We start from the raw sequence: 46,639 nt of genomic DNA, 5'->3' as shown, positions 1-46,639 counted from the left end.
CCGCCGGGCTCCCGTGCGCCCTGCGGCGATCTCCGGCTCACGTAGACTGGTTTTGGTGCCGGGATTCCCCCCATCGGCCCGAACACGGCAGTCGACCACCGAGGAGCGTGCGCACGTGGTGTCATTCCTGGAGAAAGTCCTCAGGACCGGAGACAAGAAGGTCCTGTCGCGGCTGCGGTCCTACACGGACGCCGTCAACAGCCTCGAGGACAGCTTCCGGGAGCTCAGCGACGCGGAGCTGCGCGCGGAGACGGACGCGTTCCGGGCACGGGTGTCCGACGGCGAGTCGCTGGACCGGCTCCTCCCCGAGGCCTTCGCCGTCGTGCGCGAGGCGGCCTCTCGCACCCTCGGCCAGCGCCACTACGACGTCCAGCTCATGGGTGGCGCGGCGCTGCACCTCGGGAACATCGCGGAGATGAAGACCGGCGAGGGCAAGACCCTCGTGGCTACGGCTCCCGCCTACCTCAACGCGCTCTCGGGCAAGGGCGTGCACGTCGTGACCGTCAACGACTACCTGGCCGAGTACCAGGCCAACCTCATGGGCCGCGTCTACCGGTTCCTGGGGATGGAGACCGGTGTGGTGCTCGCCGACCAGGACCCCGCGACCCGCCGTCAGCAGTACGTCGCCGACATCACGTACGGGACCAACAACGAGTTCGGCTTCGACTACCTCCGCGACAACATGGCGTGGAGCCCGGAGGAGCTCGTGCAGCGCGGCCACAACTTCGCGATCGTCGACGAGGTGGACTCCATCCTCATCGACGAGGCCCGCACCCCGCTCATCATCTCCGGGCCGGCCTCGGGTGAGGCCAACCGGTGGTACACCGAGTTCGCGCGCCTCGTCAAGCGGCTGACGCCGGGCAACGACTACGAGGTGGACGAGAAGAAGCGCACCGTGGGGGTGCTCGAGTCCGGGATCGAGAAGGTCGAGGACTGGCTCGGCATCGACAACCTCTACGAGTCGCAGAACACCCCGCTCATCGGGTTCCTCAACAACGCGATCAAGGCCAAGGAGCTCTTCCGCTCCAACAAGGACTACGTGGTCCTCAAGGGCGAGGTGATGATCGTCGACGAGCACACCGGGCGCATCCTCTCCGGCCGGCGCTACAACGAGGGCATCCACCAGGCCATCGAGGCGAAGGAGGGCGTGGAGATCAAGGCGGAGAACCAGACGCTCGCCACGGTCACCCTCCAGAACTACTTCCGCCTATACGACAAGCTCGCCGGCATGACCGGCACGGCCGAGACCGAGGCCGCGGAGTTCATGAACACCTACGGCCTGGGCGTCGTCTCCATCGAGACGCACCGACCGCTGGCCCGCATCGACCGCCCCGACCTCGTCTACAAGAACGAGGTCGCGAAGTTCGCCGCGGTCGTCAAGGACATCGAGGAGCGCCACGCCAAGGGCCAGCCCGTGCTCGTGGGCACCGTGTCGGTCGAGAAGAGCGAGTACCTCTCCAAGCTCCTGTCCCAGCGGGGCGTGCGGCACGAGGTGCTCAACGCGAAGAACCACGCGCGGGAGGCCTCGATCGTCGCGCAGGCCGGCCGGAAGGGCGCCGTCACCGTCGCCACGAACATGGCCGGCCGCGGCACCGACATCATGCTGGGCGGCAACGCCGAGTTCAACGCCGTGGAGCGGATGCGCGAGCGGGGGCTGGACCCCCAGCGGGACGCCGAGGAGTACGAGCGGGCGTGGCCCGAGGTGCTCGCGGCGTGCGAGGAGGAGACCAGGACCGAGCACGAGGAGGTCGTCGCCCTCGGCGGACTCTACGTGCTGGGCACCGAGCGCCACGAGTCCCGCCGCATCGACAACCAGCTCCGTGGCCGCTCCGGCCGCCAGGGCGACCCCGGCGAGTCCCGGTTCTACCTCTCGCTCGCGGACGACCTCATGCGCCTGTTCAACGCCGGCGCCGCCCAGCGGCTCATGGCGGGAGCCCCGGACGACACCGCGCTCGAGCACAAGATCGTCTCGCGCGCCATCGCCTCCGCCCAGGGACAGGTCGAGGGCCGCAACGCCGAGCAGCGCAAGAACGTCCTGAAGTACGACGACGTGCTGAACCGTCAGCGCGAGGCGGTCTACCGCGACCGCCGACGGGTCCTCGAGGGGGACGACCTCGCGGAGCAGATCGCCCAGTTCGTGGACGAGGTCGTCGGTTCGACCGTGGCCGACCGCACGGCGGCCGGTCACCCCGAGGACTGGGACCTCGAGGGACTCTGGGAGGCGCTGCGCACGGTGTACCCCATCACCCTCACGGTCGACGAGGTGGTCGAGGAGGCGGGCGGCCGCACCCGTCTGACGACCGAGTTCCTGCGGGACCAGATCCTCTCCGACGCCCGTCTCGTGTACGCCCAGCGCGAGGAGGAAGTGGGCCCGGAGGCCATGCGCAACCTCGAGCGCCGTGTCCTGCTGTCGGTGATCGGGCGCAAGTGGCCCGAACACCTGTACGAGATGGACTACCTCAAGGAGGGCATCGGACTGCGCGCCATGGCTCAGCGCGACCCGCTCGTGGAGTACCAGCGCGAGGGCTACGCCATGTTCCAGGAGATGATGGGGGCCATCCGTGAGGAGACGGTCTCGACGCTGTTCCGGATGGAGGTCCGCCGGGAGCGCGTGGGCGCCGGAGGCGGACCCGTGGACCTCCGGATCCCCCGCCAGCCCCGGTTCCTGCAGTACACCGCACCCGGCGAGACCGGCGGCACGCAGACCCGCGTGGAGCCGGCCCCCTCCGTGCCGGAGGGCGAGGCCGCCGGGGTGGAGCCGGCCGGTGCCGAGCCGGCGGGTGCGGAACCCGCCCCCAACCGGGCCGGGCGCAGGGCCCGGGCCCGGGCCGCCAGCGGCGACTCCGCCGAGGGCTGAGGCGGCGGGGAGCGCCCCGGGCCGGGTCAGCCGACCTCCAGCTCGGTGACGCTCCAGCCCCGGCCCAGCCGCTCGATCCGCAGCGCCACGGCACGGCTGCGTCGCGGCTCCACGACGACCAGGGCCACCTCGTACACCCCCCGGTCCACGCGGCAGACGCGGCACCGGCGCACGTGGGGACTGCGGTGGAGCTCCTGTAGGGCCGTCTTGCCCTCGAACTGCTCCTGGAGCAGCCGCAGCATGTCGGCCCGCTGCTGGAACCGCTCGACGATCCCCGGTGTGGTCCAGCGCCCCAGCTGCGCGGCGGGCCGGTTGCCGCCCAGCACCTCCACCGCCGCCTGGCCGATCGAGCGGGCCAGGGCGGTGACACGGCCGAGTTCGTCCTCGGCGTCCCTGCCGACCACCCGGCCGGCGCCCCAGGTGTAGCCGCCCGGCGCGGTCGGCGGGCCCGGTCGCGACCGGGGGACCGCCGGGCGGGCCGGCTGACGTGCGGCCGTCCGGGCGAGGGGCTCGGAGCCGGTGGCGGGTGCGGTCATGACGGTCCTCCTGGGGTCGGCGGGAACGGGATGCTGGGCGCAGCTACAGCGCCGGCGCCCGGCACGACGAGGCGCTGCCCGGGCAGCAGCAGGTGCGGCCCGTCGAGGAGGACGTGCCGGTTGAGCTCGTACCAGACGGGCCAGCAGTGGGCGATCTCCGCGTCCGTCGCCCCGGGGCCCAGGTGGGCCGCGGCCAGGGACCACAGGGTGTCCCCGTGGAGCACGGTGACCCGGCCCTCCACGGTCCGCCCGGACGGGGACGGGACGGGTCGGGGCCCGGCCGGCGGGGCGCCGTCCGGAGGAGCCGGCGGGACCGCAGGGGAGGCCGGGGCCGGTGGTGCGGCCCGCGCACCGGGGGCCGGGGACACGTGGGGGGCCGGAGAGACGTGCACCGGCCTCCGGTCGTCAGCGCCCCAGAACGGCGACGCCGGCTCGTCCGCGGAGGCCGCGGACAGGCCCGCGAGCTGGAGGCCGAGCACGGCGGCCGCCGTGCGGCGCAGCACGGCGGGGGAGAGCCGCCGGCACACCAGCTCGACGCTGCCCCATCGACGGCGTCCGGCCACGACCGCGAGCACCGCCAGCCCCGCAGCGAGCCCCCAGCCCAGGACCACCGCGGCGCCGACGGCGGCCGCGACCAGCCCCAGCACGACCTCCGGGTCCCCGCCCCTCCGGGCCCCGCCCGCCAGGGCGGTCCCGGATGCCGCCAGCGCCGCTCCGAGGGCGGGCACCGCGAACGCGGTCCACAGCTGCGCGGACGCGGTCCGCCTCGATCCTGGTGTGCCGTCCATGCGATGCCCCCGTGCTCCTGCCGCGGCCCCCGGTCCCCACCGGCACCGGTCCGGCGGATCCGTACCATCGGACGTCATTTGATGCCATTTGATGTTCTTTGACGTCGTTTGGTGCTTGGGATGATTGTTAGTCCTCGGCGGGCACCGGTGTCAAGGGCGCGGCCCGTCCCGGTGGACGCCCGGCCCGTGCCCGCCGCCCGAGGGCATTCCCCCGCGGGCGGTCGCGCCGTGGGAGGCGCCTCGCGGACCGGCCGTCCCTTGACCGCGGCGGCGCGCCTGCCTACCGTGAGCCCCGGCACGGCCGGACGCCCCGGGGCCGGGAAGGAGACCAGCGTGCGCTGGGAACAGCTGTTCGCCGACATGGAGGCGCAGCTGGCCGCGGCGAGCCAGCAGGCCCTGGAGGAGGAGGCCGCGGAGCAGGCCCGTGCCGAGTACTCCCGCGTGCACCTCGCCGACCGACTGCGCGCGCGGCGCGGAGAACCCGTCCGGGCCCTCCTGACCGGTGCCGTGCCGGTCGAGGGCCGCGTTCGCTCGCTGGGCGCCGGGTGGGTCGTGCTCGAGGACCGGGGCACCGAGCACCTGGTCCCGGCGGCCGCGGTCCTGTGGTGGGAGTCGCTCGGGCGCGGCTGGGACGCCGAGGACGGGAGCGTGGCACACCGGCTCGGTCTGGGCCACGCGCTGCGCGCCCTGGCACGGGCCCGGGTGGTGGTGCGGGTGCGGCTCGGCGGTCCTCTCGCCGAGCTCGAGGGCACCGTGGACGCGGTGGGGGCGGACTTCTTCGACCTGTCGCTGCACCCCGGGGACGACTACCGCCGGCGGGGCAGTGTCACGGCCCGCCGCGCGGTGCCGTTCCCGGCGCTCGTGTGCATCTCGTCCGTGGCCGGTGGCTGAGGGCCGATCAGTCCAGGGTGCCGGAGCGCAGCGCCTCGGCGGTCCGCTCGTACCCGCGGGCGATGTACTCCTCCAGCTTGGCCGTCTCGACGCGCCACTGCCCGCGCCCGCCGACCTGGATGGCGGGCAGCTCCCCGCTGCGCACGAGAGCCCGCGCCTGCGACGCCGAGATGTTGAGGATCTCGGCGACGTCCGCCAAGGTCAGGAAGCGCTGCTGCGCCATCCTCCGCCTCCTTGCTCGTCGGTTCCCTCCGGTCCAGTCTGCCACCGGACGGGCCCTCCCGAGCACCGTCCACACCTGTGTGAGCCGGGGCCTGAGGGCCGGCCGTCTGTCCCCAGTTGTGCACCGGCCCGTTCCACCGTCCGCTCCGCACCGGCAGAATGTGGGCGACGAGCGCGGTCCCCACGACCGCGCCGACCACGGAGGAGGACGGTTGCCGATGAGCGGTGCGGCCAGCGGCGCGGACGGCGCGTCAGCGCGGTTCAGGAGACCCACCTGGCGGGACCCGCGGCTGCTCACGGGACTCCTGCTCGTGCTGGCCTCGGTCGCCGGGGTGACAGCGGTCGTGGCGGCCGCAGACCGCACCGAGCCCTACCTCGCCGCCGCCCGGGACCTCGAGGTGGGGCAGGCGGTGGGCGCGGACGACGTCGTGGCCGTCGACGTCCGGCTCCAGGAGGCCGCGGGACTCTACGTCCCCGCGGACCATGCCGTGGCCCCCGGGACCGTCGCCACGCAGCGGGTCGCCGAGGGCCAGCTGCTGCCGGGCACCTCCCTGGGCACGGCGGACCGGCTGGACCGCAAGCCCGTGGCCGTGGAGGTGGCCCACGCGCTGCCGGCGGAGGCGGGACCCGGGGCGCACGTCGACGTCTGGGTGGCCGGGCAGAAACCGACCGGCCGGGGCCACGAGCCGGCGCGCCTGCTGCTGCCCGCCGCCGAGATTGCCTCCGTCCGTGACCAGGAGACCGCGCTCGGCGCCGGCCGGGGCACGGTGGTGCACCTCCTCGTCACCGAGGAGCCGATGGGCGACCTCGTGGACGCGCTCGGCAACGACGCCAGGGTCACGCTCGTGTGGAACCCCGCGGGAGCGCCCTGATGGGCCTGCCCGTGATGACCCTGGGCGTCTCCACCTGGCCGATCGTCGACGGCATCGAGCGCCTGCACGGACCGGTCACGGTGGTCCGCCGCTGCCTGGACCTCACGGAGCTGCTCGCCGCCGCGCGGGCGGGGCTCGGCCGTGCGGCCCTCGTCGCGGAGGGTGCGGAGGAGATCACCGCGAGCCTGCTGGAGCAGATCCGGCTCGGCGGTGCGGCCGTGCTCGTGCTGGAGGGGCACGACCACCGACGTCTCGCCGGGCTGGGCGCCGTCGTGGTCCCCGGGCGGGCGGCTCCCGCCGACGCGGCCCGGCTCGTGGAGGAGGCGGTGGCCGCAGCGGCCGGTGCCGCCCGCCCGGCAGGGTACGCGGACGTCTCCGGCACGCCGGCGCCGCCGGACACCGGCGGGTCTCCCGGCCAGGACGCCGGCCCTCCGCTCCGGCCCGGGCGGGTCGTCGCCGTCTGGGGGCCGACGGGAGCGCCGGGGAGGACCACGGTGGCGGTCAACCTCGCTGCTGAGCTCGCCCTCCTGGGCGAGGACGCGGCCCTCGTCGACGCGGACACCTACGGGGCCTCCGTCGCCGCGACCCTGGGAATGCTGGACGAGGCCGCGGGCCTGGCCCAGGCGTGCCGGCTGGCCGAACAGGGGCGCCTGGACGGCGAGGCCCTGCGCCGCGCCGCGGCCGACGTCGCCGTGGCCGGGCGCACGGTGCGCGTGCTCACGGGGCTCACGCGCCAGGACCGGTGGCCCGAGCTGCGTTCGAGCGCGATGACCACGGTCCTGGAGCGCTCCGCACACGAGTTCAGCACCACGGTGGTGGACTGCGGCTTCGCCCTGGAGGCCGATGAGGAGCTCACGGTCGACACCATGGCCCCGCGGCGGCACGCCGCCGCGCTGGCGGCCCTCGAGCGCGCAGACGTGGTCGTCGCGGTGGGCGCGGGGGACGCCATCGGCGTGCCCCGGCTCGTCAAGGCCCTGCCGGAGGCCGTGGCCGCGGCCCCAGGGGCCCGGCTCGTGGTCGCGGTCAACAAGCTGCGCCGCTCGGCGGCGGGGCGCTCGCCGGAGCTCGGCATCCAGGAGGCCTGGGCCCGCTTCGGCGCCGGCTCGGCCCTGGAGCAGTTCGTCCCGTGGGAGCCGGAGACCTTCGACACGGCGCTGCTGGCAGGGGCCGTCCTGGCGGAGACCGCCGCGGGATCCCCGGCGCGCGCCGCCCTCCGGGAGCTGGCCGGCCGGGTCCTGGCGGAGCCCGAGGAGCACGGCGGGACGCAGCAGCCCGTGGTGCGCGGTACTAGGCTGGGCGCCAGGATCGGGGCCTGGCTGCGCCGCTGATCCGCGGGGGGACGCCCGGCTCCTCCGCCCGAGACGACCGGAGGCGATGTGGCGTTCACCAAACCCCTGAGGAGCAGCGGCGACTTCGGTCCCGGCGACTACGAGTGGCTCCATCTGCTCGTGGGGGACTGGCAGCTCATCGCGGACCTCGGCTTCGGCGACCTCGTGCTCAGCTTCCCGGTGGACTACATCCCCTCGGCCGGCAGCGGGAACGGCCGCGGCATGCCGGCCCCGGGCAGCCCCTTCGAGGTGCTCGCCCACGTGCGGCCCGCGACCGCGCCCACCGTGTTCCACGAGGACATGGTGGGGGACCTGCTGCCCGAAGAGCTGACCGGACCCATGCGTGCCGCATGGGTCGGGCGGCGGATCGAGTCCGTCCGCCCGGTCGACGGCGCCCTGCCCGGCCCGGTCAGGATCGTCCCCCTCGTGCGCCACGGCAGGACGCTGGCGCTGCTGACGATGCACACCGGCCGTGCACCCGGTCAGGCGTCCACCCGGCAGGAGACCGTCTACCGGGAGACCGCCGACGTGCTGATGCGGATGGCCAACGAGGGGCTGTGGCCGGACTTCTCCGCGCCCACCGGCTCGCGCCGCGGCGCCCCCCGGGTCGGCGACGGCGCCATCCGCCTGGACACCGACGACCGGGTGCTCTACATCTCGCCGAACGCGGAGTCCGCCCTGCGGCGCCTGGGCATCGACGGCGAGCTGGTGGGGGAGCGGCTCATGGACGTGGTGCCGCCGGCGCTGGGCCGCGGCGCGGACCCGGACGAGACGCTCGCCCCGGTGCTCAGCGGGCGGACGGCGTGGCGGACGGAGGTCGAGGCGCCACAGGTGAGCGTGAACTTCCGGTCGATCCCGCTCCGGACGCGGTCCGGCCGTCTGGGCGCGCTGCTGCTCTGCCGGGACGTCACCGAGCTGCGCCGGCGTGACCTGGAGCTGGTGTCCAAGGACGCGACGGTCCGCGAGATCCACCACCGGGTCAAGAACAACCTGCAGACCGTCTCCGCCCTGCTGCGCCTGCAGGCGCGGCGGATGACGACGGACGAGGCGAGGCACGGTCTCGAGCAGGCCATGCGCCGCGTGGCGACCATCGCCATGGTGCACGAGACCCTGTCCCAGGGGTTCTCCCAGAACGTGGACTTCGACGACCTGATCGAGCGGCAGTTCCGGCTGGCCGCCGAGGTGGCGGCACCGGAGCAGTCGGTGCGCACCCGGATCATCGGCGAGTTCGGCGAGCTGCCGACGCGCCTGGCGACACCGCTGGCGCTCGTGATCAACGAGCTGGTCACGAACGCCGTCGAGCACGGTCTGCGCGGGGCTCCGGGCACCGTGGTCCTGGAGGCCAGCCGTGCGCGGGACCCCGAGGGCTCCGGTCAGGTGCTCGAGGTCGTGGTGAGCGACGACGGAGGGGGCATGGGGGACGCGGTCGTCGAGGAGTCGGGTGCGGGGGCGTTCCGCAGGGCCGAGGCCGGGGAGGGCCTGGGCATGCAGATCGTGCGGACCCTGGTGGCGGGCGAGCTCGGCGGGTCCATCCGCTGGGCGCCGCGTGAGGGCGGCGGAACGGAGGTCACGGTGCGCGCCCGCCTGGAAGAGTAGTCCGCGCGACCCGGACGGGGCCTTCCTCCCGCGGGGGAGCGGGGCGCCACCCCGGGGGCCCGGTCCGGGCGGACGCGGAGCGGAGGGTCAGGAGGCGCGGCGGGCCCGTGCGGCGCGGCGCTTGAGCGCGCGGCGCTCGTCCTCGCTCATGCCGCCCCAGACACCGGCGTCCTGGCCGGACTCCATCGCCCACTGGAGACAGGTGTCCATCACGGGGCAGCTCCGGCACACCGCCTTGGCCTCCTCGATCTGGAGGAGAGCAGGTCCGGTGTTGCCCACGGGGAAGAACAGCTCGGGATCCTTCTCCAGGCATGCTGCGCGACTACGCCAATCCATGGTCAGCGTCCGCTCCTTTCGAGGACGGTCCCGGGCACAGGGCAGGAGGATCCTGCGGAGGGTGCGACCGGGACAAGAGAAAAGGCCCATTTGCGCACGGGCCTTGTGAAGAACTGACGTCCACTTTCCCACGCCGCAGGAGTGGGGACAAGGGTTTTGAGAGGCCGGTCACACCTGGGGTCGTGAGTCTTTGCTCACAGTCCTCCGCGGTCCCGCCGGTCGCCCCGCGCGGCGGAGGGGCACGGGATGGGCGTGGGCGGCGGGTCGGAGATCGGCTTAGGGTGACGGGGGCGCGGCCCCGCGCCCGGACGGAAGGAGACCGCCACGATGACCACCCCCTCCCGGGGCGCCCGACCCCGCGAGATCGCCGTCCTGGTGGGCGCGGTCCTGCTCGAGGCGCTCGTTCTCGCGGCGGCGGGGCTGCGTCTGGTCTGGACCCTGCTGTTCGGTCAGCCGCTGACCGTGGGCGGGACGGTCTTCCTGGCCGTCGTGCTCCTGGCCGGGGCGCTGTGGCTGCTGCGCGTGGGCCGCGGACTGTGGCGCGGATACCGCTGGCCCCGCGCGGCGGCCCTCGTCGTCCAGGTCTTCCTCCTCGTGGTGGCCTTCCCGCTGCTGCAGGCCGGCCAGTGGGCGGCCGGGCTGGTGCCGGCCGTGCCCGCCGTCGTCGTGCTGGTGCTGCTCTTCCGGCCCGCCGTGCTCGTCTGGACGAGCCGGACCCTCCGCTAGGAGGGCCCTCGCGTGCGGCGCCCGTGCCGGACGGCGCGGGCCTGTCCGGCGGGCCAGTACAGTTGAACCGCCCGCGGTCCTCGTCCGAGGGTCCCCGTGCCGACCGCACCTCCCGAGAAGCTCCGAACAGGTGGTCCCGTGACTCCCCGCCGCATCGTCATCGTCAGCCGCATCTTCGCCCCCGAGCCCGCGGCCGCGTCCTTCCGGCTGCGCGCCCTGGCCCGGGGCCTCGCCGAGGAGGGGGCCGAGGTCACCGTCCTGACCACGCGCCCGCCGGCCGGCGCGGTGGTCGAGCCCGAGCCCTACGCGGTGCGCCGCTGGCCCGTGCTGCGCGACCGCTTCGACTACGTGCGCGGCATCGTCCAGTACCTCAGCTTCGACGTGCCCGTCCTCTTCCGGCTGCTGGCCACCCGGGCGGACCTCGTGGTCAGCGAGCCGCCCCCCACCACGGGCATGGCCGTGCTCGCGTCCTCGTGGCTGCGGGGCCGGCCCTACATCTGGTACGCGCCGGACATCTGGACCACGGCCGCCCGGAAGATGGACGTCTCCCCGCTGGTCAAGTCCGCCATGCGGGTCATGGAGACCCTCGCGGCCCGCCGTGCCGCGGGCGTGCTCACGGTGTCCGAGTCCATGGGCCGGGAGCTGCAGGCCGTCACGGACGTGGCCTGGGACAAGGTGTTCGTGGCCGAGAACGGCATCGACACGGAGGTCTTCCGCCCGGACGGGCCCGTGGCGGACCCCGGTGCCCCGTACTTCGTCTACGCCGGGTCGATGTCCGAGTGGCAGGGCGCCGACGTGTTCGTCCGCGCCATGCCGCGCGTGCTCGAGGCACACCCGGACGCGCAGCTGCGGTTCTTCGGCCGCGGTTCGGACATCGACCGGGTCGAGGAGCTCGCGGCCCGCCTGGCACCGGGGCACGTGGTCTTCGAGGGGCTGCGCCCGGCGGCCGAGACGGCGGAGTGGACCCGTGGGGCCGTGGCCGCGCTCGGGTCCGTGCTCCCGGGGATCGGCTACGACTTCACGAAGCCCACCAAGATCTACGCCGCCGCCGCGTGCGGCACGCCCGTCGTCTACGCCGGGGCCGGCGTGGCCGCGGAGCTCGTGGAGGACAACGGCCTGGGCGCCGTGGCCGACCACGACGCCGACGCCGTGGCCGATGCCATGATCGCCGCCCTCGACCGGCGCCTCGACCCGGCGCGCGCCGAGGAGAACGAGCGCGAACGCCGCCGCCGCTCCGGCTGGGCCGCCGAGCACGCCTCCCTCGCCGCCTCCGGCCGCCTCGCCGCCCGGTGGCTGCTTCAGGGCTTCGGGGACTGATCAGGTACTTTGGTACGCAGCGCACGCCTGGCGCACCCGTGCCCCCACCGGTCGGCTGCCGGGCCCACCAGGACACCAATGTCAGGAGTCACCCTGTGAACGCAGATCTCGTCGTCGTCGGGTCGGGCCTCTTCGGCCTGACCGTGGCCGAGAGGGCAGCCCGCGAGCTGGACCTCGACGTGGCCATCATCGACCGGCGGTCCCACATCGGCGGCAACGCCTACTCGGAGCGGGAGGAACGGACCGGGATCGAGGTGCACCGCTACGGCGCCCACCTCTTCCACACCTCCAACGAGCGGGTCTGGGACTACGTCAACCGGTTCACGGACTTCACGGACTACGTGCACAAGGTCTACACCCGGCACCAGGACGAGGTGTTCCCGATGCCGATCAACCTGGGCACCATCAACCAGTTCTTCCGGGCGGCGTACTCGCCCGGGGAGGCCCGGGAGCTGATCCGGGAGCAGGCCGGGGAGCTGGCGGGGACGGACCCGCAGAACCTCAACGACAAGGGCATCCAGCTCATCGGGCGCCCGCTCTACGAGGCGTTCATCAAGCACTACACGGGCAAGCAGTGGCAGACCGACCCCAAGGACCTGCCCGCCTCCATCATCTCCCGCCTGCCGGTGCGCTACACCTACGACAACCGGTACTTCAACGACAAGTACGAGGGCCTTCCGGTCGACGGCTACACGGCCTGGCTCGAGCGGATGGCGGACCACCCGAGGATCGACGTCCGCCTGGACACCGACTTCTTCGACGACGACCACGAGTACTCCCGGAAGAACGTCGCGGGACAGGTGCCGGTGGTCTACACCGGCCCCGTGGACCGGTACTTCGACTACGCGGAGGGCGACCTCTCCTGGCGGACCATCGACCTCGAGGAGGAGGTGCTCCCCATCGAGGACTTCCAGGGCACCCCCGTGATGAACTACCCCGACGCCGACGTCCCGTTCACCCGCATCCACGAGTTCCGCCACTTCCACCCCGAGCGCGACTACACCAAGGACGCCACGGTGATCATGCGGGAGTTCTCCCGCTTCGCGGACCAGGACGACGAGCCCTACTACCCGGTCAACACGGCCGTGGACCGGGAGAAGCTGCTCAAGTACCGCGATCTCGCCCGGGGCGAGGACAACGTGCTGTTCGGCGGCCGGCTGGGCACCTACAAGTACCTGGACATGCACATGGCCATCGGCGCCGCCCTGTCCATGGTCGACAACAAGATCACCCCCCACTTCACCGGCGGGGCCACCATCGAGAGCGGGGGAGTGGACGCGTGACCGCGACGACGCAGGAGACCGGCCTGACCGGCACCCAGGGCACCGCCCACCGAGTGCTCCAGGAGCTCGTGCTGCCGGCCAGGGACCGCCTGGCCACCCAGCCGCTGTACCTCGACTCCCGGGCGGACACCGGCAGCGCCGTCCAGCAGGACGACGAGAAGGACCAGCGCCCGCAGATCGTGGTCAACGTGGCCTCGGACGCCCCGGGCGACGCCGGGGCGACGATCCTGGACCGGCACTCCGTGCTCGTGCAGGCCGGCAGCACAGTGTCCTTCGCCACGTACTTCAACGCGTTCCCCGCCAGCTACTGGCGCCACAACACGCACCTGCGGGAGGTTCTGCTCCGCGTGCGCACCACCGGGTCCGGCACGGTGGGCGTGCACAGCTCCAACGCCCGCGGGGAGTCGGTGCCGGTGTCCTCGCACGAGGTCGCCGGGGACGGGACCGTGACCGAGGTCGCGCTGCCCCTGACGGCCTTCGCCGACGGCGGGTGGTACTGGTTCGACGTCGCCGCGGGCGACGAGGACCTCCGGCTGCACGGCGCGCAGTGGCTGGGCGACGGGGCCGGGACCTCGGAGGGCACGGTCACCCTGCAGATCACGACGATGAACAAGCCCTCCTACTGCCTCACCAACGCCCGGCTGCTCCTGGAGCACCAGGAGAGCCTGCCGCAGGTCGCGGAGGTCGTGATCGTGGACCAGGGCAACCAGAAGGTCGTGGACGAGCTCGGTTTCCGCGAGGTGCAGGAGCGCTTCGGCGAGCGGCTGCGGGTCATCGACCAGGGCAACCTCGGCGGGGCCGGCGGATTCGCCCGCGGCATGTTCGAGGCCGTCCGCTCCGAGAGCACCTACGTGCTGCTCATGGACGACGACGTGGAGATCGAGCCGGAGGCCGTGCGCCGCGTGAGCGTGTTCGCCGACTTCTGCAAGCGGCCCACGATCGTGGGCGGGCACATGATCGACCTGCTCAACCCCACGAAGATCCACAACTTCGGCGAGGCCATGGACCCGTACAGCTTCCAGTACGGGCCCGCGGGCGAGGGCGTGGAGATCGGCCACGACTTCCGGCGCGGGAACCTGCGCAGCACCTCGTGGATGCACCGCCGCATCGAGGTCGACTACAACGCCTGGTGGATGTGCCTGATCCCCACCAGCGTCGTGCGCGAGATCGGCCTGGCCCTGCCGGTGTTCATCAAGTGGGACGACGTCGAGTACGGCATCCGCGCCAAGGCGGCCGGCTACCGGACGGTCTCCCTGCCCGGGGTGGCCGTGTGGCACCTGGCCTGGGCGGACAAGGACGACACCATCAGCTGGCAGGCCTACTTCCACAAGCGCAACCAGCTGGTGGCGGCCCTGCTGCACTCCCCGTTCGACCGGGGCGGGGAGGTGCTCGGGCGCAACGGGATCAAGGACCTGCGCCACGTGCTGTCCATGCAGTACTTCGCCGAGGAGGCCCGGGTCCTCGCCCTCAGGGACGTCCTGGCCGGACCCGAGGCGCTGCACGAGCTGCTGCCCCAGCGCATCCGGGACGTCCGCACGCTCATGGGCCAGCACTCCGACGCCGTCTACGAGCCCGACCTGGACGCCTATCCGCCCGTCGCCTCGTCCCGGCCGGTCCGGACCCGGCGCCTGTCCTCCCCGCACGGGCTGAGGATCCTCACGTCGGCCGCGTCCGCCGTGGCCCGCCACCTGGTCGTGCGGCCCCGGGAGGAGGCGCAGGAGCACCCGCAGGCGCACCTGCCCTACCAGGACGCCCGCTGGTGGCGGCTCGCCCGCTACGACAGCGCCCTGGTCTCCGCCTCGGACGGCACCGGCTACACCTGGTACAAGCGCTCCCCGCAGGAGGCGCGGGCGCTGCTCGCGGAGTCGCTGCGCCTGCACGCCCAACTGGCCCTGCGCTGGCCGGAGCTGTCCCGGCGCTACCGGGAGGCGCTGCCGCAGATCACGTCGATGGAGGCGTGGGAGGCGACGTTCCGGGAGCACTCGGAGCTCGGCGCCTGATGGCCACGAGCACGGTCGTCCGGAACCCGTCCCCCGGGACGGGCCTGCCGGCGGTGTTCCGCCAGCGCTACCTGCTGAAGCTGCTGGTCGACAAGGAGCTGCAGATCCGCTACCGGGGCACGGTCCTCGGTCTGCTGTGGTCCTACGTGAAGCCGGGCATCCAGTTCGTGGTCTTCTACGTGGCGCTGGGCATCTTCCTGGGTCTCGAGCGGGGGATGGAGAACTACGCGGTCTACCTGTTCTCCGGGATCATCCTGATCAACTTCTTCTCCGAGTCCTTCGGGAACGCGGCCCGGTCGATCGTGGCCAACGCGAGCCTGATCAAGAAGATCTACCTGCCCCGCCAGATGTTCCCGGTGGCCTCCGTGTGGGTGGCTGGGGTGCACCTGCTGCCGCAGCTGGTGGTGATGGTCGTGGCGGCGCTGATCGTCGGCTGGTCGCCCACGTGGACCTCCGTGCTGGCGATCCCGGGGTCCCTGCTCGTCGTGGGCCTGCTGGGCACCGGCCTGGGCATGCTCTTCGGCGCGGCCAACGTGTTCTTCCGCGACGCCGAGAACTTCGTGGACCTCATCGTCATGGTCAGCACGTGGTCCGCGCCCGTGCTCTACTCGTGGACGATGGTCCGGGACGTGCTGGGGCCCGTGTGGTTCGCCGGGTTCATGCTGAACCCCCTGACCGTCGCCGTCGAGCTCTCCCACGCCGCGTTCTGGCTGCCCACGACCACCCCCGGCGCCCACGAGGTGCCGCCCCACCTGTTCTCGCTGTGGACGCCGGTGGCGCTGGTCCTGGTCGCCGGGATCATGCTCCTGGGCGACCTGGTGTTCCGCCGCCTCGAGGGCCGATTCGCCCAGGAGCTGTGACGATGAGTGCCGATTCGACCACCACGCCGGCCGTGCTCGCCCGCCACCTCGCCAAGGAGTTCTCCCTCCGGCACGCCCGCTCCCTCAAGGAGACGGTGATGTGGCTGGCCAAGGGCCGGCGCCAGGACATCTCCAACCGGTTCCGCGCCCTGGAGGACCTCACCGTCAGCATCCGGCCGGGGGAGAGCGTGGCCCTCGTGGGGCTCAACGGCTCCGGGAAGTCCACGTTCCTCAAGCTCGTCTCGGGGGTGATGAGCCCCGACGGCGGCGAGCTGACCGTCAACGGGCGCGTCGCCGGGCTGATCGAGGTCGGCGCCGGCTTCCACCCCGACCTCACCGGGCGGGACAACGTCTACCTCAACGGCGCGATCCTCGGGATGGCCAAGGAGGAGATCGACCGCAAGTTCGACCAGATCGTCGCCTTCTCCGAGATCGAGCAGTTCATCGACACCGAGGTGAAGTTCTACTCCTCGGGCATGTACCTGCGCCTGGCGTTCGCCGTGGCGGTGTTCACGGACCCGGACATCTTCATCATCGACGAGATCCTCTCCGTGGGGGACGAGCCCTTCCAGCGCAAGAGCCTGGGCCGCGTCCAGCAGCTCTCCGAGGAGGGCAAGACCCTGCTCGTGGTCAGCCACGACTTCGACGTGGTCCGGAAGGTCTGCGAGCGCGGCGTGTGGATCGAGCACGGCCGGGTCCGCCACGACGGCCCCATCGACGAGGTCATCGAGCGGTTCCGCGCCTCCGAGGCCGCCGGCTAACTACCGTCCCGACCCGCGCCGGCGGGCCGGCTGCTCCCGTGCGGAGGCGACCGGCCCGCCGTTGTCGTTCCCGGTGCCCCCGGCGGCGGATGCCTCAGGGCGCGTCGCAGCCGACGACCTCGTAGAGGGCCGCCTCCCCCTCGCGCGCGGCGAGCTCGAGGCCGGTGTCGACCTGCGGGTCGACGGCGTTGACCCCCGAGTACTCCCGGGCCTGGCGGGCGTCCGGGACGAGGAACTGGGTCCCGAAGTCCAGGACCCACCGGACGTCCAGCTCCTGGGCGGCCGCGCAGGCGGGGCTGCCGGGGGTCGCGACGTCGATGCCCGTCGCGAGGGCGTGCAGGTCCGGGTCCAGCGCGCGCAGCTCCTGGCCGGGCGCCTCGACGTGGTACTGCGTCACGGCCCGCTCGGCGACCGCGTAGGCCAGGGAGCCGCCGTTCCAGGGGTTGACCGCGATGACGTCCCCGGGCTCCGTGAGCTCGTCGATCTCCTGCAGCAGCTCGTACTCGTCCCGGGTCAGGATGCTCTCCGGTCCCTCCCACGCGTAGTACTGCTTTCCCCACCGGGTCGCCTGGGTGAGCGAGTCGACCTGGGACAAGGGCACGGCGAGGCCCAGCACCACGACGGCCGCGACGGGGTAGGCGGCGCGTCCGGCCCCGGGGCGGCCCGCGAAGGCCGCGAGCGCCGAGAGGCCCCTCGCGAGGGCGCCGGCCACGTGGGAGGCGCCGAGGGCGACGAGCGGCACCGCGGTCAGCGGCAGCGTGGCCGCGAGCCGGTAGGAGTCCGTGTACCACCCCCCGACGAGCCACTGCCGGAAGGGCCCGTCCTCGCCGGCGGCCGCCGTCGCGTACAGGTGGACGAGGACCAGGTGCACGACCACCACCCAGCGCAGCCTCCTGCGCGTGATCGCCGCGTAGATCCCCGCCGCGGTGAGCACCACGAGCACCCAGGGCACGTCCTCCCGGCCGTTCGCCCCGTAGAGCAGGGCCTCCCCGACGGCGCGCGGGACGGTGGTGATCGGGGCCCACACGAACGCGGTGGACAGCACGTTCCACAGGACGAGCCACACGACGACGAGGCCGGCGCCGAGGGCCGCGAGCGCCAGCGCGGGCCCTCGGCGCCCGGCGCGCGCGGCCGTCCGCAGCCCGAGCCACCACGCCGTGGCACCCAGGGGAACCGCGGCCACGAGCAGCGACAGGAACGCGTTGGGCTGGGAGACGAACAGCGCTCCCATGGTGACCACGAGGCTCGCGGCCAGGCGGACCCGGCCGGCGGGGTCCGGGAACCCTTCCGTCCGGTCCGCCGTGACCCCGGGCCCGAGCACCCGCACGAGCAGGCCCAGGGCCACCGGCAGGATCGCGAGGGCCAGGATGTTGGGGAAGAGCGGGCCCCACGCCATCAGGCCCAGCGGGAAGACGCCGAAGCCGGCGCTCGCCGTGCCGGCGGCCACGGCGGCGACCGGGGAGCGTCCCACGAGGCAGCGGACGAGGAAGATGCACGCCGCGGGCCACACCAGCCCGGCGACGGCGAGCAGCGTGAGGTTGTGCGCCACGAAGACGTTGTCCCCGGTCAGCGGGACCACGAGGGAGGCCAGCTGGTGCCAGGCCGCCGGGTACAGGGCGATCGTGCGCTCCGGGTCGGTCATCCGGTTGAGCGTCAGCGTGGAGCCGTTGCCGGACTCCACGACGTAGCGGATGGCGTTGAGGTGGAAGACGTTGTCCCAGCGCTGGGCCATCGCCTCCGGGACGCCGATCACGGAGACCATCCGCCGCACCAGCAGGACCGCGCCGACGGCCAGCCCCGCCGCCGCGCCCGCCGGGAACAGCCAGCGGCGGCCGCCGTCGATGCGGGCCTCGGGGTCCTCCACCGCTGCCGGCCCGGCCGGCGGGGGCGGCGTGTGCCGTCCGTGCGGGACGAACCGGCCGGCCAGCCAGGCCAGGGCCGCCAGGACCACGGCCGAGACCGCCTGGGACAGGGCCCCGTAGGGGATGCCCACCAGGTCCAGGACCACGCCCGTGACGCCGACGACGGCGACGCTGATCGCCGGTGCGGTGAGCAGGATCCGGCCGCCGCGCTGGCCGAACGCCCACAGCAGGGCGAGGCCGGGCAGCCAGAGGACCGCCAGGAGGACCGCGAACGCCGGCAGGTACGGCCACCACTGCGTCAGCACGTCGGTCCTGCGGATGGCGTTCGGCGTGCGGGCACGGTCTCGTCCTCTGGGGTGGGGGAAGGGTCGGGTCGATCATAGCGGCCGTTCCGGTCGTGGACCGGCCCCGCCGCGGGGACCGGCCCCGCCGCGGGGACCGGCCCCGCCGCGGGGACCGGCCGCGGCGGGAGGCCCCGGTGCGCTGTGCGAGAATGGCCGGGTGAGTCGTGTGTGGATCGTCATGCCCGTGTACAACGAGGCGGCAGTGGTGGGAGAGGTGCTGGAGGAGCTCCGGAAGACCTTCCCGCACGTCGTCTGCGTCGACGACGGCTCCTCCGACGACTCCGCCAGAATCTGCGCCGAGGCCGGCGCCGTGGTGGTCCAGCACCCGATCAACCTCGGCCAGGGCGCCGCGCTGCAGACGGGTTTCGAGTACGCGCTGCAGGACCCCGCGATGGACTGCGTGGTCACCTTCGACTCGGACGGCCAGCACCGCGTGGTCGACGCGTGGGACATGGTCCACCGGATCCGCTCGGGCGAGGCCGACGTCGTGCTGGGGTCCCGGTTCCTCGACCGGCGCACACAGGTCTCGGCGCTCAAGCGCGTGGTCCTGCGCACCGCCGCGTTCTTCTCCAAGCTCTCCACCGGGATGGACCTCTCCGACGCCCACAACGGCCTGCGCGCCCTCGACCGCGCCACGCTGAGCCGGATCCGGCTGACGCAGAACCGGATGGCCCACGCCTCGGAGATCGTCAACCAGCTGGCCGACATCAAGCCGCGCTGGGTCGAGCACCCGGTGCAGATCATCTACACGGACTACTCGAAGTCCAAGGGGCAGTCCCTGCTCAACGGCGTGAACATCCTCGCCGAGCTGTTCGTCAAGTAGTCCGCGCCCACCCGCTCCGCACCCCCGAAGGGAAGCTCCGCCCGATGATCTACGCCGTGCAGATCCTGCTGGTCCTGGCCGTGGGCTACGGGGCCCTCGCGCTGATCCGCGGCGGGGCCAACGCCAAGCACCAGGCCATCCGCCGGGTCGTGGGCCTGGCCTTCTTCGTCTTCGCGGCCTTCTCCATCTTCTTCCCGGACCTGCTGACCGCCCTCGCCCGGTTCCTCGGGATCGGCCGCGGCACGGACCTGGTCCTGTACGGGCTCGTGGTGGTCTTCATGATCACGCAGGCCACCGCGGCCCTGAAGAACCGGCAGCAGGAGGTCAACGTGACCCGGCTGGCCCGGCACATCGCCGTCACGGAGGCGGAGCGTCCCTGGGCGCCGTCCCCCGAGCACGCCGAGCGGGTCTCCGTGCGCCGGTTCCCCGAGACGTCCCCGGCGGCGCGTCCCGCCGGCTGACCGGGCACCGCCGGCCGGCCACGCACGGCCGGCCACGCACCGTCCGGTCCGCCCGGCCGGGGACCGCCGGACGAGCGGGCACCTCGTCCCCGCCGCTCAGGCCTGGCCGAGCACCGCCGACAGCAGGTCCGGGCGGTCGGTCATGATGCCGTCCACGCCCCACGACCGCAGCCGGCGCATGTCGGCCTCGTCGTCAATCGTCCACACGTCCACCCGCAGGCCGGCCTCGTGGGCGCGGCGCACCAGTCGCGGCGTGAGCACCCGCAGCCGCAGGAGGGCGTCGGGAGGCTGGAGGCCCTGGAACGGCAGCTCGTGGCCCGCGTGCCCGCCCAGCAGGGCCAGCAGGCGGAAGAGCGCGAACTCCGGCACGGACGCCGCCGTCGGGACCGTCCCCCCGCTGACCTGCCGGAAGCGCCGGATCGAGACGGTGCGGTTCGTGGCGACGAGCGTGCGTCCCTGGGCGCCGGCCGCCTCGACGGCCCGCCACACGATCTCCTCGGCGCCGGGGCGGTTGCCCTTGAGCTCGATCGCCACGCGCCGGTCCGGGAACGCGGCGTAGACCTCCGCGAGCGTGGGCACGCGCACGCCGCGACCCCGCCACGGGAACGTCCGCCCGCCGTCGGGGGTGAACCGGTGACCGGCGTCCAGCTCCCGCAGCTGCGCGTCGGAGAGCCCGGCCACGGCTCCGGTGCCGTCGGTCGTGCGGTCCACCGTGAGGTCGTGCATCAGCACCGCCGTCCCGTCGGCGGAGGCCTGCACGTCGACCTCCAGCACGACGTCGCCGAGGGCCGCGGCCGCCCGGCACGCCTCCAGCGTGTTCTCGGGGGCGACCTCGGCCCCGCCCCGGTGGGCGAAGTTCACCGGCCAGCCCGTCGGGGCGGCGGCTAGTGGTCCCGGGGGCCGGTCGCGCACGATCCGGTCGAGGAGCACGTCGCCCGCGACCGTGAGCAGCCCGGCGGTGTAGGGCGCCGCGCTCTCGGCGAGGGCACGGACGCCGTCGGCAAGGGCGCGGACGCGGTCGACGAGGGGCGCGGGTCGGGTCGTGCTCGTCACGGCAGGTCCTCCCGGTCGTCGGCGGCGGGTGCGCGGGCCCGGCCACGGCGGGGCCGGGCGCGGCGCCGGGCCGGGCCGCGGTTCGGATGCCACCCTACGCGGGCCGGGACCGGGGACGGGTCGACGGCTCGCCGCCGAGCGGGGGCACTGCGCCGGCGGTTTCCATGACCCTGCATTCTGTGACCGTGTGTGTTCCTCGCCACCCGGGACGATCCCCCAGGTCAGCTCCGGCTGTCCACAGGGCCGGGGCGTCCGGTTGCCCCGGCGGGGTGACGCTCGCCTATGTTCCTGTCCATGCGCTCCGGGGGGAGCGCCGCCGGCGCGGATCCCGTGCCGGGGGACGTTGCAGGGGGACGGATGACGGCAACGCTGTCGGAGGACGCCCTCGGCCTGGTCGAGGCCGAGGTGCGGGAGCTGATCCGCCGCCGGGGACTGGATCCGGTGCTGGAGCTGGAGCGGACCCGGGCGCTGGTGGACGAGGTGGTGCACGACTACGACCAGCGCTCCGCGCGCGGGGTGCTCCCCGCCCTGGCGGACCTCGAGGCGGCCCGAAGGACGCTGCTGGACCTCGTGGCCGGCTTCGGGCCCCTGCAGCCGCTGCTCGACGACCCCGAGGTCGAGGAGATCTGGATCAACGGCCCTGCGGAGGTCTACGCCGCACGGGCCGGGGAGTCGGAGCTGACCAGTCTCGTGCTCACGGAGAGCCAGATCCGCAACCTCGTCGAGCGGATGCTGAAGTCCTCGGGGCGCCGCCTGGACCTGTCCTCGCCCTTCGTGGACGCGGCGCTGCCCGACGGATCGCGGCTGCACGTCGTCATCCCGGACGTGACCCGCCGGCACTGGGCCGTGAACATCCGCAAGTTCGTGGCACGGGCGAGGCGGCTGGACGACCTCGTGGAGCTGGGCTCGCTCCCGTCGCAGGCCGCACGCTTCCTGGACGCCGCGGTCGCCAGCGGGCTCAACATCCTCGTCTCGGGCGCCACGCAGGCGGGCAAGACCACACTGCTGAACTGCCTGTGCGCATCGATCGGCCCGCGCGAGCGCGTGGTGACCGTCGAGGAGATCTTCGAGCTCCAGGTCCCGCTGCGCGACGTCGTGGGCCTGCAGTGCCGCCGGCCCAACCTCGAGGGCACGGGCGAGATCCCGCTGCGTCGGCTCGTGAAGGAGGCGCTGCGGATGCGCCCGGACCGGATCGTGGTGGGGGAGGTCCGCGAGGCCGAGAGCCTGGACATGCTGATCGCGATGAACAGCGGGCTTCCCGGGATGTGCAGCCTCCACGCCAACTCCGCCCGGGACGCGGTGACCAAGATCTGCACGCTGCCGCTGCTGGCGGGCGGGAACATCAGTTCGGGTTTCGTGGTCCCCACGGTGGCCTCGTGCTTCGACCTGGTGGTGCACTGCCACCGCGAGGCATCCGGTCGGCGCAGGGTGAACGAGATCCTGGCCGTCGGAGCCAGGGTCGAGGGCGGTGTCATCGAGAGCTACCCGGTCTTCGCCGTCCGGCACGGCGTCCTCCGGGCCGTCGCGGCCGAGGCGCCCGCGGCGTGGAAGTTCGAGCGGGCCGGTCACCGGGTGCACGACCTGCTGGCCGACGGCGGCGTCCCGTGAGCGCGGTCCTGGGCATCCTGCTCGGGGCGGGCGTGTTCCTGGTCTGGTGGTCCTTCTGGGCCCGGGAGGCGCGGCCGGCCACCGGGCCCCGGCGGCCGGGCCGGTTGCGGGAGATGCTGGTGCAGGCGGACCTGGACCGGGTGGGGCCGGCCGGACTGGTCGCCGCCTGCGCCGCGGCGGGCGTACTGAGCGGGCTGCTGGTGTCCGCCACGAGCGGGGCCACCGTGCTCGGGGTGTGCTCGGCGCTGTTCGGGGCCTGGGTGCCCGTCGCCGTCGTGCGGCAACGGGCCCTGACCCGTGGCGCCGCCATGCGCGAGGTCTGGCCGGACGTGGTCGACCAGCTGCGCTCGGCCATCCGCGCCGGGATGTCGCTGCCCGAGGCCCTGATCCAGCTCCAGTACCGCGGGCCCGAGCCGGTTCGTCCGGCGTTCGCGCGGTTCGCCGCCGACTACCGTGCGTCGGGACAGCTGCAGGGCGCCCTGACGCTGCTCAAGGACCGGCTGGCCGACCCCGTCGCGGACAACATCGTGGAGGCCCTGCGCGTGACCCGGGAGGTCGGCGGCACGGACCTCGGCCGTCTGCTCGGCACGCTCTCGGAATTCCTGCGGGAGAACGCCCGGACCCGCGGCGAACTCGAGGCCCGCCAGTCCTGGACGGTCAACGCCGCCCGGCTGGCCGTGGCGGCGCCGTGGATCGTGCTGCTGCTGATGACCACGCAGCCGGCCGCGATCCGCGCCTACGACACCCCCGCCGGGGCGGCCGTGCTGCTGGGCGGTCTGCTGGTCTCCGTGGCGGCCTACCGGCTCATGCTCCGGATCGGGGCGCTGCCCGAGCCGAGGCGGGTGCTCCGATGACCGCCACGGCGGCCGTCGTCGTCCTGCTGGGCCTCGTGCTCGCGGGCGGTCTGTGGCTCGTGCTCACCGGTGCCCGCGTCACCGGAGGACCGTCCTTCTCGGCCCGGATCGCCCCCCAGCTGCGCTCCGTGGAGGTGGAGTCGGCCCTCCTGGCCGGTCCCGGCCGACGCCACACCGGGCACACCGGTCCCGGGCCGGTCCTGCGCGGGCTCGCCCACCGGTTCGCCCGGCACGGCGCTCCGTCCGCCGCGCTGGAGAAACGGCTGGTGCGCGCCGGTTCCGGCACCTCGGTGGCCGACTACCGAGCCGAGCAGCTCCTGTTCGCCACGGCGGGCCTGCTGCTCGGCGTCGTGCTGGGGCTCACGGGCGCGGCCCGTTGGGGCACCGGCGCCGGCGGGGTCCTGCTGGCCGCCGCCGCCGCGGCCGCCGCCGGTCACCTGCTGCGCGACCACCTGCTGGCCCGCCGGATCCGCGCCCGGGAGCGGCGGATGCTCGCCGAGTTCCCGGCCCTGGCGGAGCTGATGGCACTGTCCGTCGGCGCCGGGGAGAGCGCGGTGGGATCCCTCGAACGCGTGTGCCGGGTCGCCGACGGAGAGCTCACCGCGGAGTTCCGCGAGGTGCTCGCGCAGACCCGGTCGGGCGCCGGCCTCTCCCACGCCCTCCAGGACCTCTCCGCCCGCACCCCCGTTCCGCCGATCGGTCGGTTCGTGGACGGGATCGTCGTGGCCATCGAGCGCGGCACGCCCCTGGCCGAGGTGCTGCGGGCGCAGGCTCAGGACGTGCGGGACCACGACAAGCGAGAGCTCATGGAGACCGCCGGGCGCAAGGAGATCGCCATGATGGTCCCGCTCGTCTTCTTCGTCCTGCCCCTCACCGTCGTCTTCGCGGTGTACCCCGGGCTGGCCGTGCTCGAACTCGGGTTCTGACCCCTCATCCGTGCGGCCGGCCCGGCCGCGCCCCAGGAAAGGACACTCCCCATGAAGCACGCACCCCGGCTCGCCCTGGGCCTCGCCGTCACGGCCCTGGCCGGAGTCCTCGGCCGGCTCCGCGCCGAGGACCCGGACCGCGGCGACGTGCCCGGCTGGGTCATGCTCACCCTGATGTCCGCGGTGCTCGTCGCCGGACTGCTGCTCGTCGCGCAGCCCGCGCTGGAAGGGCTCTTCCAGGACGCGATGGCCCGCGTCGCCCAGAACTGAGCATGCTCCCGCGGTGGCCGCCCCGCCGGCGGCCGTCCCGTGCGCGGCCCACTCCACCAGGAGCTCATCGTCCCCGGCAGGGACGATCCGCCCGCTCCGACCCCGACCGGGGCAGCGCCGTGGCCGAGTACGTCATGGTCGCGGGCCTCGTGGCCCTGATCTTCGCCGGTACCCTCCAGCTCGCCCTGGCGCTGCACGTGCGCAACACCCTCGTGGACGCCGCGGCCGCCGGGGCCCGGTACGGGACGCTCGCCGACCGCTCGCCCCGGGACGGCGTGGAACGCACCCGACAGATCGTCACCGGAGCGCTGGGCCCCCGGTACGCCCAGGACGTGGCCGCGGCCCCCGTGGTCGTGGGGGAGCTGCGGACCCTGGAGGTCACCGTCGTCGCCCCGCTGCCGGTGGTCGCCCTGTTCGGCCCGCCCGACTCGCTGGAGGTGCGCGGTCATGCGGTCCTGGACGGGTGACGGCCACGGCCCCGGGCCCGACGACGGCAGCGCCGTCGTGGAGTTCGTGGCCCTGGGCACGCTGCTGCTCGTGCCGGTCGTCTACTTCGTGCTCGCCGTCGCCCAGGTCCAGGCCGGGGCCTTCGCGGTCGTGGCCGCGGCGCAGCAGTCCGCGCAGGTGCTGGCGGCGGCGGAGCCCGGGGAGCTCTCGGCGGCCGGACTCGGCGCCGCCGCCGAGCTGGCCGCGGCCGACCACGGGTTCGCCCCCGGGCAGGTGGCCGTGCGGCTGGAGTGCTCCGACGGGACCTGCGCCAGGCCGGGGGCCGTGGCCACGGTGCACAGCTCCCTGGACGTGCCCCTGCCCTTCGTGCCGGGGGCGACGGGCCTGCGCGTGGCCGGGCTGAGCTCCTCCGCGACGGTCGTGGTGGGGCGGTACGGATGAGCGTTCCCGCGCGGGCGGGCTCCGCCGACGCGGACAGCGGGCAGATCACGGTCCTCGTCGTCGGCTTCACCGCGGTGTGCCTGCTGCTGACGGTGGTCGTCATGGGCGTCACCGCCGTGCACCTCGGCGAGCGCAGGCTCCAGGTGCTCGCCGACAACGCCGCGCTCGCGGCCGCCGACACGTTCGTGGAGCTGGCACCCGGGCAGGAGGGCGCCGCGCCCGTCCCCGTGCTCGACGACGCGTCCGTGGCCGGGGCCGCCGCCGGCTACCTCGACACCGTCCGTGCGTGGGACGCCACCCCGGGGCTGGCCGTGGCCGCCCCCACCGGCAGCCCGGACGGGCGGACCGCGCAGGTCACGCTGTCCGCCGTCGTCCACCCGCCCGTGGTCAACCTCCTGGTGCCCGACGGGGTCGCCGTCGCCGCCACGGGGGAGGCCCGGGCCCGGCTGGGCCGGTGACCGGCGCCCCTGCCGGCCCTCAGATGTCCAGGTGCTTCGCGACGCGCCGGCGGACGAAGAACCGCGCCGGGGCTCCGTACCGGCGGACGACGCCTGTCAACGCCCGGGTGCGCAGGGACGCGCCCGCCGGCAGATCGCGCCGCGTCCACGTCGGGTCGGCGAAGGCCCGCACCAGCTGGAGGACGCCCGGGTCCCCCGCGCCGACCCCGCCGAAGAGCGTCACCGCCTGGCGCCACAGGAGGCGGACCGCGTCCCGGCGCTGCTCCGGGGGCATCCGCAGCAGGAGCTCGTAGGGGGTCATGGCCTCGGCCGAGGCGGCGGCCTGCACGAGCCCGTCCGCGGTGGTGCTCTCCGCCGCGAGGATGGCGTCGGCCAGCCGCCGCTCGAGGGCCTGCCGGTCGGGCACGCCGTGCAGGAGGTAGTCGCACAGGGCACCGGCGCCGTCCAGCCGACCCCACAGCCAGTCGGCCTCCCGCCCGGGCTCGCTGGCGAAGGCGCCGAAGTGTCCCCAGCGCTGCCCGTAGAGCTTGCGCTCGAGCCAGCCCGGCTGGCTGGTCACGGCACCGACGTCGACGAGCGGAGGTGCCGCCGGGGTGATCTGGCGGTACCGGAACTCGGGCTCGTCCCCCTCGGCGGTGCTGCCCCAGGAGAGCACCGAGCTGGCCACCTCGACGGCCAGCGAGAAGTTGACCAGGTCCTCGGCCGACAGCTCGCCCGCGAGGGGGAGGCCGGTGATGGCCTCCGCGGCGCACCGGAGGGTCTCGCGGATCTCGGTCTGCCGCGCCGGGGTGAGGAACGCGTTCAGCCGCTGGGCCCGCTCGTGCGCCGTCGGCGCCGGCCCGAGGGCGAGGAACGTGGTCAGGTGCTCCCCGAGCCGGGCGATCCGGCGCTGGGAGCGTTCGACGCTCGCGAAGGCCTCCGCGAACGGCTGCTCGAGCTCCTTGCCCGTGTCGGCGTAGTCGACGAGGGCGCGTCCCCACCACCGCAGCATGCGTTCGGCGGTCGCCACGCCCCACCCCCACCCGTCCTCGGTGAAGGACGGCTCGTCGGGAACGGAGGCCAGCTCCTCGGGCAGGAGGGCGGCGGGATGGGGAGGAGTGAAGCGCAGCGGGCTGTTCAGCGACATCAGCTGGCGCTCCACGGCCTCCGCCCGGGACAAGCGGTACGTCCGGAACCACTGGCTGGCCGCCAGGGCGGCGTTGGCGGTGTCGATGAGCGCCTCCGGGTCGGGGGAGCGCAGCAGGCGCACGATCGCGTCGTGCGGGACCGAGAGGGTGTACCCCATGCGGGTGAACGCCGCGCTCAGTTCCTCGAAGTCGAGGCGCTGGTCCGGCTCGCGGGCCGCGCCCACGACCCGGCCGAGCACCTGTGTGGCCTCCGGACTGCTCCCCAGGGTGCCGGTGCCCCCGGACACCCCGGGCGACGGCGTGACGTACAGGACCACGCGCTCGAACGGGGTTCCCACGGGCCGTTCGCGCAGCGTCCTCATCAGCGGACCGAAGGGAGCGTTGTCGAGGACACCCCCGTCGATGAGCCAGGAGTTGTCCGGCGCCATGCCGGGAGCCATCTGGTGCCCGTGGAGGGCGTCGGTCTCCCAGACGGGTTCGAAGGCGATCGGGAAGGAGGCCGAGGCGCGCGAGGCCAGGGCGATGCAGGAGTGCCCCTCGTCGAAGTGGTCCGTGACCTCCCCCAGGTCGTCCGTCCTGCGGGAGAAGCGGAAGACGCGGCGGCTGTCGACCATGTGCGCCGTGGAGCCGTCCTCGAGCTGGACCGGGACCGACTGGGCGTCGAGAGCCGTCGCCGTGACGAGGAGGGTGCAGTCCTGGGGTGCGGCGACGGCGGTGTCCTCGGCCACCGCCTGCAGCAGCCGCTCGACCTCGGTGTGGAAATAGGCCCCGTCGAGCATGGACCTGAGCTGCGACCCGTCCTCGCGGAGGAGCTGACCCGTCTGCAGCGAGGCGAGCTTGGCCCAGGTGGTCCGCATGTCGGGAAGGTCCTTCCCTCCCGCGACGGCGGCTGCCAGCAGGCTGCCGTTGAGGCCCCCGGCGCTGGTGCCGGCGACGGTGTCCACGACGGCGGTGCGGTCGGTGGCGGCAAGGATGTCCTGCCACGCCTTCTGGACGGCCGCCTCCGCGGGATCCGCCGGCGGGGACGCGTCCGCGGATGCCAGCCGCAGCCTGTTGAGCTCGTGCGTCACCCCGCCCATCCACACGGCGAGGCTCACGCCTCCATTGAGCACGAGCGCGAACCGGGTCTCCCGTGGTGCGTTCATGGCTGGTCCTTCCTCTCTGGGGCCGGGTTCTCCGCCGGCCGGCCGGTGGCGTCGGGGCTTGGGGCGCCTCCGCCCACCAACCGGACCAGGACGTCCGGCCGGTCGGTCATGATGCCGTCCACGCCCCAGCTCAGGAGGCGCCGCATGTCGGCCTCCGCGTCGACGGTCCACACGTCCACCCGCAGCCCGGCGTCGTGGGCGCGGCGCACGAGGGCGGGGGTGAGGACCCGGAGGCCCTTGTAGCGCTCCGGCGGCTGCAGGGCCTGGAAGGGGGGACGGTACAGACGGTGCAGACCCAGGACCCCGAGCGCTGTGAAGACCGCGAACTCGCGGACCGAGGCCGCGGTGGGCACCGTCCCGGCGGAGACGCGCCGGAAGCGCTGGATCGCGGGCGTCCGGTTCGCGGTGACCAGCGTCCGTTCCTGGGCGCCGGCGGCTCTGATGACGGACCACACGGCATCCTCGGTGCCGGGCCGGTCCCCCTTGAGGTCGAGGAGCACCCGGTGGTCCGGGAACTCCCGGTAGACCTCCTCCAGGGTGGGGATCCGCAGCCCCTGGGCTCGCCATCGGGCGGCACCGGTGCGCGGCAGGCGGTGGGCGGCATCCAGGCGCCGGAGTTCCGTGAGGGTCATCTCGGCGACCGCCCCGTGGCCGTCGGTGGTCCCGTCCACGCGCGTGTCGTGGAGAACCACCACCCGGCCGTCGGCGGAGGTCTGCGCGTCGAGTTCCAGGACGACGTCGCCCAGCTCCGCCGCCGCGCGGAAGGCCTCGAGGGTGTTCTCGGGGCCGATGGCCGCTCCGCCCCGGTGGGCGATGACGGCGGGCCAGGCCATGGGCGTCGTGGCCCCGCCCGGCCTCCGGCGCGTGAGCCGGAGGACGAGTCCGGCGCCCGTCACCGGGCCCAGCAGGAACGGTGCGCAGCCGTGCCGCCGCCGCCGGGGGGCGACACGGCCCGGACGGAGGACCGCCCCGCGCATGTCGGCTCCGTCAGCGCGCACGTCGCGCCGGGTCGCCGGGGCCGCCGCCCGCCATCACCGTGGTGAGGCCGAAGGCCGGGGCCTGGACCGGCTCGTCCTCGACGCCCTGGTGGAGAAAGTGCTGACCGAACCCCATGAGCGTGTCCTTCTGTGCGGCGCCCTGTGCTGGGGAAACTAGCACCGCGCACGGGACAACGGCCTGCGACACCCGGTACGGGGCGCGTGTTACGGGCCCCGTGCCGCCGCCGGGTCAGAAACCCCGGGGCAGCCGTGCGGCGCGGTCGAACTCCTCCGCGGTGCGGACCTGCCCGTCCCCGGCGATCAGGGTGACCGCACCCGGTGTGCCGTGCTCGCCCGCGGGGATCTCGGCGCCCATGTCCGCGACCACGTTCTCCAGCACGGTCCCGGCCGCCACGCGGACCCCGTCCAGCAGCACGCAGTGGCGCACGCTCGCGCCCTCCTCGACGACGGTGCCCGGGCCGAGCACGGAGTGCTCCACCGTCCCGTGCACGAGGGAGCCCGCGGCGACCATCGCGCCGCGGACCTCGGCGCTCGCCGCGATGCGGGCCGGCACCAGCTGCGGCTGCGCCGTGAGGATCGGCCAGTCCGGGTCGTCGAGGACCGCGCCGTCGCCGTCGAGCAGCTGCAGGTGCGCCGTCCAGTACGCCTGCAAGGTGCCCATGTCCATCCAGTACCCCTCGAGGCGGTGCTCCACCACCGTGCGGTGCGCCACGAACCAGGGGACCAGGTCGTCGCCGTAGTCCTCGAGCCGGCCCTGCCGCTCGTGCAGCAGGTCGAGGGCCTCGAGCAGGGCCGGTGCGTCGTAGAGGAAGATCTCGGCGGCCACCAGGCGGCCCTCCGGCCGCTCCGGCTTGTACTCGAATCCGGTCACCCGCCCGTCGTCGTCGGCGCGGACCACGCCGTAGCGGGTGGGCTCCTCGTCGACGAGCGTGGTGACCACCGTCAGGTCCGCGCCCCGCTCCAGGTGCGTGTCGACCACGTCCAGGAAGTTCAGGGTGTAGAGGTGGTCGGCGCTGAGCACGAGCACGAGGTCCGGGGCGAAGTCCCGGACGAGCTCCTTCTGCCGGTAGAGGGAATCGGTGTTGCCCTCCGCGAATCCCTCGCCCTCGGCGCCCTGGTAGGGCGGGAGGATCTGCAGCCCGCCGTGGGAGCGGTCGAGGTCCCACGGCCGCCCGTTGGCCAGGTGCCGGTTGAGGCCGTGGGGGAGGTACTGCTGCACCACCCACACGTCGGACACGTGGGAGTGCATGAGGTTGGACATGGAGACGTCGATGAGCCGGTAGGTGCCGGCGACCGGCAGGGCGGGCTTCACCTTGTGCTCGGTCAGGGCGTGGAGGCGTTCGCCCTTGCCGCCGGCCAGGACCAGGGCCAGGACCCGGGGGATGCGCATCTCGGCTCCTTCGCGTCGGCGCTCCGTCGTCCCCATTCTGCCGCAGCGCTGCCCCGTGGGCCCGGGCGATTTGCCCCCATGGGATAATCTTGACGTTTATGGCCTCCCTTGACTTCCCGGCAGAGATCTCCGCCCTCCGTTCCACGTTCGCCTCCATCGAGGCCGTGAGCGATGTCGACGCGATCAAGAGGGACATCGCCGAGCTGTCGCAGCAGGCGACCGCCCAGGACCTGTGGGACGACCCCGCCCGGGCGCAGAAGATCACCTCCAAGCTCTCCCACAAGCAGTCCGACCTCGAGCGGCTCGAGAAACTGGGCGGGCGGATCGACGACATCGAGGTGATGGTCCAGCTCGCCGCGGAGGAGGACGACCCCGAGACCCTCGAGCTGGCCAAGGAGGAGCTCGTCGAGGTGAAGCGGGCGCTCTCCCAGCTGGAGATCCAGACGCTGCTCGCGGGCGAGTACGACGAGCGCGAGGCGGTCGTGACCATCCGTTCCGGCGCCGGCGGCGTGGACGCGGCCGACTTCGCGGAGATGCTGATGCGCATGTACATGCGCTGGGCCGAGCGCCACGGCTACCCGACCACGGTCCTCGACACCTCCTACGCGGAGGAGGCGGGCCTGAAGTCCGCGACGTTCGAGGTCAAGGCCCCCTACGCCTTCGGAACCCTCTCCGTGGAGGCCGGCACGCACCGGCTCGTGCGGATCTCCCCGTTCGACAACCAGGGGCGGCGCCAGACCTCCTTCGCGGCCGTGGAGGTCATCCCCCTCATCGAGCAGGACGACTCCGTCGAGATCCCGGAGTCCGAGATCAAGGTCGACGTCTTCCGCTCCTCCGGTCCCGGCGGGCAGTCGGTGAACACCACCGACTCCGCCGTGCGCATGACCCACATCCCCACGGGCATCGTGGTCTCCATGCAGAACGAGAAGTCCCAGATCCAGAACCGCGCCGCCGCCCTGCGCGTGCTCCAGTCCCGGCTGCTGCTGCTGCGCCAGGAGGAGGAGAACGCCAAGAAGAAGGAGCTCGCGGGAGACGTCAAGGCGTCCTGGGGCGACCAGATGCGCTCCTACGTGCTGAACCCCTACCAGATGGTCAAGGACCTGCGGACCAACCACGAGGAGGGCAACCCCTCGGGGATCTTCGACGGAGCGATCGACGGCTTCATCGATGCCGGCATCCGCTGGCGCGCCGACCAGCGCCACGCCCCGGCCGACGCCTGAGTCCCGGCCGGGCGCGGTGGAGCGGTGGGCCGCGCCCGACGCCCGGCCGGTCCTCGGGCCGGCCGGGCGTCGTGCTCAGCGGCGCAGGAAGCGGGCGACCCTCCGGGCCGCGACCTCGCGGCCCGCGGGCGCGGACGGGGGTCGCGCGGCCGAGAGGGCAGGGGCGGGGTACAGCTCCTCGGCCTCCCGCAGCTTCTGGCGGTGCAATCGGGCCGCGGTCTCCGGGAAGGACGTGTCCCGCGCGGACCCTGTCGCCGCTGTGTCGCCGGCCGGGACCACGGACCACCCCGTGCCGGCGTCGAGCAGGGACCGGTGCTTGACCCGGTAGTAGTCCGGGCTGACCTCCAGCACGGTGCCCTCCGCCCCGCACGCGGCCGCGAGCAGGTGGAAGTGGAACCGCGAGGTCAGCCACGTCTGCCCGGACCGGCCCGGGAAGCCCTCCAGCCACACCTGGGTGAACGGCACGAAGTTCTCCTCCGGGATCAGGTCCGACAGCCGGTCGAGGGCCGCGCGGTCGGCGCCGGGGATCGCCTCCAGGTACCGGACGGTCCGCCCGGCCAGCTCGGGCGCCTCCAGCGCCGCGCGCACGGCCGCGACCGCGCCGTCGAGCACGTCGGGGGTGCTCATGTCGCTCTGCAGGCACACCCACACGTCGCCGTCGGCGGGGCCCTCCGCGGCGGTGCCGGTGAAGCCCGCCAGCCGCGGCAGGCCGAGGAAGGCGTCGTCGGGTGCCCGGTCGGCCCGCGCCAGCTGGGCGCTGGGGGCGTCGCGGACGGTGACGTGGTCGAAGGCGCCGAGGGCCGACCGCAGGCCCTCGACGTCGGCGGCCGGCGCCAGGCCGAGGCCCGTGGCCGCCAGGCGGGCGCCGGAGCTCTCGCGCAGGCGCAGCGCGGCCCGCAGCAGGCGCGCGTGGTGCGGCCAGATCGAGTTCAGGTAGCCGCCCCCGATGAGGTGGACCGAACCGGCCCGCCGGGCACCCAGCAGGCCGAGGTCGTAGCGCGGCGAGCCGAGCGAGGACACCACGCGGTCCACGTGGGCGTCGGCCGCCGACGGCTCCATGCCGGCCGTGTCGAACACGAGGCGCCACAGCGTGTCGGTGGTCCGCAGCCGCGGGTGCAGGCCGTCGAACAGGTGGGACGCCAGCCCCGGGTTCGGGCAGTCGAGCCACACGTCGGCGTCGGGGCGGGCCCGGGCCAGGAACCGCAGCCACGAGGCGGCGATGAACTCGTCCCCGAAGTTCGGGTGGCCGCTCGTGCCGACGAGGTACAGGGTCTCCGCGGCGGGCGGCCGGGCGGGGCGGTCGGAATCCAGCATCCGTCCAGGCTACCGGGTGCGCGTCGCCCACCTGGGACGACGGTCCGTGCCGGGGTCTCCGTGGCGTCCTCCGGCCCGAGGTCGGCACGGGAGGAGGAGCCGAGGGTCCCGTGCGGGCGGTCCCGGGCGGGCCCGGGCCGGCACCCGCCGCGGGCGAGCCGGGACCGGGCGTGGCGTAGCATGGAGGATCTCCCGCGCACCCCCGGTGCGCGGCAGGACACGGTCCGCACCGGTCAGAGGAAGGAGTGCCATGGCCAAGAAGGACACCGGCCGTCAGGTCATCGCGAACAACAAGAAGGCCCGGCACGACTACCACGTCCTCGACACCTACGAGGCTGGCCTCGTCCTGATGGGGACCGAGGTGAAGTCCCTGCGCATGGGCCGCGCCTCGCTCGTGGACGGCTTCTGCCAGTTCACCGACGGGGAGCTGTGGCTCGAGGGCGTGCACATCCCCGAGTACCTCCAGGGCTCGTGGACGAACCACTCCGCGCGACGGCGCCGGAAGCTGCTCCTGCACCGCACGGAGATGGCCAAGATCGAGCAGAAGACCCGGGAGGCAGGCTTCACGATCGTGCCGCTGTCCCTGTACTTCGTGGACGGCAAGCGGGTCAAGGTGGAGATCGCCGTGGCCAAGGGCAAGAGGGAGTACGACAAGCGCCAGACCCTGCGGGAGAAGCAGGACAACCGGGAGGCGCAGCGCGCCATGCGCTACAAGAACATGGGGTGAGCCCGACCTCTTGCCAGCCGCTGTACCGCGCGGTAAACTTGATTGTCCTGCCACGGCGGGGTGTTTGAAAAACGCATACGGGGATGATCGGTTTCGACGATGTGAGTTGAGACAGGGGAAGCGGGTCGAGGACGCAGAGTTATCTCGTAAACGCTCTCTGTAAAACAATAGTTGCCAATTCCAAGCGCAACGCCACGCAGTCCAACTTCGCGCTCGCCGCGTAAGTAGACTCACCAGTGGCTGTCAGCCCGGGTTCGCCTTCGGCCCGGGGCCTGGCATCAGCTAGAAGGCCACTGCTCCAGACGGGTGTCGCGGACGTCTGGGGAACATCAACTCGCGACTGAGTCCGTCGGCCACGTGTCTGCACGAGGGCCGGGACTGAGAAGACGTCAAGCAGACTGCACCCGGAGAAGCCCTGACAATGCTGCATCGGACGGGGGTTCAATTCCCCCCATCTCCACCATCCCACTAGGGCAAATAGCCGTCGTGTTGACAGGAACGCAAGTTCCGTTGACGCGGCGGCTATTGTCTTGCCCATGGCGAGCATCCGAGAGCTCACCCGCAAGGACGGGACCGCGTCCTGGGCAGTGCTGTGGCGGGAGGCCTCGACCGGCAAGCAGACCTCCCGCACCTACCTCGAGCAGCGCGAGGCCCAAGCCCTGAAGGACTTCCTCGACGCCAACGGCAACAGTTTCGCCCTGGCCGTCCAGGCCGCCAAGCGCCTGCGCTCCACCGCCCCGACCGTGCGCGTCGTCGTCGAGCGGCACATCGAGCGGCTTACCGGCGTCGAGTACTGGACCCGGGAGAAGTACACCCGCAACGCCGCCCTGCACATTTTCCCCGAGCTCGGCTCCATCCCCGTGGACACCCTCACCCGCGACGACGTCGCCGCCTGGTTCAACGGCACAGGGACGTCATCTCGGCGACCTCGGCGGGGGAGTAGCCGCGGAACTGCTCGACGGTGCTCATGCCGACACCCGTTGTGTAACAGTCTGTGAAGCATCACAGGAAATTTCAGGCACGAAAAAGACGTCCAGGGGCACGTCGAGTGCTTCGCAGATGAGCTCGGCGGTGCGGCCGGTGTTGACGGCCTTCGTGCGCCCGACGATGAGGTTGTCAATGGTGCCTGGGGAGACCTCGGCGTACTTCGCCAGTCGGCGGTTGGACCATCCCTTGCGCTGCATCCGGTCGACCAGTGCGTCCCGGGCAACGAGCTTCATGCGCATCTTCTGGGGCCACCCCCTTCTGTTGGTTCGGATGTAGTTGCGGTTCTGGGGGGTGCTCATATCCAACGCTCCCTAGGCGGTTCTGTCTATCGATGCTTGGTGCATCGTTACCTAACACTAGGCACTCTCATGGGCGCACATCAAGACCTCCCGCCCAGCAATTGCGCGGGCGTCGAAGTATTTCCGACTTCTTGTTAGGCATCCAGTAGTGCTGGACGCCCCGTAACCGTTAGGCAGTGCCTAAGATTGGTCGTTGGACCCCGCGCCGTCCTGGGGCCAAGACTGGGAGCATGATGGAAGACAAGGACCTCGCGGCCGTACTCCAGGCCGCCCGCAAGGGCGGGGAGATCTCATACGAGAAGCTCTCCGCTCAGTGCGGTGGGAAGCCCACGGCGAAGCGGCTGCACCAGCTCGCCAACGCGCCGCTGCGCAACTTCCCGGACCCCGACACCATCACGCACCTGGCACGCGGCACCGGCCAGTCGATCACCACGATCGTCATGGCCTCCGCCCGGTCGCTCGGACTCAACGTCACGAGCGACGACCCGGACACCGTCCGCCTGGCAGGCAGCAGTAACTATCCGCCCGCCCTCCTCGATGCCTTCCGCACCCTGGGCGAGCAGATCACCACCGCACTTGCCGAGGAGCGTGATGGCAGCGGAAACGCCGCCCCCATTACCCACGCGGGGGAGAGCCCCGCAACACATCAGGAGCCCCGCGAGCGCTCCGCTGAGTCCTCTTCGCTGGCGGAGGTGTTAAGTGTTAGCGAGTCATCGCAACACCCGGACGCCGACACGGACGACGACGAACTGGCCCGCCGGCGCCGCGAGCGCGACGAACAAGCCGCTTCCTCCGGCCGTGGTGCTACCAGCGATCAGGAGCAGGTAGAGATCCCTATGCCGGACGAGGACCGCATGGCCGGCTACGACGCCCCCTCCGAAGGCCGGGCCATGCGGGAGCAGCAGGACGAGGACGCGGAGGGCCCGCAGGAGTAGACCACGATCCCGCTCGGGCTGGGCGGGGGAGAAGGGGAGAGAAATGAATCAGAGGAGTGTTCCCACCACGGAGCAGAGGGTGTTCCCGGTTTTCCCTGACGGGTACGTCGAGGTCGTCGGGGAGTACTACCATCAAGCGGCCATCGAGACACTGCTGCGCCCCACTCTGAACGGCGAGGGCGTGTCGGCCGAGCTGACTCTGGCGTTGGTGCCTGAGCCGGACAACCCGAACGGTGAGGGAGCCATCTCGGTTCGGTCCGAGGGGCTGGTGCTTGGCTACCTCTCACGCGCGGACGCTCGTCGGTACTGGCCGGTGGTGGCCCGGATCGTTGCCAGTGGCTATCAGGTCAGTGTGCTCGGACGCGTCTACGCGTACAAGCGACGTTCCTACGACGGGAAGGTCGAAATCTCGGCGGATGTCACCTTGCGCCTGCCGGAACCCGAGGCCATCGTCCCTCTCAACGTTGAGCTTGCCTCGGGTGTACTTCTCCCCAAGGGCAACTCGTTGCAAGTCCTGGGTGAGGAGGACCACTTCGACCACCTCTTCAACTACGTCCCGCCCACAGGCGAGGGCTTCTTGCTCCTCGAACTCCGTCGCGGCACCAAGCAGTACAAGAACGGCTCGACCAAGGACATGGTCTTCGTCTACCTGGACGGAGAAGAAGTGGGCCAGCTCAGCGGCCAGAGCGGCGGCCACTACCTCCCGACCATCCGGCACCTCGAGGACTTCGGCAAGAAGACCATGGTCTGGGGAAAAATCAAGGGCTCCGCGCTCAGCGCCTCCCTCACGATCCACGGCGCGAAGTCGCACGAGCTGTCCGACGAGTGGCTGGACGCGCAACCCACAGCCAGCTTCGACCTCGTGCCGGAGAGCAGCACGTACGACCTGCCCGACGCTTACAAGGGAGCGAAGCGCACCAATAGGCCGTGCCAGGCCCGGCCCGCGCCACGTGCCGGCGCCGGGGACGGCGGCTCGCACGCATTCACGTCGTCCGCCGGCGGGCTGCAGGGCGACGCGTCCGCCGGACACGCGCCAACGACCTCGATACCAGCGGGTACCACCAGCGCACCGAAGCCGCCCGGCCGCTTCTCCAAGATCCTGATGTGGTTCGCTCTGGTCATCGGGGTCCTCGGTCTGTTCGCCGAACCCGTTGGCGCGACCTTCTGGCTCCTCGTCTCTCTCATCACCCGCCTCTACCGTCGACGGAAAGCCGCGAAGTTCGAGGCACACAGACGGCATGACGCATTCTCCGAGGGCTGAGCCATGCGGGAGCAGCAGGACGAGGACGCGGAAGGCCCACAAGACACCTAGGAGAGACCATGAAGTGGATCGTCCCCACGATCCTGTTCCTGCCCTTGCTCGCCGCGGGCTGCGGTGACTCTGGTGCCTCAGGGCCACTGGCAGAGGAGGCCGTCGCCGAGGGGAGTCAGATATGAGCCCGTTCGGTCAGCTCGGACTGTGGAACTACAACGGTCTCGACGTTTATGAGAAGCCCACCTCACGGGCGTGGGAAGAGGCCGAGGTGCTGATCACCGTGAAGGCCAGCCCGAACCCCTCGAAGCAGTACGGCGACACGGTTTGCGTGGCTGGGATTCGGGTGGACCGTGATCCGTTCCAGTGGGTCCGCCTGTACCCAGTTCCCTTCCGCCACCTCGAGCAGGACTCGAAGTTCGCGAAGTACGACATCATCCGTCTTCGGATTCAGCCCAATGAGAAGGATCACAGGGCAGAGAGCTTCCGTCCTGACATGGCCAGCATTCAGAAAATCGGCAGCCTTTCGACCTCCCACAACTGGGAACTACGGCACCCGTACGTGCAACCGATGGCCGACCGATGGACTATGTGCAGCATCCGCCGAGCGCACGAAGCCGGTGGGCCAGCTCCTTCACTTGCCATGGTTCGTCCCCGGGAGATCAAAGGCTTCACTATCGACCGCCACCCCGGTTGGAGTGAGGACCAGAAGGCCAGCATGCGCGCGCTCGACGACCAAGGCGATCTCTTTGACCAGGCGAGGACGGCGTCAATCAATCATGCGAGGGTGCTCGAGGCTCCGCGCTACAGGGGCATGTTCCGATACTTGTGTGAGGACGATGCCTGCCGAAGCCACGAAGGGACTCTCCTGGACTGGGAATTCACCGCGCTGGACCGGACCCTGCGTGCCGACTCGGACGACACTGCGAAGCGGAAGATCTACGACAAATACATGGGTCAGGTCTGCGCTGTGGACCACCAGCCGCTCTTCTTTGTAGGCAACCTGATGAAGCACCCGCGGTCGTACTCGATCCTGGGGGTTTATCGGACGGCCTAGGCCAGTGCCAGAGTCCAATCGAGCATGCGCTGAAGGACCAGGTCTCGGTGGCACATAGAGCGGTGGGCCTCGAAACACAGCAACGCGGCGCCGCTCGTCATGGCGAGATGCTCGATTTCATCCATCGCAGCGAGCGCGGCAGGCTCCTCCAGGACCCGGAGGTAGTTCTCGTGCGCTGTCGTGGCTGCTGGAGTTCCGGGGTTGTAGAACCCGGCCCGGTTATCTTTGGGATTGCCCAACTGCGGCAGGTGAAGGTACCTCAGCCCATTTGATTCCAAGCCTGTGCGCAGAGCTGTCTTAGAGAAGCCCTTCTTGCGCGAGATGGCGTTGAGTCGGACGTCAATGAGGGTGCCCACGCCCCAGTCGTGGAGGCTGGCGACGACGTCGTCGATCGACTTGCCTTCATATCCGATGTCCCGTAGGTTGCGTCCACTCATGTTGCCCACCCTAACCGGCCTTGCTGGGCACGCTGCGCATTGTTAGAACGCGCGTTCGAAGCATGGGGAATGACCTGGGGCGTGTCCCGCTTGTTGTCCTGTCCCCAGGACTGTCTACTTTCGTCTACATGGACCCCTGGACTGTGCTCCCCCCGCACATCACCGTCCACCACGTGAGGCTGGACCGCCTGTCGGCTGTGACCGACGGGCACTCCACCATCTGGCTGGACGACCGACTGACCGAGATCGAGGCTCGCTGCGCGCTCATGCACGAGGCTCTGCATCTCTTGATGGGACATGACGGCCACCAGCCGGCCGCGGTCGAGTCCAAGGTCCGTGAAGGCACGGCGCGGTTGCTGATCCCGCTGAGCGCACTATGGGAGGTGCGGCACTGGCAGGGCGCCTGGCAGGGTCTGGCCGAGCACCTCGGTGTGACGACTGAGGTGCTCGCCGACCGGCTGCGGTGGCCCTCCGAGGAGGAGAAGCTGCTGCGGCACCTGGTTCAGCTCGAGCTCGTGGGGGAGTGCTGAGAGGCCCGTTGACGCCGTCAACCGCGAGCCGTTCAGACCCCGGATCGGTCCGCTCAGTTCCGCGCGTTATCGGGGGTGGTCAGCTGTATTACCCCACGTTGCCGGGGGTTCAATTCCCCCCATCTCCACGAGATCCCTGACCGGGGAGCGCCGCGAGGCGCTCCCCGGTTTCTTCGTGCCTCCGCACGGTTCCGGGCACGACGGCGTCGTACCCGGACCGGTACGGACGTCGGGCACGGCGGCGCGGCGGTGTGACAAGCTGGTGCCGTACCGACGACGACCGGAAGGGCACCGCCATGAGCCACCACGACAACACGCCAGACCAGAGCGGCACGGGTGGGTCGTCGGGCCGGGACCGGAAGGACGAGCCGGAGTACGGTCAGCGCATCGAGGGGGCGCCGTCCGGTCCCTCCTACGAGGCACCGCGCCAGGGCGACCAGCACTCCGCGCCGCAGTACGGCCGGGACCCGTACGGTCAGGACCCGTACGGTCAGAACTCCTACGGTCAGGGGCAGCAGGGCTACGCCGCCCAGGGGCAGTACGGTCAGGACTCCTACGGGCAGGGCCAGTACGGCCAGGGGCAGCAGGGCTACGGTTCGGGCCAGTACGGTCAGGACTCCTACGGGCAGGGCCAGTACGGTCAGGGCCAGCAGGGCTACGGCTCCCCGGGCCAGTACGGTCAGGCACCGTACGGCCAGGGCCAGTACGACATGGGCGGCTACGGCGCGGTCGAGAAGCCCGCCGGCAACGGGCTGGGGATCGCCGCGCTGATCCTCGGCATCGTGGCGCTGCTGACGTCCTGGATGCTCGGACTGGGCTTCATCCCCGGCCTCGTCGGCCTGATCCTGGGCATCGTGGCCCTGCGCAAGCTCAGCAGGGTCCCCGGGGCATCGAAGGCCGTCGCGGTCGTCGGCATCGTGCTGAGCGTGCTCGGCATCGTGGCCAGCATCGCGTTCCTCGTCGTGGAGGTGACGTTCTTCAGCGATCTGATCGGGCCCTGCGCCCAGTACGCCGACGACCAGGTGGCCCTCGAGCGGTGCCTCAACGAGCAGATGGGCCTCGACGCCGTCCCGCAGTGAGCTCCGTCGCACCGGCCACGGGCGAGGGCCCCACGCCCGGCATGGGGCCCTCGCTCGTGCCCGGTGCCGGAGGCCTCAGGACGGCGGCGTGAGCATCTCCAGCACCTCGTCGTGGAGCAGCCCGTTGGAGGCCAGCGCGTTGCCGCCGAAGGGCCCCGGCTCGCCCTCCAGCGACGTGAACCGCCCGCCGGCCTCCTCGACGACCGGCACGAGCGCAGCCATGTCGTGCAGGCCGAGCTCCGGCTCGCAGGCGATGTCCACGGCACCCTCGGCCAGCAGGCAGTAGGACCAGAAGTCCCCGTAGGCACGCGTGCGCCAGACCTCGTCGGTCAGTTCCAGGAACTGCTCGCGCACGCCGCGGTCCCGCCAGCCGGTCAGCGAGGAGTAGGAGAGCGAGGCGTCGGAGAGCCGGCCGACCCGGGACACGTGGATCCGCTGCGCGTTGGCCAGGGACTTGCCCGTGTAGGCGCCCGAGCCCGAGGCGGCCCACCAGCGGCGGCCGAGGGCCGGCGCCGAGACGACCCCGACGACCGGGCGGCCCTCGTCCACGAGGCCGATGAGGGTGGCCCACACGGGCACCCCGCGCACGAAGTTCTTGGTGCCGTCGATGGGGTCGACGACCCACTGCCGGGCCCCGCTGCCGGTGGCGCCGTACTCCTCGCCGATCACGGCGTCCCGGTTGCGCGTGCGTCCCAGCTGCGCGCGGATGAGCTGCTCGGCCTCGCGGTCGGCGTCCGTCACCGGGGTGAGGTCCGGCTTCGTCTCCACGGCGAGGTCCTGGGCCTTGAACCGACGCATGGTCAGGCGGTCCACGGCGTCGGCCAGGATGTGGGCGAGGCGGAGGTCGTCGGTGTAGGTGCTGGGGCTGCGCATTCCTCCAACCTACCCCGAACGCGTCCCGAGCCTGGTCGGGGCCGGGTGCCGCCCCGGGGAGGGCTCAGCGGACGCCGAGCTCCTTGTCCTGCCGGGCCTCGGGGTCCCCCGCGCCGAGCAGGCGGCGCAGGGACGCCAGCCGGGCGGCTCCGGCCTCGCCGGCGCGGCCCCGGGCCACCCACTCGTCCAGGGCGCAGCCGGGGGAGTCCTCCGTGTGGCGGCACCCCTTCGGGCACTCGGCGATCGCCTCGGCGAGCTCGTCGAAGGACTCCACGATGCGGTCGTGGTCCACGTGCGCCAGGCCGAAGGAGCGGATCCCGGGGGTGTCGATGATCCAGGACCCCGGGGACGCGTCCTCCACGCGCAGGGCCAGGGCCGACGACGACGTGTGCCGGCCCCGGCCGGTCACCGCGTTCACCCCGCCGGTGGCGCGGTCGGCCCCGGTGAGGGCGTTGACGAGGGTGGACTTGCCCACGCCGGAGTGCCCGAGCAGCACGGAGACGTGGCCCTCCAGCCGCGCCCGCAGGGCCTCCACGAGCCCCGGGTCCAGGGGGAGGGTCCCGCCGTCCTCGGCGGCAACGTCGCGGGCGGGGCCGGAGACCAGCACCGGCAGCTCCAGCGCGGTGTAGTGGGAGATCAGCTCCCCGGGGTCCCGCAGGTCGGTCTTGGTGATGCACAGCAGCGGGTCGATCCCGGCGTCGTAGGCGGCCACGAGCGAGCGGTCGATGAAGCCGGTGCGCGGTTCCGGGTTGGCGGCGGCCACGACGACGACCAGCTGGTCGGCGTTGGCCACGACGACCCGTTCGACCGGGTCCGTGTCGTCGGCACTGCGTCGCAGGACCGTGGTCCGCTCCTCGATGCGCACGAGCCGCGCGAGGGTGTCCGGGGCGCCGGTGACGTCGCCGACGAGTCCCACGAGGTCCCCGGCGACGACCGGCCGGCGGTGCAGCTCCTTGGCGCGCACCGCCACCACGAGCCGCTCGTGCGGGGTGTCCTCGTCGAGCACGGCGGTGTACCGGCCGCGGTCGACGGTGACGATCCGCCCGGTGACGGCGTCCTCGTGGCGGGGCCGGTCCTTGGTGCGGGGCCGGGACCCGCTCTTGCTGGGGCGCACGCGGACGTCCGACTCGTCCCAGTCCCGGCTCGTGGAGCTCCTACGCGCCACGGTCCGGGTCCACGAGCTCGGCCCACAGGCGCGGGAACTCGGGCAGCGTCTTGGCGGTCGTGGCGACGTTCTCGACGCGCACGCCCGGGACCACGAGCCCGATGACGGCGCCGGCCGTGGCCATCCGGTGGTCCTCGTAGGTGGAGAACGTCCCCCCGTGCAGGGGAGCGGGGCGGATCACCAGGCCGTCCTCGGTCTCCTCCGCGTCCCCGCCCAGCCGGTTGATCTCCGCCACCAGGGCGGCGAGACGGTCGGTCTCGTGCCCCCGGAGGTGGGCGATGCCCCGCAGCCGGGAGGGGGTCGTGGCCACGGCGCACACGGCGGCCACGGTGGGGGCCAGCTCCCCGGCCGCGCCGAGTTCGAGGTCGACGCCGCTCACCACGGAGGGCCCCGTCACGGTGAAGGCCCCGTCGGTCAGGTCCACCGCCGCGCCGAAGGCGGGCAGGATCTCCTTCCAGTGGTCACCGCCCTGGGTGGTGTGCTCGGGCCAGTGCGGGACCGAGACGCGCCCGCCGGTCACGACCGCGGCGGCCAGGAAGGGCCCGGCGTTGGAGAGGTCCTGCTCGATCTCGAGGTCGAAGGCCCGCACGGGACCCGGGGACACGTGCCACTCGTCGGGGACGGAGTCGTCCACGCTCACGCCCACCCCCCGCAGCACCTCGACGGTCATCTCGACGTGCGGCATGGACGGCACGCCCCGGCCGTCCGCGCCGCGGTGGCGGAGCACGAGGCCGTGGTCGAAGCGCGCCCCCGCGAGGAGGAGCGCCGAGACGAACTGGCTCGACCCGGTGGCGTCGACCACGAGCTCGCCGCCGGGCACGCCGCCGGTGCCGTGCACGGTGAAGGGGAGCCGGCCCCGGCCGTCGTCCTCGACCCGCACGCCGAGACCGCGCAGGGCCTCGATCACCGGCCCCATGGGACGCACCCGCGCACCGGGGTCCCCGTCGAAGGTCACCGGACGGCGGCCCAGGGCGGCCACGGGAGGGACGAAGCGCATCACGGTGCCGGCGAGCCCGCAGTCGACGGTGACGGGCTCGGTGGCCTGCCAGGACGCGGGTCGCACGAGCAGGTCGGGGCCGAAGGCCCCGGTGCCCTCGACCTCCTCGACGTCGGCGCCGAGGGCGCGCAGGGCCTCCACCATGAGGTGGGAGTCCCGCGAGTGCAGGGGCGAGCGCAGCCGGCACGGTCCGTCGGCGAGGGCCGCGAGCAGCAGGTACCGGTTGGTCAGCGACTTGGACCCCGGGACCGTCAGCTCGGCGCTGACGGGCCGGGAGCCGACGTGCGGAGCCGGCCACAGCTCGGGCTGGGCGGCCGTCTCCACGGCGTGGGACGGGGCGTCGGACGGGACGAGGGGCGCGGCGGAGTCCGGGTTCACGACGGCGGGACCGCGCTCAGCCCTGCTTGACCGCGTGCTGCAGGGCCTTCTCGGCCTTGGCGACCTGCTTCTGGGTGTCCTTGCCGAGCTTGGCCGCGTTCTTGCGGACGTCGCCGGCCAGGTGCTCGGCGCGCCACAGCAGGGACGGGTTCCCGTCCGTGTCCACGGCGGCGAGCAGGACCGCGCCCACGAGGGAGGCGTTCTTGATCGCCGTGCTCCGCCTGGCGGCCTTCTGCTCTGCGGTCTCGGCGCGCGCCGCACGGTAGTCGGCGTAGGCGTTGAGCGCCGTGGTGGTCACGAGGACGCCTGCCGAGAGGCGGGGGAGCCGGCCCAGGCCGAAGAGCACGGCGGCGCCGACCTGAGCCGCGGCCAGCCCCTGGGCGACCATCGCCGGGTTCTTCAGGGCGGGCGCGGCCTGCGGGAAGGCCTTGGCGGCGGCGGAGGCGGCCGGGGCCAGGTGCTCCGCGGCGCCGGAAGAGTTGCGGAAGCTCTCCACACCGTTGGCGACGTAACCGGTGGCCAGCAGGGGGCGGGCGATGCGACGGACGATGCTCATGGATTCCTCCTCGGCGGCGGTCGGAACCGCGGCGCTGGATGGTGCAGGACGGGTCGGCGGACGGCGCCGCTGCCCCCATCCTAGCCGCGGGCCCCGGGGCGTGGGCGAGGCGGCAGGGCGCGCCGGAGACGCCCCCGGTGCCCGGCCGGGGCGCCGGGGAGCGGGGGACGTGGCCGCCGGGGAATAGCCGCACCCCCGTCCTCGGTTGTGCAGGGGTGACGACGACCGGCGACCAGCACACCCCGGGCCCCCGGGGGAAGGAGGAGCCATTTCCGCCCCCGCGAGCGTCCTGGGTCCGCCCCCGGCCCGATGGCGCGTCCCCGTAGACTGGTCCGTGATGAACGAGCAGAACCAGCAGGACGCCGTGCCCGCGGGCACCGAGCCGCCCGTCGACGTCGACACCGAGAGCCCCGAGGCCAGGAAGGCGCGCTTCGAGCAGGACGCCATGGAGTACGTGGACCAGCTCTACGCCGCGGCGCTGCGGATGGCGCGCAACTCCGCCGACGCCGAGGACCTCGTGCAGGAGGCGTACACGAAGGCGTTCTCCGCGTTCCACCAGTACCGGCCGGGCACCAACCTGAAGGCCTGGCTGTACCGGATCCTCACGAACACGTACATCAACCTCTACCGCAAGCGCCAGCGCGAGCCGCAGCAGGCGAACACGGACACGGTGGAGGACTGGCAGCTGCACCGCGCCGGGTCGCACACCTCCTCGGGACTGCGCTCGGCGGAGGTCGAGGCCCTCGACCACCTGCCGGACACCGACGTCAAGCGCGCGCTCCAGGAGCTGCCGGAGGAGTTCCGGCTCGCCGTGTACTTCTCCGACGTGGAGGGGTTCGCCTACAAGGAGATCTCCGAGATCATGGACACGCCGATCGGGACGGTGATGTCGCGCCTGCACCGCGGGCGCAAGCTGCTGCGCGAGAAGCTCGCCGACTACGCGTCCGAGCGCGGTTTCGACACGTCCAGGGTCACGGGCGACAAGAAGGAGAAGGACCAGTAGCGATGGCCGACTGCGAGAGCACGGGATGCTGCACGGACGAGCGGATCCGTCTGATCTACGAGTACCTCGACGGGGTGCTCCCCGAGCGGGAGATCGACGAGATCCACGTCCACCTCCTCGAGTGCCGGGAGTGCGCCCGGGAGTACGACCTCGAGCGCGTTATCCGTTCCGTGGTGCGGCGCTCCTGCGCGGAGACGGCGCCGGCGGACCTGCGCGTGTCGATCCTCGCCCGCCTGCACGCGCAGCGGCAGGATCCTCCCGCGGCCTGAGCGGCGCCCCGGACGCGCCGGGCACGGGAAGGGCCCCGGACCGCAGCGGTCCGGGGCCCTTGCCGTCGCGGCGTCGCCGGGTCCGGGGACCTCAGGCGTTGGGGCGCTTGCCGTGGTTGGCGCCGCCCTTGCGGCGGTCCTTGCGCTTGCGTCCTCGCTTGCTCATGCGAGCCTCCTGTCTGTCCGCGGTCGCCCGCGGCGGGTCGTGGGTGTCGGCGTCCGTTCCCGCGTGGTCTGGTGATGTCCGCGGCGGCCGGACGGGGCACTGCCCGCCATTGTCTCACACGGGGCCGGGCGGCACGGCCCGCCGGGGGCGGCTCACCGGGGTTCGGGCAGGTCCAGCCAGCTGTACCACCCGCGGTGCAGGACCAGCCACGCCATGAGCCCGTACCCGGCCTGTCCCGGGTGCCCGTGGTTGGCCGCCAGGTCCTTGCGCCACTGCTCGTGGTGCTGCAGCGGGTTGAAGGTGTCCACGTAGACGTGGTTGCGCCGCGTCGTGACGTCCGCGTACGCCGCGGAGAGGTCGGCGATCCGCCGGTTGCGCTCGGCGTCCATCGTCGGCGGGGGCCCGACGACGAGCACGCGCACGTTGTGCTGGGAGGCGGTGTCGATGATGTTGGCCATGTTCAGCCGCGACCGGGCGCTGGTGATCGACAGGTCGATGTCCAGCGTGGACGGCGCGATGACCAGCCGGTTGTCGTGGCCGGGGGAGAAGCGCCGTGAGGCCTCGTCGAACCAGCGCTCGTTGAGGGTCTCGCTGCCCTCCCCGGGGGCGGCCAGGTTGTAGGCGGACACGGGGGCGTCGTGGCGCGGGGTCCGGGCCATGACCCTGCCGAACCAGCCGAGGGCCCGGGTGTCGCCCTCGCCGGCCAGCAGCTCGTCACCGACTGCGACAATTCTGATCCTTCGTTGCTCCACGTCGTACTTTCTGCTCGGGGGTGCGGTGTCTCGGGGGGAACGAGCGGCGCCGGCCCGCGGGGC

The 46,639-nt window shown here is 72.6% G+C and carries 49 protein-coding genes and 1 other RNA gene; 31 read left to right on the top strand and 19 right to left on the bottom strand.

Going from position 1 to position 46,639, the window contains the following annotated elements; genetic code table 11:
• Positions 1 to 115: 115 nt before the first annotated feature.
• Positions 116 to 2,857 carry a preprotein translocase subunit SecA gene (gene secA, locus ACH9EU_RS12985; RefSeq protein ID WP_396414330.1) on the top strand — a complete coding sequence of 914 codons (2,742 nt, stop codon included), beginning with the start codon at positions 116 to 118 and terminating at the stop codon, positions 2,855 to 2,857.
• A gap of 26 nt (positions 2,858 to 2,883) precedes the next feature.
• Here the strand turns inward: secA and ACH9EU_RS12980 are convergent, their stop codons facing one another.
• The gene (locus ACH9EU_RS12980; RefSeq protein ID WP_396414329.1) at positions 2,884 to 3,393 is read right to left on the bottom strand and encodes an Rv3235 family protein; all 510 of its coding nucleotides are present in this window, start codon (positions 3,391 to 3,393) and stop codon (positions 2,884 to 2,886) included.
• Positions 3,390 to 4,181: a LysM peptidoglycan-binding domain-containing protein gene (locus tag ACH9EU_RS12975; protein ID WP_396414328.1), complete on the bottom strand. Its 792-nt coding sequence runs from the start codon at positions 4,179 to 4,181 to the stop codon at positions 3,390 to 3,392. Before ACH9EU_RS12975 ends, ACH9EU_RS12980 begins: the two co-directional genes overlap by 4 nt.
• A 333-nt stretch (positions 4,182 to 4,514) precedes the next feature.
• On the opposite strand from ACH9EU_RS12975, the gene ACH9EU_RS12970 reads away from it, so the two are divergent.
• A complete protein-coding gene (locus tag ACH9EU_RS12970; protein ID WP_396414327.1) occupies positions 4,515 to 5,072 on the top strand; it encodes a hypothetical protein in 558 nt (185 codons plus the stop codon).
• 7 nt (positions 5,073 to 5,079) lie between these two features.
• On the opposite strand, the gene ACH9EU_RS12965 is transcribed toward ACH9EU_RS12970, so the two are convergent.
• Complete coding sequence (locus ACH9EU_RS12965) at positions 5,080 to 5,295, bottom strand: helix-turn-helix domain-containing protein (protein ID WP_396414326.1); 216 nt, start codon at positions 5,293 to 5,295, stop codon at positions 5,080 to 5,082.
• Positions 5,296 to 5,512: 217 nt separating this feature from the next.
• On the opposite strand from ACH9EU_RS12965, the gene ACH9EU_RS12960 reads away from it, so the two are divergent.
• From ACH9EU_RS12960 to ACH9EU_RS12950, 3 genes are read left to right on the top strand one after another with little or no spacing between them, the layout of a single operon-like run.
• Complete coding sequence (locus ACH9EU_RS12960; protein ID WP_396414325.1) at positions 5,513 to 6,166, top strand: SAF domain-containing protein; 654 nt, start codon at positions 5,513 to 5,515, stop codon at positions 6,164 to 6,166.
• Positions 6,166 to 7,494, top strand: a complete 1,329-nt coding sequence (locus ACH9EU_RS12955) for a P-loop NTPase (protein ID WP_396414324.1) — start codon at positions 6,166 to 6,168, stop codon at positions 7,492 to 7,494. The genes ACH9EU_RS12960 and ACH9EU_RS12955 overlap by 1 nt, the downstream gene beginning before the upstream one ends.
• Positions 7,495 to 7,542: 48 nt before the next feature.
• The gene (locus tag ACH9EU_RS12950; RefSeq protein ID WP_396414323.1) at positions 7,543 to 9,090 is read left to right on the top strand and encodes a sensor histidine kinase; all 1,548 of its coding nucleotides are present in this window, start codon (positions 7,543 to 7,545) and stop codon (positions 9,088 to 9,090) included.
• 87 nt (positions 9,091 to 9,177) lie between these two features.
• On the opposite strand, the gene ACH9EU_RS12945 is transcribed toward ACH9EU_RS12950, so the two are convergent.
• On the bottom strand, positions 9,178 to 9,426 hold the full coding sequence (locus ACH9EU_RS12945; protein WP_396414322.1) for a WhiB family transcriptional regulator: 249 nt from the start codon (positions 9,424 to 9,426) through the stop codon (positions 9,178 to 9,180).
• Between the two features lie 327 nt (positions 9,427 to 9,753).
• Here ACH9EU_RS12945 and ACH9EU_RS12940 point away from each other — a divergent pair, with 327 nt between their 5' ends.
• From ACH9EU_RS12940 to ACH9EU_RS12915, 6 genes are all read left to right on the top strand, one after another.
• Complete coding sequence (locus tag ACH9EU_RS12940) at positions 9,754 to 10,152, top strand: hypothetical protein (RefSeq protein WP_396414321.1); 399 nt, start codon at positions 9,754 to 9,756, stop codon at positions 10,150 to 10,152.
• Between the two features lie 138 nt (positions 10,153 to 10,290).
• On the top strand, positions 10,291 to 11,469 hold the full coding sequence (locus ACH9EU_RS12935; protein ID WP_396414320.1) for a glycosyltransferase: 1,179 nt from the start codon (positions 10,291 to 10,293) through the stop codon (positions 11,467 to 11,469).
• 95 nt (positions 11,470 to 11,564) lie between these two features.
• On the top strand, positions 11,565 to 12,752 hold the full coding sequence (glf, locus tag ACH9EU_RS12930; RefSeq protein WP_396414319.1) for a UDP-galactopyranose mutase: 1,188 nt from the start codon (positions 11,565 to 11,567) through the stop codon (positions 12,750 to 12,752).
• Positions 12,749 to 14,752, top strand: coding sequence for a glycosyltransferase (locus ACH9EU_RS12925; RefSeq protein WP_396414318.1), 2,004 nt, complete (start codon positions 12,749 to 12,751; stop codon positions 14,750 to 14,752). Before glf ends, ACH9EU_RS12925 begins: the two co-directional genes overlap by 4 nt.
• Entirely contained in the window at positions 14,752 to 15,612 is an 861-nt protein-coding gene (locus tag ACH9EU_RS12920; protein WP_396414317.1) for an ABC transporter permease, read from the top strand. Before ACH9EU_RS12925 ends, ACH9EU_RS12920 begins: the two co-directional genes overlap by 1 nt.
• A 2-nt stretch (positions 15,613 to 15,614) precedes the next feature.
• Positions 15,615 to 16,373: an ATP-binding cassette domain-containing protein gene (locus ACH9EU_RS12915; RefSeq protein ID WP_396414316.1), complete on the top strand. Its 759-nt coding sequence runs from the start codon at positions 15,615 to 15,617 to the stop codon at positions 16,371 to 16,373.
• Positions 16,374 to 16,467: 94 nt separating this feature from the next.
• Here ACH9EU_RS12915 and ACH9EU_RS12910 read toward each other — a convergent pair whose 3' ends face one another.
• A complete protein-coding gene (locus tag ACH9EU_RS12910) occupies positions 16,468 to 18,540 on the bottom strand; it encodes a DUF6541 family protein (protein ID WP_396414315.1) in 2,073 nt (690 codons plus the stop codon).
• Positions 18,541 to 18,736: 196 nt separating this feature from the next.
• Here ACH9EU_RS12910 and ACH9EU_RS12905 point away from each other — a divergent pair, with 196 nt between their 5' ends.
• Positions 18,737 to 19,402: a glycosyltransferase gene (locus tag ACH9EU_RS12905; RefSeq protein WP_396414314.1), complete on the top strand. Its 666-nt coding sequence runs from the start codon at positions 18,737 to 18,739 to the stop codon at positions 19,400 to 19,402.
• Positions 19,403 to 19,446: 44 nt separating this feature from the next.
• Positions 19,447 to 19,863, top strand: coding sequence for a DUF2304 domain-containing protein (locus tag ACH9EU_RS12900; RefSeq protein WP_396414313.1), 417 nt, complete (start codon positions 19,447 to 19,449; stop codon positions 19,861 to 19,863).
• Between the two features lie 96 nt (positions 19,864 to 19,959).
• On the opposite strand, the gene ACH9EU_RS12895 is transcribed toward ACH9EU_RS12900, so the two are convergent.
• Positions 19,960 to 20,916, bottom strand: coding sequence for a glycerophosphodiester phosphodiesterase (locus ACH9EU_RS12895; RefSeq protein WP_396414312.1), 957 nt, complete (start codon positions 20,914 to 20,916; stop codon positions 19,960 to 19,962).
• Positions 20,917 to 21,273: 357 nt separating this feature from the next.
• Between ACH9EU_RS12895 and ACH9EU_RS12890 the strand changes: the two genes are divergently transcribed.
• The 7 genes from ACH9EU_RS12890 (at position 21,274) to ACH9EU_RS12860 (ending at position 25,920) form a co-directional block, all read left to right on the top strand.
• A complete protein-coding gene (locus tag ACH9EU_RS12890; protein ID WP_396414311.1) occupies positions 21,274 to 22,524 on the top strand; it encodes an ATPase, T2SS/T4P/T4SS family in 1,251 nt (416 codons plus the stop codon).
• Complete coding sequence (locus ACH9EU_RS12885; RefSeq protein ID WP_396414310.1) at positions 22,521 to 23,378, top strand: type II secretion system F family protein; 858 nt, start codon at positions 22,521 to 22,523, stop codon at positions 23,376 to 23,378. The genes ACH9EU_RS12890 and ACH9EU_RS12885 overlap by 4 nt, the downstream gene beginning before the upstream one ends.
• The gene (locus ACH9EU_RS12880) at positions 23,375 to 24,304 is read left to right on the top strand and encodes a type II secretion system F family protein (RefSeq protein ID WP_396414309.1); all 930 of its coding nucleotides are present in this window, start codon (positions 23,375 to 23,377) and stop codon (positions 24,302 to 24,304) included. The genes ACH9EU_RS12885 and ACH9EU_RS12880 overlap by 4 nt, the downstream gene beginning before the upstream one ends.
• A 51-nt stretch (positions 24,305 to 24,355) precedes the next feature.
• Positions 24,356 to 24,574: a hypothetical protein gene (locus ACH9EU_RS12875; RefSeq protein ID WP_396414308.1), complete on the top strand. Its 219-nt coding sequence runs from the start codon at positions 24,356 to 24,358 to the stop codon at positions 24,572 to 24,574.
• Positions 24,575 to 24,693: 119 nt separating this feature from the next.
• Positions 24,694 to 25,041, top strand: coding sequence for a TadE/TadG family type IV pilus assembly protein (locus tag ACH9EU_RS12870; protein WP_396414307.1), 348 nt, complete (start codon positions 24,694 to 24,696; stop codon positions 25,039 to 25,041).
• On the top strand, positions 25,022 to 25,462 hold the full coding sequence (locus tag ACH9EU_RS12865) for a hypothetical protein (protein ID WP_396414306.1): 441 nt from the start codon (positions 25,022 to 25,024) through the stop codon (positions 25,460 to 25,462). Before ACH9EU_RS12870 ends, ACH9EU_RS12865 begins: the two co-directional genes overlap by 20 nt.
• Positions 25,459 to 25,920, top strand: coding sequence for a pilus assembly protein TadG-related protein (locus ACH9EU_RS12860; protein WP_396414305.1), 462 nt, complete (start codon positions 25,459 to 25,461; stop codon positions 25,918 to 25,920). The genes ACH9EU_RS12865 and ACH9EU_RS12860 overlap by 4 nt, the downstream gene beginning before the upstream one ends.
• 19 nt (positions 25,921 to 25,939) lie before the next feature.
• Here the strand turns inward: ACH9EU_RS12860 and ACH9EU_RS12855 are convergent, their stop codons facing one another.
• The 4 genes from ACH9EU_RS12855 to ACH9EU_RS12840 all read right to left on the bottom strand — a co-directional run bounded on the left by ACH9EU_RS12855 (position 25,940) and on the right by ACH9EU_RS12840 (position 30,580).
• Positions 25,940 to 28,192 carry a DUF3376 domain-containing protein gene (locus tag ACH9EU_RS12855; RefSeq protein WP_396414304.1) on the bottom strand — a complete coding sequence of 751 codons (2,253 nt, stop codon included), beginning with the start codon at positions 28,190 to 28,192 and terminating at the stop codon, positions 25,940 to 25,942.
• Positions 28,189 to 29,169 (bottom strand): glycerophosphodiester phosphodiesterase, encoded by a 981-nt coding sequence (locus tag ACH9EU_RS12850; RefSeq protein ID WP_396414303.1) that lies wholly within the window; start codon positions 29,167 to 29,169, stop codon positions 28,189 to 28,191. The genes ACH9EU_RS12855 and ACH9EU_RS12850 overlap by 4 nt, the downstream gene beginning before the upstream one ends.
• Positions 29,170 to 29,179: 10 nt before the next feature.
• Positions 29,180 to 29,305, bottom strand: a complete 126-nt coding sequence (locus ACH9EU_RS12845; RefSeq protein ID WP_396414302.1) for a hypothetical protein — start codon at positions 29,303 to 29,305, stop codon at positions 29,180 to 29,182.
• A gap of 114 nt (positions 29,306 to 29,419) precedes the next feature.
• A complete protein-coding gene (locus ACH9EU_RS12840) occupies positions 29,420 to 30,580 on the bottom strand; it encodes a sugar phosphate nucleotidyltransferase (protein ID WP_396414301.1) in 1,161 nt (386 codons plus the stop codon).
• 98 nt (positions 30,581 to 30,678) lie between these two features.
• On the opposite strand from ACH9EU_RS12840, the gene prfB reads away from it, so the two are divergent.
• Positions 30,679 to 31,800, top strand: a complete 1,122-nt coding sequence (gene prfB / locus ACH9EU_RS12835) for a peptide chain release factor 2 (protein ID WP_396414300.1) — start codon at positions 30,679 to 30,681, stop codon at positions 31,798 to 31,800.
• A gap of 75 nt (positions 31,801 to 31,875) precedes the next feature.
• On the opposite strand, the gene ACH9EU_RS12830 is transcribed toward prfB, so the two are convergent.
• Positions 31,876 to 33,114, bottom strand: a complete 1,239-nt coding sequence (locus ACH9EU_RS12830) for a polysaccharide pyruvyl transferase family protein (protein ID WP_396414299.1) — start codon at positions 33,112 to 33,114, stop codon at positions 31,876 to 31,878.
• A gap of 250 nt (positions 33,115 to 33,364) precedes the next feature.
• Between ACH9EU_RS12830 and smpB the strand changes: the two genes are divergently transcribed.
• The 3 genes from smpB to ACH9EU_RS12815 all read left to right on the top strand — a co-directional run bounded on the left by smpB (position 33,365) and on the right by ACH9EU_RS12815 (position 34,839).
• Positions 33,365 to 33,841 (top strand): SsrA-binding protein SmpB, encoded by a 477-nt coding sequence (gene smpB, locus ACH9EU_RS12825; protein ID WP_396414298.1) that lies wholly within the window; start codon positions 33,365 to 33,367, stop codon positions 33,839 to 33,841.
• Between the two features lie 79 nt (positions 33,842 to 33,920).
• Positions 33,921 to 34,304: a transfer-messenger RNA gene (gene ssrA / locus ACH9EU_RS12820) on the top strand.
• 73 nt (positions 34,305 to 34,377) lie between these two features.
• A complete protein-coding gene (locus tag ACH9EU_RS12815) occupies positions 34,378 to 34,839 on the top strand; it encodes a tyrosine-type recombinase/integrase (protein WP_396414297.1) in 462 nt (153 codons plus the stop codon).
• Here ACH9EU_RS12815 and ACH9EU_RS12810 read toward each other — a convergent pair.
• The gene (locus ACH9EU_RS12810; RefSeq protein ID WP_396414296.1) at positions 34,807 to 35,127 is read right to left on the bottom strand and encodes a helix-turn-helix domain-containing protein; all 321 of its coding nucleotides are present in this window, start codon (positions 35,125 to 35,127) and stop codon (positions 34,807 to 34,809) included. The two genes, ACH9EU_RS12815 and ACH9EU_RS12810, sit on opposite strands and share 33 nt — an antisense overlap.
• Positions 35,128 to 35,357: 230 nt before the next feature.
• On the opposite strand from ACH9EU_RS12810, the gene ACH9EU_RS12805 reads away from it, so the two are divergent.
• The 3 genes from ACH9EU_RS12805 (at position 35,358) to ACH9EU_RS12795 (ending at position 38,371) form a co-directional block, all read left to right on the top strand.
• Positions 35,358 to 36,062, top strand: a complete 705-nt coding sequence (locus ACH9EU_RS12805) for a hypothetical protein (RefSeq protein WP_396414295.1) — start codon at positions 35,358 to 35,360, stop codon at positions 36,060 to 36,062.
• A 79-nt stretch (positions 36,063 to 36,141) separates the two neighbouring features.
• Complete coding sequence (locus ACH9EU_RS12800) at positions 36,142 to 37,323, top strand: hypothetical protein (protein WP_396414294.1); 1,182 nt, start codon at positions 36,142 to 36,144, stop codon at positions 37,321 to 37,323.
• A 172-nt stretch (positions 37,324 to 37,495) separates the two neighbouring features.
• The gene (locus ACH9EU_RS12795) at positions 37,496 to 38,371 is read left to right on the top strand and encodes a hypothetical protein (protein WP_396414293.1); all 876 of its coding nucleotides are present in this window, start codon (positions 37,496 to 37,498) and stop codon (positions 38,369 to 38,371) included.
• Here the strand turns inward: ACH9EU_RS12795 and ACH9EU_RS12790 are convergent.
• The gene (locus tag ACH9EU_RS12790; RefSeq protein ID WP_396414292.1) at positions 38,368 to 38,808 is read right to left on the bottom strand and encodes a DUF488 family protein; all 441 of its coding nucleotides are present in this window, start codon (positions 38,806 to 38,808) and stop codon (positions 38,368 to 38,370) included. The two genes, ACH9EU_RS12795 and ACH9EU_RS12790, sit on opposite strands and share 4 nt — an antisense overlap.
• Before the next feature lie 128 nt (positions 38,809 to 38,936).
• Between ACH9EU_RS12790 and ACH9EU_RS12785 the strand changes: the two genes are divergently transcribed.
• A complete protein-coding gene (locus ACH9EU_RS12785) occupies positions 38,937 to 39,338 on the top strand; it encodes an ImmA/IrrE family metallo-endopeptidase (RefSeq protein ID WP_396414291.1) in 402 nt (133 codons plus the stop codon).
• Positions 39,339 to 39,634: 296 nt separating this feature from the next.
• Positions 39,635 to 40,417 (top strand): DUF4190 domain-containing protein, encoded by a 783-nt coding sequence (locus ACH9EU_RS12780; protein ID WP_396414290.1) that lies wholly within the window; start codon positions 39,635 to 39,637, stop codon positions 40,415 to 40,417.
• 75 nt (positions 40,418 to 40,492) lie between these two features.
• On the opposite strand, the gene hisN is transcribed toward ACH9EU_RS12780, so the two are convergent.
• From hisN to ACH9EU_RS12760, 4 genes are all read right to left on the bottom strand, one after another.
• Positions 40,493 to 41,290 (bottom strand): histidinol-phosphatase, encoded by a 798-nt coding sequence (hisN, locus tag ACH9EU_RS12775; protein WP_396414289.1) that lies wholly within the window; start codon positions 41,288 to 41,290, stop codon positions 40,493 to 40,495.
• Positions 41,291 to 41,354: 64 nt separating this feature from the next.
• Entirely contained in the window at positions 41,355 to 42,455 is a 1,101-nt protein-coding gene (rsgA, locus tag ACH9EU_RS12770; RefSeq protein ID WP_396414288.1) for a ribosome small subunit-dependent GTPase A, read from the bottom strand.
• On the bottom strand, positions 42,445 to 43,776 hold the full coding sequence (aroA, locus tag ACH9EU_RS12765) for a 3-phosphoshikimate 1-carboxyvinyltransferase (protein ID WP_396414332.1): 1,332 nt from the start codon (positions 43,774 to 43,776) through the stop codon (positions 42,445 to 42,447). The genes rsgA and aroA overlap by 11 nt, the downstream gene beginning before the upstream one ends.
• A gap of 70 nt (positions 43,777 to 43,846) precedes the next feature.
• Positions 43,847 to 44,386, bottom strand: coding sequence for a DoxX family membrane protein (locus ACH9EU_RS12760; protein ID WP_396414287.1), 540 nt, complete (start codon positions 44,384 to 44,386; stop codon positions 43,847 to 43,849).
• A gap of 337 nt (positions 44,387 to 44,723) precedes the next feature.
• On the opposite strand from ACH9EU_RS12760, the gene ACH9EU_RS12755 reads away from it, so the two are divergent.
• Positions 44,724 to 45,389, top strand: coding sequence for a sigma-70 family RNA polymerase sigma factor (locus tag ACH9EU_RS12755; RefSeq protein WP_396414286.1), 666 nt, complete (start codon positions 44,724 to 44,726; stop codon positions 45,387 to 45,389).
• Positions 45,390 to 45,391: 2 nt separating this feature from the next.
• Positions 45,392 to 45,658, top strand: a complete 267-nt coding sequence (rsrA, locus tag ACH9EU_RS12750; RefSeq protein ID WP_396414285.1) for a mycothiol system anti-sigma-R factor — start codon at positions 45,392 to 45,394, stop codon at positions 45,656 to 45,658.
• Between the two features lie 91 nt (positions 45,659 to 45,749).
• On the opposite strand, the gene ACH9EU_RS12745 is transcribed toward rsrA, so the two are convergent.
• On the bottom strand, positions 45,750 to 45,824 hold the full coding sequence (locus ACH9EU_RS12745) for a 50S ribosomal protein bL37 (protein WP_095343185.1): 75 nt from the start codon (positions 45,822 to 45,824) through the stop codon (positions 45,750 to 45,752).
• Between the two features lie 152 nt (positions 45,825 to 45,976).
• On the bottom strand, positions 45,977 to 46,576 hold the full coding sequence (locus ACH9EU_RS12740) for a GDSL-type esterase/lipase family protein (RefSeq protein ID WP_396414331.1): 600 nt from the start codon (positions 46,574 to 46,576) through the stop codon (positions 45,977 to 45,979).
• Positions 46,577 to 46,639: the final 63 nt, after the last annotated feature.

It is taken from the genome of Kocuria rhizosphaerae, assembly GCF_044462265.1.
Taxonomy (GTDB): Bacteria; Actinomycetota; Actinomycetes; order Actinomycetales; family Micrococcaceae; genus Kocuria; species Kocuria rhizosphaerae.
The sequence above is the reverse complement of the archived record's forward strand: the minus strand, read 5'-3'. Positions and strand labels throughout refer to the sequence as shown.

Excerpts from the sequence above, each read along its gene's own strand:
- ACH9EU_RS12980 (WP_396414329.1), bottom strand. The coding sequence starts at position 3,393 with ATGACCGCACCCGCCACCGGCTCCGAGCCCCTCGCCCGGACGGCCGCA.
- ACH9EU_RS12975 (WP_396414328.1), bottom strand. The coding sequence starts at position 4,181 with ATGGACGGCACACCAGGATCGAGGCGGACCGCGTCCGCGCAGCTGTGG.
- ACH9EU_RS12965 (WP_396414326.1), bottom strand. The coding sequence starts at position 5,295 with ATGGCGCAGCAGCGCTTCCTGACCTTGGCGGACGTCGCCGAGATCCTC.
- ACH9EU_RS12960 (WP_396414325.1), top strand. The coding sequence starts at position 5,513 with ATGAGCGGTGCGGCCAGCGGCGCGGACGGCGCGTCAGCGCGGTTCAGG.
- ACH9EU_RS12955 (WP_396414324.1), top strand. The coding sequence starts at position 6,166 with ATGGGCCTGCCCGTGATGACCCTGGGCGTCTCCACCTGGCCGATCGTC.
- ACH9EU_RS12945 (WP_396414322.1), bottom strand. The coding sequence starts at position 9,426 with ATGGATTGGCGTAGTCGCGCAGCATGCCTGGAGAAGGATCCCGAGCTG.
- ACH9EU_RS12940 (WP_396414321.1), top strand. The coding sequence starts at position 9,754 with ATGACCACCCCCTCCCGGGGCGCCCGACCCCGCGAGATCGCCGTCCTG.
- ACH9EU_RS12920 (WP_396414317.1), top strand. The coding sequence starts at position 14,752 with ATGGCCACGAGCACGGTCGTCCGGAACCCGTCCCCCGGGACGGGCCTG.
- ACH9EU_RS12915 (WP_396414316.1), top strand. The coding sequence starts at position 15,615 with ATGAGTGCCGATTCGACCACCACGCCGGCCGTGCTCGCCCGCCACCTC.
- ACH9EU_RS12900 (WP_396414313.1), top strand. The coding sequence starts at position 19,447 with ATGATCTACGCCGTGCAGATCCTGCTGGTCCTGGCCGTGGGCTACGGG.
- ACH9EU_RS12890 (WP_396414311.1), top strand. The coding sequence starts at position 21,274 with ATGACGGCAACGCTGTCGGAGGACGCCCTCGGCCTGGTCGAGGCCGAG.
- ACH9EU_RS12880 (WP_396414309.1), top strand. The coding sequence starts at position 23,375 with ATGACCGCCACGGCGGCCGTCGTCGTCCTGCTGGGCCTCGTGCTCGCG.
- ACH9EU_RS12875 (WP_396414308.1), top strand. The coding sequence starts at position 24,356 with ATGAAGCACGCACCCCGGCTCGCCCTGGGCCTCGCCGTCACGGCCCTG.
- ACH9EU_RS12865 (WP_396414306.1), top strand. The coding sequence starts at position 25,022 with ATGCGGTCCTGGACGGGTGACGGCCACGGCCCCGGGCCCGACGACGGC.
- ACH9EU_RS12860 (WP_396414305.1), top strand. The coding sequence starts at position 25,459 with ATGAGCGTTCCCGCGCGGGCGGGCTCCGCCGACGCGGACAGCGGGCAG.
- ACH9EU_RS12855 (WP_396414304.1), bottom strand. The coding sequence starts at position 28,192 with ATGAACGCACCACGGGAGACCCGGTTCGCGCTCGTGCTCAATGGAGGC.
- ACH9EU_RS12850 (WP_396414303.1), bottom strand. The coding sequence starts at position 29,169 with ATGCGCGGGGCGGTCCTCCGTCCGGGCCGTGTCGCCCCCCGGCGGCGG.
- ACH9EU_RS12845 (WP_396414302.1), bottom strand. The coding sequence starts at position 29,305 with ATGGGGTTCGGTCAGCACTTTCTCCACCAGGGCGTCGAGGACGAGCCG.
- ACH9EU_RS12840 (WP_396414301.1), bottom strand. The coding sequence starts at position 30,580 with ATGCGCATCCCCCGGGTCCTGGCCCTGGTCCTGGCCGGCGGCAAGGGC.
- prfB (WP_396414300.1), top strand. The coding sequence starts at position 30,679 with ATGGCCTCCCTTGACTTCCCGGCAGAGATCTCCGCCCTCCGTTCCACG.
- ACH9EU_RS12830 (WP_396414299.1), bottom strand. The coding sequence starts at position 33,114 with ATGCTGGATTCCGACCGCCCCGCCCGGCCGCCCGCCGCGGAGACCCTG.
- smpB (WP_396414298.1), top strand. The coding sequence starts at position 33,365 with ATGGCCAAGAAGGACACCGGCCGTCAGGTCATCGCGAACAACAAGAAG.
- ACH9EU_RS12815 (WP_396414297.1), top strand. The coding sequence starts at position 34,378 with ATGGCGAGCATCCGAGAGCTCACCCGCAAGGACGGGACCGCGTCCTGG.
- ACH9EU_RS12810 (WP_396414296.1), bottom strand. The coding sequence starts at position 35,127 with ATGAGCACCCCCCAGAACCGCAACTACATCCGAACCAACAGAAGGGGG.
- ACH9EU_RS12805 (WP_396414295.1), top strand. The coding sequence starts at position 35,358 with ATGATGGAAGACAAGGACCTCGCGGCCGTACTCCAGGCCGCCCGCAAG.
- ACH9EU_RS12795 (WP_396414293.1), top strand. The coding sequence starts at position 37,496 with ATGAGCCCGTTCGGTCAGCTCGGACTGTGGAACTACAACGGTCTCGAC.
- ACH9EU_RS12790 (WP_396414292.1), bottom strand. The coding sequence starts at position 38,808 with ATGAGTGGACGCAACCTACGGGACATCGGATATGAAGGCAAGTCGATC.
- ACH9EU_RS12785 (WP_396414291.1), top strand. The coding sequence starts at position 38,937 with ATGGACCCCTGGACTGTGCTCCCCCCGCACATCACCGTCCACCACGTG.
- ACH9EU_RS12780 (WP_396414290.1), top strand. The coding sequence starts at position 39,635 with ATGAGCCACCACGACAACACGCCAGACCAGAGCGGCACGGGTGGGTCG.
- hisN (WP_396414289.1), bottom strand. The coding sequence starts at position 41,290 with ATGCGCAGCCCCAGCACCTACACCGACGACCTCCGCCTCGCCCACATC.
- ACH9EU_RS12760 (WP_396414287.1), bottom strand. The coding sequence starts at position 44,386 with ATGAGCATCGTCCGTCGCATCGCCCGCCCCCTGCTGGCCACCGGTTAC.
- ACH9EU_RS12755 (WP_396414286.1), top strand. The coding sequence starts at position 44,724 with ATGAACGAGCAGAACCAGCAGGACGCCGTGCCCGCGGGCACCGAGCCG.
- rsrA (WP_396414285.1), top strand. The coding sequence starts at position 45,392 with ATGGCCGACTGCGAGAGCACGGGATGCTGCACGGACGAGCGGATCCGT.